51 protein-coding genes and 2 pseudogenes (2 of these 53 running past the window's edge) are annotated in these 56,346 nt (G+C 68.9%); 21 read left to right on the top strand and 32 right to left on the bottom strand.

Going from position 1 to position 56,346, the window contains the following annotated elements; genetic code table 11:
• The 11 genes from KXR53_RS03210 to KXR53_RS03160 all read right to left on the bottom strand — a co-directional run.
• A protein-coding gene (locus KXR53_RS03210; RefSeq protein WP_437373319.1) for a chloride channel protein crosses the window boundary here: on the bottom strand, positions 1–460 show its 5' end (the start). Its footprint begins 866 nt before the window's first position; the window shows 460 of its 1,326 coding nt (coding positions 1–460); the start codon lies at positions 458–460; its stop codon lies beyond the left edge, outside the window.
• 18 nt (positions 461–478) lie between these two features.
• Positions 479–859, bottom strand: a complete 381-nt coding sequence (locus tag KXR53_RS03205) for a HesB/IscA family protein (protein WP_437373317.1) — start codon at positions 857–859, stop codon at positions 479–481.
• 100 nt (positions 860–959) lie between these two features.
• Complete coding sequence (locus tag KXR53_RS03200; RefSeq protein ID WP_437373315.1) at positions 960–1,397, bottom strand: iron-sulfur cluster assembly protein; 438 nt, start codon at positions 1,395–1,397, stop codon at positions 960–962.
• Positions 1,394–1,846 (bottom strand): SufE family protein, encoded by a 453-nt coding sequence (locus tag KXR53_RS03195; RefSeq protein WP_437373313.1) that lies wholly within the window; start codon positions 1,844–1,846, stop codon positions 1,394–1,396. Before KXR53_RS03195 ends, KXR53_RS03200 begins: the two co-directional genes overlap by 4 nt.
• Before the next feature lie 2 nt (positions 1,847–1,848).
• Entirely contained in the window at positions 1,849–3,102 is a 1,254-nt protein-coding gene (locus KXR53_RS03190) for a SufS family cysteine desulfurase (protein WP_437373311.1), read from the bottom strand.
• 5 nt (positions 3,103–3,107) lie between these two features.
• Complete coding sequence (gene sufD / locus KXR53_RS03185; protein WP_437373309.1) at positions 3,108–4,439, bottom strand: Fe-S cluster assembly protein SufD; 1,332 nt, start codon at positions 4,437–4,439, stop codon at positions 3,108–3,110.
• A gap of 7 nt (positions 4,440–4,446) precedes the next feature.
• Positions 4,447–5,196: a Fe-S cluster assembly ATPase SufC gene (sufC, locus tag KXR53_RS03180; RefSeq protein WP_437373307.1), complete on the bottom strand. Its 750-nt coding sequence runs from the start codon at positions 5,194–5,196 to the stop codon at positions 4,447–4,449.
• A 103-nt stretch (positions 5,197–5,299) separates the two neighbouring features.
• Positions 5,300–6,754: a Fe-S cluster assembly protein SufB gene (gene sufB, locus KXR53_RS03175; protein ID WP_437373305.1), complete on the bottom strand. Its 1,455-nt coding sequence runs from the start codon at positions 6,752–6,754 to the stop codon at positions 5,300–5,302.
• Positions 6,755–6,999: 245 nt separating this feature from the next.
• A complete protein-coding gene (locus tag KXR53_RS03170) occupies positions 7,000–7,326 on the bottom strand; it encodes a ferredoxin family 2Fe-2S iron-sulfur cluster binding protein (RefSeq protein WP_437373464.1) in 327 nt (108 codons plus the stop codon).
• Positions 7,327–7,409: 83 nt separating this feature from the next.
• Positions 7,410–8,507, bottom strand: a complete 1,098-nt coding sequence (locus KXR53_RS03165; protein WP_437373303.1) for a cysteine desulfurase family protein — start codon at positions 8,505–8,507, stop codon at positions 7,410–7,412.
• A gap of 10 nt (positions 8,508–8,517) precedes the next feature.
• Positions 8,518–8,985, bottom strand: coding sequence for an Rrf2 family transcriptional regulator (locus tag KXR53_RS03160; RefSeq protein WP_437373301.1), 468 nt, complete (start codon positions 8,983–8,985; stop codon positions 8,518–8,520).
• A gap of 402 nt (positions 8,986–9,387) precedes the next feature.
• On the opposite strand from KXR53_RS03160, the gene KXR53_RS03155 reads away from it, so the two are divergent.
• From KXR53_RS03155 to ggt, 4 genes are all read left to right on the top strand, one after another.
• Positions 9,388–10,050, top strand: a complete 663-nt coding sequence (locus KXR53_RS03155; RefSeq protein ID WP_437373299.1) for an alpha/beta hydrolase — start codon at positions 9,388–9,390, stop codon at positions 10,048–10,050.
• Between the two features lie 34 nt (positions 10,051–10,084).
• On the top strand, positions 10,085–10,936 hold the full coding sequence (locus tag KXR53_RS03150; protein WP_437373297.1) for a class I SAM-dependent methyltransferase: 852 nt from the start codon (positions 10,085–10,087) through the stop codon (positions 10,934–10,936).
• A 99-nt stretch (positions 10,937–11,035) separates the two neighbouring features.
• Positions 11,036–12,280: a tyrosine--tRNA ligase gene (gene tyrS / locus KXR53_RS03145; RefSeq protein WP_437373295.1), complete on the top strand. Its 1,245-nt coding sequence runs from the start codon at positions 11,036–11,038 to the stop codon at positions 12,278–12,280.
• A gap of 119 nt (positions 12,281–12,399) precedes the next feature.
• Positions 12,400–14,169 (top strand): gamma-glutamyltransferase, encoded by a 1,770-nt coding sequence (gene ggt / locus KXR53_RS03140; protein WP_437373293.1) that lies wholly within the window; start codon positions 12,400–12,402, stop codon positions 14,167–14,169.
• On the opposite strand, the gene KXR53_RS03135 is transcribed toward ggt, so the two are convergent.
• Complete coding sequence (locus tag KXR53_RS03135; RefSeq protein ID WP_437373291.1) at positions 14,170–17,391, bottom strand: YhdP family protein; 3,222 nt, start codon at positions 17,389–17,391, stop codon at positions 14,170–14,172.
• Positions 17,392–17,471: 80 nt separating this feature from the next.
• Here KXR53_RS03135 and KXR53_RS03130 point away from each other — a divergent pair, with 80 nt between their 5' ends.
• Both KXR53_RS03130 and KXR53_RS03125 read left to right on the top strand, forming a co-directional pair.
• Positions 17,472–20,471, top strand: a complete 3,000-nt coding sequence (locus KXR53_RS03130) for a bifunctional [glutamine synthetase] adenylyltransferase/[glutamine synthetase]-adenylyl-L-tyrosine phosphorylase (RefSeq protein WP_437373289.1) — start codon at positions 17,472–17,474, stop codon at positions 20,469–20,471.
• Positions 20,472–20,506: 35 nt separating this feature from the next.
• Positions 20,507–20,977, top strand: a complete 471-nt coding sequence (locus tag KXR53_RS03125; protein WP_437373287.1) for a peroxiredoxin — start codon at positions 20,507–20,509, stop codon at positions 20,975–20,977.
• Here KXR53_RS03125 and KXR53_RS03120 read toward each other — a convergent pair.
• Positions 20,974–21,864, bottom strand: a complete 891-nt coding sequence (locus KXR53_RS03120) for a LysR family transcriptional regulator (protein WP_437373285.1) — start codon at positions 21,862–21,864, stop codon at positions 20,974–20,976. The genes KXR53_RS03125 and KXR53_RS03120 overlap by 4 nt on opposite strands.
• Before the next feature lie 99 nt (positions 21,865–21,963).
• Between KXR53_RS03120 and KXR53_RS03115 the strand changes: the two genes are divergently transcribed.
• Positions 21,964–22,668 (top strand): glutathione S-transferase family protein, encoded by a 705-nt coding sequence (locus KXR53_RS03115; protein ID WP_437373283.1) that lies wholly within the window; start codon positions 21,964–21,966, stop codon positions 22,666–22,668.
• Between the two features lie 9 nt (positions 22,669–22,677).
• Here KXR53_RS03115 and KXR53_RS03110 read toward each other — a convergent pair whose 3' ends face one another.
• Positions 22,678–23,454: a dioxygenase family protein gene (locus tag KXR53_RS03110; RefSeq protein ID WP_437373281.1), complete on the bottom strand. Its 777-nt coding sequence runs from the start codon at positions 23,452–23,454 to the stop codon at positions 22,678–22,680.
• A 113-nt stretch (positions 23,455–23,567) separates the two neighbouring features.
• On the opposite strand from KXR53_RS03110, the gene KXR53_RS03105 reads away from it, so the two are divergent.
• Together KXR53_RS03105 and KXR53_RS03100 are read left to right on the top strand one after the other, a co-directional pair.
• Positions 23,568–24,479 carry a LysR family transcriptional regulator gene (locus tag KXR53_RS03105; protein WP_437373279.1) on the top strand — a complete coding sequence of 304 codons (912 nt, stop codon included), beginning with the start codon at positions 23,568–23,570 and terminating at the stop codon, positions 24,477–24,479.
• A gap of 37 nt (positions 24,480–24,516) precedes the next feature.
• Positions 24,517–24,885 carry a cupin domain-containing protein gene (locus KXR53_RS03100; protein WP_437373277.1) on the top strand — a complete coding sequence of 123 codons (369 nt, stop codon included), beginning with the start codon at positions 24,517–24,519 and terminating at the stop codon, positions 24,883–24,885.
• A 16-nt stretch (positions 24,886–24,901) separates the two neighbouring features.
• Here KXR53_RS03100 and KXR53_RS03095 read toward each other — a convergent pair whose 3' ends face one another.
• Positions 24,902–25,693, bottom strand: a complete 792-nt coding sequence (locus tag KXR53_RS03095) for a ferritin-like domain-containing protein (RefSeq protein ID WP_437373275.1) — start codon at positions 25,691–25,693, stop codon at positions 24,902–24,904.
• A gap of 311 nt (positions 25,694–26,004) precedes the next feature.
• Between KXR53_RS03095 and KXR53_RS03090 the strand changes: the two genes are divergently transcribed.
• The 3 genes and pseudogenes from KXR53_RS03090 to KXR53_RS03080 form a co-directional block, all read left to right on the top strand.
• On the top strand, positions 26,005–26,574 hold the full coding sequence (locus KXR53_RS03090; RefSeq protein ID WP_437373273.1) for a YfiR family protein: 570 nt from the start codon (positions 26,005–26,007) through the stop codon (positions 26,572–26,574).
• Positions 26,571–27,860 (top strand): diguanylate cyclase domain-containing protein, encoded by a 1,290-nt coding sequence (locus tag KXR53_RS03085; RefSeq protein WP_437373271.1) that lies wholly within the window; start codon positions 26,571–26,573, stop codon positions 27,858–27,860. The genes KXR53_RS03090 and KXR53_RS03085 overlap by 4 nt, the downstream gene beginning before the upstream one ends.
• Positions 27,861–27,955: 95 nt before the next feature.
• Positions 27,956–28,108 (top strand): annotated as a pseudogene (locus KXR53_RS03080) (OmpA family protein); the annotation flags it as partial.
• A 26-nt stretch (positions 28,109–28,134) separates the two neighbouring features.
• On the opposite strand, the gene rocD reads toward KXR53_RS03080, so the two are convergent.
• Together rocD and rocF are read right to left on the bottom strand one after the other, a co-directional pair.
• Positions 28,135–29,349 (bottom strand): ornithine--oxo-acid transaminase, encoded by a 1,215-nt coding sequence (gene rocD, locus KXR53_RS03075; RefSeq protein WP_437373269.1) that lies wholly within the window; start codon positions 29,347–29,349, stop codon positions 28,135–28,137.
• A gap of 17 nt (positions 29,350–29,366) precedes the next feature.
• Positions 29,367–30,353, bottom strand: a complete 987-nt coding sequence (gene rocF / locus KXR53_RS03070; RefSeq protein ID WP_437373267.1) for an arginase — start codon at positions 30,351–30,353, stop codon at positions 29,367–29,369.
• Between the two features lie 124 nt (positions 30,354–30,477).
• Between rocF and KXR53_RS03065 the strand changes: the two genes are divergently transcribed.
• From KXR53_RS03065 to KXR53_RS03045, 5 genes are all read left to right on the top strand, one after another.
• Positions 30,478–30,915 (top strand): Lrp/AsnC family transcriptional regulator, encoded by a 438-nt coding sequence (locus KXR53_RS03065; protein ID WP_437373265.1) that lies wholly within the window; start codon positions 30,478–30,480, stop codon positions 30,913–30,915.
• A 120-nt stretch (positions 30,916–31,035) separates the two neighbouring features.
• The gene (locus tag KXR53_RS03060; RefSeq protein WP_437373263.1) at positions 31,036–31,968 is read left to right on the top strand and encodes a class I fructose-bisphosphate aldolase; all 933 of its coding nucleotides are present in this window, start codon (positions 31,036–31,038) and stop codon (positions 31,966–31,968) included.
• Between the two features lie 47 nt (positions 31,969–32,015).
• Entirely contained in the window at positions 32,016–32,477 is a 462-nt protein-coding gene (locus tag KXR53_RS03055) for a thiamine phosphate synthase (RefSeq protein WP_437373261.1), read from the top strand.
• Positions 32,478–32,550: 73 nt separating this feature from the next.
• Positions 32,551–32,853 (top strand): hypothetical protein, encoded by a 303-nt coding sequence (locus tag KXR53_RS03050; protein WP_437373259.1) that lies wholly within the window; start codon positions 32,551–32,553, stop codon positions 32,851–32,853.
• On the top strand, positions 32,850–33,134 hold the full coding sequence (locus KXR53_RS03045; protein WP_437373257.1) for a type II toxin-antitoxin system RelE/ParE family toxin: 285 nt from the start codon (positions 32,850–32,852) through the stop codon (positions 33,132–33,134). The genes KXR53_RS03050 and KXR53_RS03045 overlap by 4 nt, the downstream gene beginning before the upstream one ends.
• A gap of 305 nt (positions 33,135–33,439) precedes the next feature.
• Here KXR53_RS03045 and KXR53_RS03040 read toward each other — a convergent pair whose 3' ends face one another.
• From KXR53_RS03040 to KXR53_RS03020, 5 genes are all read right to left on the bottom strand, one after another.
• Complete coding sequence (locus KXR53_RS03040; protein WP_437373255.1) at positions 33,440–35,668, bottom strand: DUF3141 domain-containing protein; 2,229 nt, start codon at positions 35,666–35,668, stop codon at positions 33,440–33,442.
• A gap of 127 nt (positions 35,669–35,795) precedes the next feature.
• On the bottom strand, positions 35,796–37,562 hold the full coding sequence (argS, locus tag KXR53_RS03035; RefSeq protein ID WP_437373253.1) for an arginine--tRNA ligase: 1,767 nt from the start codon (positions 37,560–37,562) through the stop codon (positions 35,796–35,798).
• 33 nt (positions 37,563–37,595) lie between these two features.
• A complete protein-coding gene (locus KXR53_RS03030; protein ID WP_437373251.1) occupies positions 37,596–38,411 on the bottom strand; it encodes a mechanosensitive ion channel family protein in 816 nt (271 codons plus the stop codon).
• A gap of 174 nt (positions 38,412–38,585) precedes the next feature.
• A complete protein-coding gene (locus tag KXR53_RS03025) occupies positions 38,586–39,383 on the bottom strand; it encodes a hypothetical protein (protein WP_437373249.1) in 798 nt (265 codons plus the stop codon).
• A 95-nt stretch (positions 39,384–39,478) separates the two neighbouring features.
• On the bottom strand, positions 39,479–40,033 hold the full coding sequence (locus KXR53_RS03020; protein WP_437373247.1) for a YcxB family protein: 555 nt from the start codon (positions 40,031–40,033) through the stop codon (positions 39,479–39,481).
• A gap of 741 nt (positions 40,034–40,774) precedes the next feature.
• Here KXR53_RS03020 and KXR53_RS03015 point away from each other — a divergent pair.
• Positions 40,775–40,939 carry a hypothetical protein gene (locus tag KXR53_RS03015; protein ID WP_437373468.1) on the top strand — a complete coding sequence of 55 codons (165 nt, stop codon included), beginning with the start codon at positions 40,775–40,777 and terminating at the stop codon, positions 40,937–40,939.
• A gap of 19 nt (positions 40,940–40,958) precedes the next feature.
• On the opposite strand, the pseudogene KXR53_RS03010 reads toward KXR53_RS03015, so the two are convergent.
• From KXR53_RS03010 to KXR53_RS02985, 6 genes and pseudogenes are all read right to left on the bottom strand, one after another.
• Positions 40,959–41,390: pseudogene (locus KXR53_RS03010) on the bottom strand (GNAT family N-acetyltransferase); the annotation flags it as partial.
• A 42-nt stretch (positions 41,391–41,432) separates the two neighbouring features.
• Complete coding sequence (gene comJ, locus KXR53_RS03005; RefSeq protein ID WP_437373245.1) at positions 41,433–41,903, bottom strand: competence protein ComJ; 471 nt, start codon at positions 41,901–41,903, stop codon at positions 41,433–41,435.
• Between the two features lie 107 nt (positions 41,904–42,010).
• Positions 42,011–42,490: a competence protein ComJ gene (gene comJ, locus KXR53_RS03000; protein ID WP_437373243.1), complete on the bottom strand. Its 480-nt coding sequence runs from the start codon at positions 42,488–42,490 to the stop codon at positions 42,011–42,013.
• A 613-nt stretch (positions 42,491–43,103) separates the two neighbouring features.
• A complete protein-coding gene (locus tag KXR53_RS02995; protein ID WP_437373241.1) occupies positions 43,104–44,051 on the bottom strand; it encodes a DUF4123 domain-containing protein in 948 nt (315 codons plus the stop codon).
• Positions 44,052–44,055: 4 nt separating this feature from the next.
• A complete protein-coding gene (locus tag KXR53_RS02990) occupies positions 44,056–46,476 on the bottom strand; it encodes a type VI secretion system Vgr family protein (protein ID WP_437373239.1) in 2,421 nt (806 codons plus the stop codon).
• 185 nt (positions 46,477–46,661) lie between these two features.
• Positions 46,662–47,660, bottom strand: coding sequence for a zinc-dependent alcohol dehydrogenase family protein (locus KXR53_RS02985; protein ID WP_437373237.1), 999 nt, complete (start codon positions 47,658–47,660; stop codon positions 46,662–46,664).
• 129 nt (positions 47,661–47,789) lie between these two features.
• On the opposite strand from KXR53_RS02985, the gene KXR53_RS02980 reads away from it, so the two are divergent.
• Positions 47,790–48,698, top strand: a complete 909-nt coding sequence (locus KXR53_RS02980) for a LysR substrate-binding domain-containing protein (protein WP_437373235.1) — start codon at positions 47,790–47,792, stop codon at positions 48,696–48,698.
• Positions 48,699–48,702: 4 nt separating this feature from the next.
• Here the strand turns inward: KXR53_RS02980 and KXR53_RS02975 are convergent, their stop codons facing one another.
• From KXR53_RS02975 to KXR53_RS02960, 4 genes are all read right to left on the bottom strand, one after another.
• Complete coding sequence (locus KXR53_RS02975) at positions 48,703–51,780, bottom strand: efflux RND transporter permease subunit (RefSeq protein ID WP_437373234.1); 3,078 nt, start codon at positions 51,778–51,780, stop codon at positions 48,703–48,705.
• Between the two features lie 10 nt (positions 51,781–51,790).
• The gene (locus KXR53_RS02970; RefSeq protein ID WP_437373232.1) at positions 51,791–52,930 is read right to left on the bottom strand and encodes an efflux RND transporter periplasmic adaptor subunit; all 1,140 of its coding nucleotides are present in this window, start codon (positions 52,928–52,930) and stop codon (positions 51,791–51,793) included.
• Between the two features lie 11 nt (positions 52,931–52,941).
• Positions 52,942–54,465, bottom strand: coding sequence for an efflux transporter outer membrane subunit (locus KXR53_RS02965; RefSeq protein WP_437373230.1), 1,524 nt, complete (start codon positions 54,463–54,465; stop codon positions 52,942–52,944).
• Between the two features lie 86 nt (positions 54,466–54,551).
• On the bottom strand, positions 54,552–55,241 hold the full coding sequence (locus tag KXR53_RS02960; RefSeq protein WP_437373228.1) for a hypothetical protein: 690 nt from the start codon (positions 55,239–55,241) through the stop codon (positions 54,552–54,554).
• Between the two features lie 213 nt (positions 55,242–55,454).
• Between KXR53_RS02960 and KXR53_RS02955 the strand changes: the two genes are divergently transcribed.
• Together KXR53_RS02955 and KXR53_RS02950 are read left to right on the top strand one after the other, a co-directional pair.
• The gene (locus KXR53_RS02955) at positions 55,455–56,180 is read left to right on the top strand and encodes a response regulator (protein WP_437373226.1); all 726 of its coding nucleotides are present in this window, start codon (positions 55,455–55,457) and stop codon (positions 56,178–56,180) included.
• A protein-coding gene (locus tag KXR53_RS02950) for an ATP-binding protein (RefSeq protein ID WP_437373224.1) crosses the window boundary here: on the top strand, positions 56,177–56,346 show its 5' end (the start). Its footprint extends 1,099 nt past the window's final position; 170 of the gene's 1,269 nt are visible here — the first part of the coding sequence; its start codon is at positions 56,177–56,179; the stop codon falls past the right edge of the window. The genes KXR53_RS02955 and KXR53_RS02950 overlap by 4 nt, the downstream gene beginning before the upstream one ends.

Raw genomic sequence — 56,346 nt, 5'->3', positions numbered from 1 at the left:
GTGGCGTCAGGCGGGCTAGGATCACCGCGCCGACCTGCACGGTCGGCCCCTCGCGTCCGATCGAGGCGCCGCAGGCGAGGCCGACGAGGCAGAGCAGGACCTTGCCGACGCCGGTTCGGGCATTCAGCTGGGTCGGCACGAGCTCCAGCGGCCGGCGCATCGCCGCGATGCATTGCGGGATGCCGCTGCCCGGCGCCGCCGGGAACAGCCGCGACGCCGCGAAGGCGGAGAGGCCGAAGCCGAGGGCGCCGAGGATCGGGGCGAGCCAGAGCCGGCCGTCGGTGATCCAGAAGAAGAGCTGCTGCGCCTCGTCCGCGGCGCGGGCGAAGGCGACGGCCATGCAGCCGACCAGGATGCCGCCGGCGGCGAAACGGCCCATCCGCCGCAGGCGCGGCGGCGACAGCAGACGGCGGAGGGTTCGGAGGGTCAGGTCCGGCGCATCGCCGGCCGGATGCGCCACGGCGGCCGCCGGGCTAGGTCACGCCCCGGCCGGGGCGGGTTCCTTCCCCTCGGGCTGGGCCACCCGGAAGCTCTCGCCGCAGCCGCAGCGATCGACTTCGTTCGGGTTGTTGAATACGAAGCGGGCGCCGAATTCTTCCTGGACGTAGTCCATCTCGGTGCCGAGCAGGAACATGATCGCCGAGGGGTCGATCAGGACGGTCACGCCTTTGCTCTCGACCACGTCCTCGAACTTCTTCCGCTCCTCGGCATACTCCATGAAATAGCTGAGACCGGAGCAGCCGCGGGCCTTGACCCCGACGCGCAGGCCGAGAATCGGCTTGGGCGACTTCGCGATCAGCTCGCGCACGCGGTCGGCGGCGCGGTCGGTCAGCGTAATCGGCGGCGGTAGGGCGCGCATCCTGTTCACCTCTTGTCCTCGACCCACAAGATGGGCCGATCCGGAAAAGACTTCAACGGTCTGCGGCTGCGGGGCAGGCCTGTTCCCCTCCCCGCCTCACTCACATCCCCAGCGCCAGACGGGCATCCTCGCTGGCGCGCTCGATCGACCAGGGCGGGTCCCAGGTCAGGTTGACCTTGGCCTCGGTCACGCCCGGCACGGCCAGCACGCCCTTCTCCACGATCGCCGGCATCGAACCGGCCACCGGGCAGTTCGGCGCGGTCAGGGTCATGTCGATCTCGGCCCTGCCCTCCGGCGACACCTCGATCCGGTAGATCAGCCCTAGCTCGACGATGTTGACCGGCAGCTCCGGGTCGAAGACCAGGGTCAGGTTGTCGAGGATGGCCGCGCGCGTCGCCTCGCTGTCGAGCGGGTACTCGACCTTGGACAGCGGCGTGCGGACATGGATCCAGTCCGGCTCCGGCACGTCCAGCGTGCCGGCGCGCATGAAGTCGTTCAGGCCCAGGCCGTCTTCGGGGAAATAGGCGGGACGGGTCATGATGTCGCCTCCGGCGCGGCCATGTGGCGCCGCGCGATCTCTTTGATCCGTTCGACCATCGCGGCCAGGCCATTGCGGCGGCCGCTGGTCAGATGGGTGTCGAGGCCGAGCCGGTTGAACAGGCCGCGCAGATCCATCGCTGCCACCTCCTCCGGCCGGCGGCCGGAGAACACGCCGGTGACGATGGCGATCAGCCCCTTGACGATGCGGGCATCGCTGTCGCCCTGGAACATGATGCGGTCCGGCGCCTGGTCTTCCGGCCGGGCAATCAGCCAGACCTGACTCTGGCAGCCATCCACCTTGTTGGCCTCGATCCGCTCGGATTCCGGAAACGGCGGTAGGGCATCGCCCAGGCTGATGATGTAGGCGTAGCGCTCCTCCCAGTCGTCGAGGAGGGAGAAGTTCTCCTCCAGCTCTTCCGGGGACAGCCTTGTCTGGGAGGGGGACATCATCACTTCCCGAACAGCTTGACCACCTTGTCCAACGCCTCGGCCATCACATCGATCTCCGCCTTGGTGTTGTAAAGGGCGAAGGAGGCGCGCGCCGTCGCCGGCAGCCCCAGCCGCTCCATCAGCGGCTGGGCACAATGATGGCCGGCCCGCACCGCGACGCCCTGGCGGTCGATGATCGTGCCGATGTCGTGCGGATGGGCGCAGTCCATGGCGAAGGAGATGATCGAGGCGCGCTCCTGCGCCCGGCCGACGATGGTCAGGCCCGGCACGCGCGACAGCCGGTCGACGCCGTAATCCATCAGCTCGCGCTCATGCGCGGCGATGGTGTCGAGCCCGAGCGCGGTGACGTAGTCGATCGCCGCCTTCAGCGCGATCGCCTGGGCGATGGGCGGGGTGCCGGCCTCGAACTTCGCCGGCAGGTCGGCGAAGGTGGTGCCGGCGAAGCTGACCGTGCGGATCATTTCGCCGCCGCCCTGCCAGGGCGGCATCGCCTCCAGCAGCGCCTCACGGCCGTAGAGGATGCCGATGCCGGTCGGGCCGTACAGCTTGTGGCCGGAGAAGGCGAGGAAGTCGCAGCCCAGCGCCTGCACGTCGACCGGCATGTGGGTGACCGCCTGGGCCGCATCCAGCAGCACCTTGGCGCCGACCGCATGCGCCCGCTCGATCACCGCCTTGACCGGGACGATGGTGCCGAGCGCGTTCGACATATAGGTGACCGAGACCAGCCGGGTGCGCGGCGACAGCAGGCGCTCGAACTCCTCGAGCAGGAAGTTGCCGTCGTCGTCGATCGGGGCGACCTTGAGCACCAGCCCCTTCTCCTGCGCCAGCAGCTGCCAGGGCACGATGTTGGAATGGTGCTCCATCACCGAGACGATGATCTCGTCCCCTTCCTTCAGGAAGGCGCGGCCGTAGCTCTGGGCGACCAGGTTGATCGCCTCGGTAGTACCGCGGGTGTAGACAATCTCCTTGATTGAGGCGGCGTTGATGAAGCGCTTCACCGCCTCGCGCGTCGCCTCGAAGGCGTCGGTCGCGGCGCCGCTGAGATAATGCAGGCCGCGATGGACGTTGGCGTATTCTTCCTCATAGACGCGGCTCTCGGCCTCGATCACCGCGCGCGGCTTCTGGGCCGAGGCGGCGTTGTCGAGATAGACCAGCGGCTTGCCGTAGACGGTGCGGGACAGGATCGGGAAATCCGCCCGCACGGCATTCACGTCATAGGCGTTGATGCCACTCGAATGCAGCCGCGTGTCCATCGGCTCTAACCCTCCTGATGCCGTGTGGCGAGCCAGTGCTCGACCGCGGATCCGAATTCCTCACGGATCGCCTCGTCGGCGACCTCCTCCAGCGCCTCGCGCAGGAAGGCCTCGACCAGCATGGCGCGGGCCGCGCGCTCCTCGATGCCGCGGCTGCGCAGGTAGAACAGCGCCTCGGCGTCGATCTCGCCGACCGTGGCGCCGTGGCTGCACTTCACGTCGTCGGCATAGATCTCGAGCTCGGGCTTGCTGTCGATCTCCGCCGTCTTCGACAGCATCAGCGCCCGGTTCAGCTGGTAGCCGTCGGTGCGCTGGGCGTCACGGCGGACGATGATCTTGCCCTGGAACACGCCCCGGCCTTTGCCGTCCAGCACGCCCTTGAACACCTCGCGCGACCGGCAATCCGGCACCGCATGGTCGATCAGCGTGGTGGTATCGATGTGGCGGGTGCCGTCCGCCAGATAGGCGCCGGTGACATGGCCGTTGCCGCCGCGGCCGGTGAAGGTCGCGGTCACCTCGGTCCGCGCTAGGTCGGCGCCGAGGCTGAGCGTAAAGCTGTCATAAGTGGCGTCACGGCCGATCCGGGCGCTGCCGTTCAGCAGGTGCACCGCCCGCAGCCCCTCGCTCTGCCGCCGGTAGTGGCGCAGCCGGGCGGCATCGCCCACCTCGACCTCGACCACCGCATTGGTGAAGTAGCCGGTGCCGTCGGTGCCGTGATAGGCCTCGATCACCGTCGCCTGGCTGTCGGCGCCAGCCAGGATCAGGATGCGCGGGTGGCTGGCCACCGGCACCGCGCCGGGGGCGGCCAGGAAGACCAGGCGGATCGGCGCCTCGATCACCGCCCCGGGGGCGATGCGCAGCACCGCGCCATCCTCGACCAGCGCCGTGTTCAGCTCTACCAGCGGCGTCGCATCCACGGCCCCGGTGAAACGGGATTCCACCTCGGCATCGCCCGCTTCCAGTGCCGCGGCGTAGCCGTCGAGGCGCAGCCCCTTCGGCAGGCTGTCGAGGCGCGACAGCTCCGGCCGCAGCCGGCCGTTGACGAAGACCATGGCCGGGCCCTGCGCCGGCACGAAGCCGCGCAGCGCCTCGGGCAGCACGACATCGGCGGGCGCCGTGGCGCCGTTCAGACCCAGCTTCTCCAGCCGCCGCAGGTCGGTGTATTTCCAGGCCTCCAGCTTGCGCGTCGGCAGGCCCAGACTCTCGAACCGGGCCATGCCCGCCTCACGCCGGCGGGCGACAGCGCTGCGGCCGACGCCGGGCAGCGCCGCGCGGCTGGCGGCGAAACGGTCGCGCTGGGCGGCGACGACGGGCGAGATCGTGATAGCTTCACTCATCGCGGCCTCACGCGGCGGCCGGGACGATGCCGGCGTAGCCCTTCTCCTCCAGCTCCAGCGCCAGCTCCTTGCCGCCGGACCGGACGATCCGTCCGTCGGCCATGATGTGGACGTGGTCGGGGATGATGTGGCTGAGCAGCCGCTGGTAATGGGTGATCACCAGGAAGGCGCGGTCGGGCGAGCGCAGGCTGTTCACGCTCTGCGCCACCACCTTCAGCGCATCGATGTCGAGGCCGCTGTCGGTCTCGTCCATCACCGCCAGGCTGGGCTCGAGCAGCGCCATCTGCAGCGCCTCGTTGCGCTTCTTCTCGCCGCCGGAGAAGCCGACATTGACCGAGCGCTTCAGCATCTCGGCCTCGATGCCGAGGCCCTTGGCCTTCTCGCGCAGCAGCTTGGTGAACTGCATCGGGTCCAGCTCGGGCTCGCCGCGATGCTTGCGATGGGCGTTGTAGGCGGTGCGCAGGAAGGTGACAGTGCCGACGCCGGCGACCTCGAGCGGATACTGGAAGGCCAGGAACAGGCCGGCGCGCGACCGGTCCTCCGGCTCCAGCGCCAGCAGGTCCTCGCCGTTGAAGGTGATCGAGCCCTCGGTGATTTCGTATCCCTCGCGGCCCGCGATGACGTAGCTGAGCGTCGACTTGCCGGAGCCGTTCGGCCCCATGATGGCGTGAATCTCGCCCTTGTTCACCGTGAGCGAGAGCCCCTTGAGGATCTCCTTGCCGTCGACGGCGACGTGCAGGTCCTTGATCTCCAGCATTCCGCGTTCCCTCGCCGCTTCATCGCGGCCTGTCCTCGAAACCATGCGGCCGCGCGACGGCGGCAATCTTGTCACGATCTCGCCGCGCAAGCGCGGCGGGGTCTCAACCGACCGAGCCTTCCAGGCTGATCCCGACCAGCTTCTGCGCCTCGACCGCGAACTCCATCGGCAGCGCCTGCAGCACCTCGCGGCAGAAGCCGTTGACGATCAGGCCCAGCGCCTCTTCCTCGCCGATGCCGCGCTGACGGCAGTAGAACAGCACGTCCTCGCTGACCTTGCTGGTCGTCGCCTCGTGCTCCACCTGCGCCGTCGGGTTGCGGCTCTCGATGTACGGCACCGTGTGGGCGCCGCATTTGTCGCCGATCAAGAGGCTGTCGCACTGAGTGAAGTTGCGCGCGCCCTCGGCGCCCGGCAGGATCCGCACCAGGCCGCGATAGGTGTTGTCCGACCGGCCGGCCGAGATGCCCTTGGAGATGATCCGGGAGCTGGTGTTCTTCCCGATATGGATCATCTTGGTGCCGGTGTCGGCCTGCTGGCGGTTGTTGGTGATCGCCACCGAGTAGAACTCACCGACCGAGTTGTCGCCCTGCAGGATGCAGCTCGGGTACTTCCAGGTGATCGCCGAGCCGGTCTCGACCTGGGTCCAGCTGACCTTCGAGTTCCGGCCGCGGCAGGCGGCGCGCTTGGTGACGAAGTTGTAGATGCCGCCCTTGCCTTCCTCGTCGCCCGGATACCAGTTCTGGACGGTGGAATACTTGATCTCGGCGTCATCCAGCGCCACCAGCTCGACCACCGCAGCGTGCAGCTGGTTCTCGTCGCGCTGCGGCGCGGTGCAGCCCTCGAGATAGGAGACGTAGCTGCCCTCGTCGGCGATGATCAGGGTGCGCTCGAACTGGCCCGTATTCTCCGCATTGATGCGGAAATAGGTCGACAGCTCCATCGGGCAGCGCACGCCCTTGGGGATGTAGACGAACGACCCGTCGGTGAAGACGGCCGAGTTCAGCGTGGCGAAGAAGTTGTCGGAATAGGGCACCACCGAGCCGAGATACTGGCGCACCAGCTCGGGGTACTTCTGCACCGCCTCGGAGATGGAGCAGAAGATCACGCCCTCCTTCTCCAGCGCCTCCTTGAAGGTGGTGGCGACGGACACGCTGTCGAACACGGCGTCGACGGCGACGCCGGCCAGCTTCTCCTGCTCGCGCAGCGGGATGCCCAGCTTCTCGTAGACGGCCAGGATCTCGGGGTCGACCTCGTCCAGGCTGCCGAGCTTGGGCTTCTTCTTCGGCGCGGCGTAGTAATAGGCGTCCTGGTAGTCGATCGGCGGATGGCTGATCCGGGCCCAGTGCGGCTCCTCCATGGTCTGCCACAGCCGGAAAGCTTTCAGCCGCCATTCGAGCAGCCATTCGGGCTCGTTCTTCTTCGCGGAGATGAAGCGGATGGTGTCCTCGGTCAGCCCCTTGGGCGCGGTCTCCGTCTCGATGACCGAGAAGAAGCCGTGCTTGTAGCGGCTGTTCGTGATCTCTTCGACCTGCCGGACCGTCTCCTGGACCGCCGCCATGCCTCGCTCCTCAACCCCTGTGCCGAACCCGATTAACCAACTGGGCTAGTCGGGTACTCCGATGTGGAAGGCCCCAAGGAAGGTCCCTTGGGAGGCCTGTGTAGCCGCCCTTCTTTCGCCATAGATAGGCGTTTCGTCGGCGAATGCCAGCGAAAACCCGACTCAGAGAGTCGTTCTCAGCCGCGCTCCGCTGGACCCCGGCATGCGGACCGCTCATGGCGGTCCGAGCCGCGGCCATTCACCGTTCACATCATGTTGTTGGTGCCGGCGGGCAGCCGCACCGTCAACCCGTCGAGTTCGTCGCTCATGATGATCTGGCAGCCGAGGCGCGAGGTCTTGGTCAGGCCCCAGGCGAGGTCGAGCATGTCCTCCTCATCCTCGCGCGCCGGCAGGAGCTTTTCGTACCATTCCGGCTCGACGATCACATGGCAGGTCGAACAGGCCAGCGAGCCTTCGCAGGCGCCTTCCAGATCGACGTCGTATTTGTGCGCTATCTCCATGATCGACAGCCCTGCGGGGGCGTCGATCTCGCGCCGGTTCCCGTCCGGCTCGATGAAGATGATCCTGGGCATTCCGGACCCGTGCTCCTGCTCGAAACGAGGTGTTCTACGCAAGCCCGGAAAAAGGGGCAACCTGCGAACGCTCATGCCCGCTCTCAGGCGACCGCACGGCTGCGCCTCCGCCGGGCGAGGTCGGTCCAGGCGGCGACGCAGCGGTCGATCGCGGCGGCGTCGGTCGTCGGTCCCAGGCTGATCCGGATCGCGCTCTCGGCCAGGTCGGCCGGCAGCCCCATCGCCTCCAGCACATGGCTGCGACGGACCTTGCCCGAGCTGCAGGCCGAGCCGGCGCTGACCGCAACCCCGGCCAGGTCGAGCGCCGCGACCTGGGTCTCGGCGGCCACGCCGGGCATGGCGACGCAGCTCGTGTTCGCGACGCGCGGCGCACCGGCGCCGAGGACGACGGCTCCAGCGTCAACAAGCCGCGCCTCCAACTCGTCGCGCAGAGCCACGATCCGCGGCTGGTCGGCGCGGTCGGCCACGGCGGCCGCCACGGCGCCGAAGCCGGCAATGCCGGCGACATTCTCCGTCCCGGCGCGGCGCCTTCCCTCCTGCGCGCCGCCGCGCAGCAGCGGCGCCAGCGGCAGCCCGTCGCGCAGGACCAGAGCGCCGATGCCCTGCGGCCCGCCCAGCTTGTGGGCAGAGAGGCTGAGCGCATCGACCTCGGCCCCGACCGCAGGCAGCGCGATCCGCCCGGCGGCCTGGACCGCATCGCAATGCACCAGCGCGCCGTGGCGGCGGGCGACCGAAGCAGCCTCCGCCACCGGCTGGATCACGCCGGTCTCGTTGTTCACCGCCATGATCGAGACGACCGCAGGCTCAGGATCGGCCGCCAGCATCCGCTCGAGTTCATCGAGGTCGACCCGCCCGTCGCCGCCGACCGGGATGCGCTCCGTGGCCCAGGCCAGGGCGCTATCATGCTCGATGGCGGAGGTCAGGACGCGGCGTCGGCCGGGCCCGGTCAGCGCCAGGGCGTTGGCCTCGGTGGCACCGCCGGTGAAGACGATCTGGGCCGGCGCCACGCCGGCCAGGGCCGCGACCCGGGCACGGCTGGTCTCGACCAGGCGCCGGGCCTCGCGGCCGAAGCGGTGCACCGAGGACGGGTTGCCGACGATCTCCAGCGCCGCAAGCATGGCGTCGCGCGCCTCCGGCCGCAGCGGCGCGGTGGCGTTGTGGTCGAGATAGACGGGGGTCACGGCGCGCGCCTCATTCGGCGGCGACGGTCACGCCCTGCCCGGCGGGGAACAGATGGCTGGAGCCGAGGATCCGGCGATTGATCACGTCCTCGACCGTGACCGAGGACAGGTACAGATGGATTTGGTTGCCCAGCTCCTCCCACAGGTCGTGGGTCAGGCAGCGGCTCTTGTCGCTGTGGCAGCCGAGCGGGCTGTGCTTGTCGCAGCGGGTGGCCTGGATCGGCTCGTCCACCGCGAAGATGATGTCGGAGATCCGCACCATGCCGCAGGGCCGGGCCATGAGATAGCCGCCGCCGGGCCCGCGCACGCTGCGGACGAGGCCGCCGCGGCGCAGCTTGGCGAAGAGCTGCTCCAGATACGGCAAGGAGATTTCCTGGCGGAGGGCGATGTCGGCGAGCGCCACCGGGCCGTCGGCACCGTGCCGCGCCAGGTCGACCATCGCCATGACGGCGTAGCGTCCCTTGGTGCTCAAACGCATCTTCTGCGCCCCCAACGGCCCGGCCTGCCCGCCGGACCGGAATTGCAACTGCTGCCCGCACCGCGGACCGAATGCCGGACACCTCCGGCGGCCCAGCCTGCGGCGCCATCCGCGATCCTCATCCTTGCCCAACCGGCGTGCTTCGATCATCGCGAAGACGCTTGAACACGAAGCCCGTCCCGATGCTATACGAACATTTCGCGTGGATCGTGTGGACGGCGGTGGCCGGCACGGTCCGCGCCATGGCAGGGTGAGTGACCGCTCAAAGAGTGACCGCTTAGATATAGATATCCGAGTGTCATGGTCAAGAAAGCCGCCCCCACGCGCCGCCCGTCGGCATCGCCGGATGCGGTGCCGACGATCTGGTCCGCCCCGTCGCAACTTCGAGGAGCTTAACGGCCGATGCCGGATGTCATCTTCAACGGATCCGAGGGACGCCTCGAAGGCCGTTACACCCCGAGCAAGCGCACCAACGCGCCGATCGCGCTCCTCCTGCATCCGGACCCGCTGGGCGGCGGGACGATGTTCAACAAGGTGGTGCACACGCTGTACCAGGCGTTCAAGAAGCACGAATTCACCGTGCTGCGCTTCAACTTCCGCGGCGTCGGCCGCAGCCAGGGCGTGCATGATCGCGGCGAGGGCGAGCTGTCGGACGCCGCCTCGGCGCTGGACTGGCTGCAGGCGCTGAACCCGAACGCCGAGGCCTGCTGGGTCGGCGGCTTCTCCTTCGGCGCCTGGATCGGCATGCAGCTCCTGATGCGCCGGCCGGAGATCGACGGCTTCATCTCGGTGTCGCCGCCGGCGAACAAATACGATTTCACCTTCCTGGCGCCCTGCCCGTCCTCCGGCCTGATCATCCAGGGCGACAAGGACGACGTGGTGCCGCATGATGCGGTGCAGAAGCTGGTCAACAAGCTGTCGCAGCAGAAGGACATCAAGATCGACTACCGGGTGATCCCGGGGGCGAACCACTATTTCACGCTGCACAACGACCAGCTGCTGGCGCATATGGACGACTATCTGAGCAAGATGGTGAAGCTGGCGCCGCAGCAGCCTGCGGACTGAACCGCAGCCTCGCGGCCGGACAGGGGAGGACGCCGTGGCGACAACCGGGCCCGAGACGCCGAACGCCGACCAGATCGCCTATTGGAACGAGACCGTCGGGCCGACCTGGGTCGAGCTGCGCGAGCCGATCGACCGCCTGACCGCCCCGATCGGCCAGCGCGCGATCGAGGTGCTGGCACCGCAGGCGGGCGAGCGTCTGATCGATATCGGCTGCGGCTGCGGCGGCAGCACGCTGGAGCTGGCACGGCGCGTCGGCCCCGAGGGCGAGGTGCTCGGCGTCGACATCTCGGCCCCCATGCTCGAGGTCGCGCGGCAGCGTGCGGCCGAGGCCAGCGTGGTCAGTGCGCGCTTCCTGGAGGCTGACGCCCAGACCGCCGGGTTCGAGCCCAGCCACTTCGACGGGCTGTTCTCCCGCTTCGGCACGATGTTCTTCGCCGATCCGGTCGCCGCCTTCGCCAATCTGCACCGCGCGCTCAAGCCGGATGGCCGCCTCGCCTTCGTCTGCTGGCGGCCCTTGGCCGAGAACACCTGGGCGACCGTGCCGCTGACAGCGGCGCTGCGCCACCTGCCGCCACCCGAGCCGCCCGCCCCGGGCGCGCCGGGCCCGTTCTCGCTGGCCGATCCCGACCGGATCCGCGACATCCTGGGCCGCGCCGGCTTCACCCGGATCGACACCACACCCCTCGACACCAAGATCGGGGCCGGCGATCTCGACCAGATGCTGTTCCTGGCGCTGCGGATGGGCCCGCTGGGCGCCCTGCTGCGCGAGAATCCGGACAAGCGGGACGTCGTCGCCACGACCGTCCGCGAGGCGCTCGCGCCCTACGCAACGGCGGAGGGCGTGCGGCTCGACGCGGCGAACTGGATCGTCACTGCCAGGGCCTGACCCGCCGGCGAAACCGGGGAGCGTGGGAAGTTCGATTTGAGGCGGGGGCGGCCGGCGTGGTACAGCCCTGCTCCCGACCTTCCGATCGACAGTATCATCATGACCGGTTTCCGCTCCGACTTCCTGCGCACCCTCGAAGCGCGCGGCTTCATCCATCAGGTGACGGATGCCGAGGGCCTGGATGCCCTGGCGGCCAAGGGACCGGTCACGGCCTATATCGGCTACGACGCCACGGCGGACAGCCTGCATGTCGGGCATCTGGTCCAGATCATGATGCTGCGCTGGCTTCAGAAGACCGGCGGCCGGCCGATCGCGCTGATGGGCGGCGGCACCACCAAGATCGGCGACCCGTCCTTCCGCGACGACCAGCGGCCGCTGCTCGACGACGCCACGATCGCGGCCAATATCGCCTCGATCCGCCGGGCGTTCGCGCGCTTCCTCGATTTCGAGCACGGCGCGATCATGGCCAACAACGCCGACTGGCTGGACGGGCTGGCCTATATCCCGTTCCTGCGCGAGATCGGGCGGCACTTCACCATCAACCGCATGCTGACCTTCGATTCGGTGAAGCTGCGGCTGGACCGCGAGCAGCCGCTGACCTTCCTCGAATTCAACTACATGATCCTGCAGGGCTACGACTTCCTGGAGCTGTCGCGGCGCTACGACTGCGTGCTGCAGATGGGCGGGTCGGACCAGTGGGGCAACATCGTCAACGGCATCGACCTGGCGCGCCGCATCGCCGGGCGCGAGCTGTACGGCCTGACCTCGCCGCTGCTCACCACCGCCTCCGGCGCCAAGATGGGCAAGACCGCGGCCGGCGCCGTCTGGCTGAACGAGGACAGGTTGCCGGTCTACGATTACTGGCAGTACTGGCGGAACACCGAGGACGCCGATGTCGGCCGCTTCCTGAAGCTGTTCACCGAGCTGCCGCTGGACGAGATCGAGCGGCTGGCGGCGCTGGGCGGGGCCGAGATCAACGAGGCCAAGAAGATCCTGGCGACCGAGGCGACCGCGCTGCTGCACGGCCGCACCAAGGCGGAGGCGGCGGCCGAGACCGCCCGCCAAGCCTTCGAGCAGGGCGTGTCGGCCGAGGGCTTGCCCTCGATCGAGGTGCCGCGGACCGAGCTGGCGGCAGGCATCCAGGCCTTCCGGCTGTTCGCCCGGGCCGGCCTGGCGACCTCGAACGGCGAGGCGCGGCGGCTGATCCAGGGCGGCGGCGGCCGCGTCAACGACGTCGCCATCGCCGATCCGGAGCAGCCGATCGGCGATGGCGACATCGGCGCCGACGGCGTGATCAAGCTGTCCGCCGGCCGCAAGAAGCACGCGCTGGTGCGGCCGGCCTGAGGGCAGGTTCCGCAATGGGAGCAAAGCGCTGCCATTGCGGGGGATCACAGCTCCGGGCAGCATGACCTCCTCTCGCCCGCGCCGCGAAGACCGCGCGGCCAGTCAGACAGGAGGGCATGATGATCCGGCATGCATGGGCATGGTTGGCGGTGGCGGCCTGCGCGCTGGGCGCGGCCGCAGCACAGGCCGCGTCGCCGCCCGCGGTCGAGGCGCCCGACGGCATGGTGGTGTCGTCGCAGCACCTCGCCTCCGAGGCCGGGGCCGAGATCTTGCGGGCTGGCGGCAACGCCGTCGATGCCGCGGTCGCCGTCGGCTACGCCCAGGCGGTGACCAACCCCTGCTGCGCCAATATCGGCGGCGGCGGCTTCATGGTCATCCACCTGGCCAAGGACAGCCGCGACACCTTCCTGAACTTCCGCGAGACCGCGCCGGCGGCCGCGACCAAGACGATGTATCTCGACGCCCAGGGCAACCCGATCAAGGGCGCCAGCCTGTACGGCTATCTCGCGGTCGGCGTGCCCGGCAGCGTGCTGGGCCTCGACACCGCACTGCAGCGCTACGGCACCCTGCCGCGCGAGACCGTGATGGCGCCGGCCATCAAGCTGGCGCGCGAGGGCTTCGTCCTGACCCGCGGCGACACCGACATCCTCGACGCGGGCGCCGCCCTGCTGAAGAAGGACCCGGTGGCGGCGAACATCTTCTTCCGCCCCGACGGCTCGGCCCTGCAGCCCGGCGACCGGCTGGTGCAGACGGACCTGGCCAACACGCTGGAGGCGATCGCCAAGGGCGGGCCCGATGCCTTCTACAAGGGCGCCATCGCGCAGAAGGTCGCGGCGGCGATGCAGGCCAATGGCGGCATCATCACGGCGCAGGACTTCGCCAATTACACCGTGACCGAGACGGATCCCGTCACCTGCAGCTATCGCGGCTATGTCTTCGTCTCTGCGCCGCCGCCCTCCTCCGGCGGCACGACGATGTGCGAGATCCTGAACATCCTCGAGGGCTACGACCTGAAGGCGCTGGGCTGGCACTCCGCCGCCGGGGTTCATCTGATGGTCGAGGCGATGCGCCACGCCTATATGGACCGCAACACCTATCTCGGCGATCCCGCCTTCGTGAAGAACCCGCTCGACCGGCTGCTGAGCAAGGACTACGCGGCGCAGATCCGAGCCAAAATCCTGCCCGACAAGGCGACGCCGTCGAAGGAGGTGCAGCCCGGCATGCCGCCGCACGAGAAGCCGGAGACGACGCACTACTCGGTGGTCGACAAGGACGGCAACGCGGTCTCGGTCACCTACACCATCAACGGGCTGTTCGGCGCCGGGGTGATCGCGCCCGGCACCGGCTTCCTGCTGAACGACGAGATGGACGATTTCACCGTCAAGCCCGGCGTGCCGAACCTGTTCGGCCTGGTGCAGGGCGAAGCCAACGCGATTGCGCCCGGCAAGCGGCCCCTGTCCTCGATGGCGCCGACGCTGGTGACCAGGGACGGTCAGATCGTGTTGGTGCTGGGCAGCCCCGGCGGGGGGCGCATCATCACCATCACGCTGCAGGCGGCGCTCAATATGATCGATTTCGGCATGCAGCCGCAGGAGGCGGTGGACGCACCGCGCATCCACCACCAGTGGCTGCCGGACGAGATCTTCGCCGAGCCCTACGCCCTGTCGCCCGACACGGTGAAGCTCTTGGAGCAGATGGGCCACAAGGTGACGGTGCAGTCGCCCTGGGGCGCGGCCGAGCTGATCGCCCTGCAGCCCTCGGCCGCGACGGCGGGTGCCACCACCGCCTCCTCCGGCAACGACCGGGCCTTCGGCGGCAAGATGCGGCCCGGCTTCGTCTACGGCGCCAACGACAACCGCCGTCCGGCCGGGCTGGCGGTCGGGGAATAGCTATCGGCTACCGCGGTCGCCTGGCGGGCGCTGTGGCCGCGGCTGTGCCGGCGGCCGCGGTGCGGCGCCGTCCGCCGACGGCGTCTCCTCGAAGAATAGCCGGCGCAGGAAGCCGGGCGCCAGCACCGACAGCGGATTGACCGAGACCGAAGGATCGGCGAAGGAGCCGCGGATCGTGTAGGTGAAGGCGAACAGCCCGCCGCCCTCGCCGCCCGTGAGGATGTCGCCGATCAGCGGGATCGAGCTGATCACGCTGTTGATGTGATAGATCGGCACGATGGTGCCGGCGAGGTCGATGGTCTCCGCCCTGAGGTCGAGCACGCCGTCGAAGGCCATCCCCAGGTCGCCGCCCGCCCCCCGCCCCTGTTTCAGCGTGACCCGCCGCTGGGCCGCGGCGTAGGTGAAGTCGGCGTCGAGCCGGTTGAAGGTCAGCCCGCTGGTGCCGAACAGGTCCTGCAGGCCGGAGGGCGAGGTGGCGGCCAGGAGCCGCGCCATGCCCGGCGCGTCGTGCAGCACGAAACCACGGGCGTCGAGCCGGCCGTCGATTGCGCCGGTGACGCCGTTCCGCGTGCCGGTGGCCAGCAGGCTGCCGCCGGTGATGTTCTCGGCAATGTCGAGCACGCGCAGAGCCTCGCCCGCATCCTCGCTGCGCAGGGTCAGGATCTGCCGGTCCGGCTGGCCCTGCTGCGGCGTCAGCCGCAAGTCGATCGGCCGCCCGCCCGGCAGCTGCGCCGCCAGGGTCACGTCCTGCAGGTTGGTGGTGCGTCCGATCGCCCGCCCATGCACCGACCGCAGCGACCGGTTGTCCCCGAACGACAGCTCCCCGACGTCGAAGGTGGCGTCGATCCGCGGGCCGGGCGCCGGGTCGGCCGCGGATCCGGCGCTCGATCCGTCGGGCCGGCTGCCGCCCTGCCCCGCCGCGGCGCGCCGCTGCTCCAGGATGCCGGAGACGTCGAGATGCGCGCCGCTGAGCGCCAGGCGATAGCTGTCCGGCCCCAGCACCTCGATCTGCCCCTTGATGTCGTTCGGCCCCAGCCGGAACGAGGCGATGGAGAGCTGCGCCAGCGATCCGTCGCGGGTGAAATCGGCGCTGCCGGAGGCGGTGATGTCGCCACCCGAGACGTTGAACTGCGAGACCTTGGTGACGCGGTTGCCGGCGAGGGCTAGGCTGACCGTCGCATTCGCCCTGCCGCCCGTCGGCTTGACCCAGCCGATCGGGTCGATCGCGATCCGGGCGTCGGTGAGGTCGAGCTTGGCCTCGAGCGTCGCCGCCCCGCCGGAGCGCCTGGCGTAGTCGAGATCGGCGCCGACGGTGCCGCCGACCGGCTCGAATTCGGGCAGGCGCAGCGCCGCCCGCGCCTCCGCGTTCAAAGTCGCCTGGGCGGAGAGCCTGGTCTCGACCGCCGAATCGTCGAACGCCTCGCGCCAGGAGAAGGTGACCGGCACCGCGTTCACCTGCCCCTTGCCCTGCAGCGTCATACCGGATTTGTCGAGCGTCAGCCTGGCGTCGGTGCCGGTCAGGTCATAGCCCGGTTTGGCGGCGGCGATGCCGACATTGCTGAGCGTGCCCTCCACGGCCATGCGGACGGCCTCGAACGGCAGGTCGGCCAGCAGCGAGAAGCCGAAGCGCAACCGTGCCGACGCCCGGCCCGACATGCGGTCGGGCACGAGATCCATCTTCCGGGCATAGCCGAGCCGAGGTTCGTCGAGCACCGACATGATCGCCTTCACCGGCCCCTCGACCCGGGCGTCGATCTCGATCACCTGGTCGCGCAGGTCGAGGCCGGTGATGGTGATCTCGGAGGGCTGCACCTCGATGTCCCGCAGCCGCCCGCCGGCCGTGGCGATGCGCATGGTCGACTGGTTGAAGCTGGCCGCGGCGTTGAGGCCGGTGATCGGCGGCAGCCCGTCGAAATAGTGCACTGTCACATCGCGCGCCTGGATGGTGCCGTCGGCCGCCACCAGGGTCACCGCCTCAGGATCTGAGATGGGCGCCCGCGCATGCAGGCTGAACTCGGTGCGGTCGATCACGCCGTCGCGGAGATTGGTGGTGATCCAGGCGCGGGCGCCGCTGGGCAGGCCGGGGGGCCAGAGGCTGTCCAGCAGGTCGACCGGCACGCCGGCGACGGTCCCGGCCGTCACCAGCTCGATGGTGTCGCCGACCGCGTCGACCTGGGCGGACAGGGAGATCTTCGGCCCGCCGAAATCGATGCTGAAGTCGTCGAGCGTCAGCCGCCGCTTCGGCAGGTCGACGGTGCCCGATAGGCTGGTTCGGGCGGCGCTGAACGGTGCGGTCCACAGGGGCGGCAGCCGGAGCGTCGTGTTCATGCTGGTCAGCGAGAATCGCCCGGCCGTCGGCTGGAAGCGGGAGTCGAAATCGGCTTCGAGCCGGCCGGACACCGGGCTTTCGATCGCCTCCAGCGGCGCCAGAACCGGCGAAATCCGGGTCAGCGCCGCCGGAACCACATTGGCGAAGGTCACGGTCGCCCGGCCGCCGCGGCTGGCCCGCAGATAGTGGATCTCGGCGCCGAACTGCGCCGTGCCGCCACCGGAGACGACGGCGAGCGATGCCCGGCCGTCGACGCCGGTCGGGGTCCGGCGAAGGTCGGCCGAGGCCTTGGGCGCGAGCCAGCTTCGCCCCAGCAGGCGGTCGTCGATGCGGACGCTGCCGTCGACCAGGGTGAGGCGGGTGAGCGACGCGATCGGGCTGTCCTCGCTGCCGATCCGAGCGTCCAGCGCGGCCAGCAGGTCCTTGACCACGTCGCGGGTCGGCGCGCCCTCGGCCGGGGTCGAGGCCCCACCCTCCCCGCTCTCGCTCGCCTCCAGGCCGAAGCTGAACTCGCCCGCCTCGGTCCGCGTCACCCGCAGATGCGGCCGGATCAGGTCGATCCGTGACGGCGCCACCACCCCGCGCAGCAGCTTCGGCATGCTGACATTGGCCGAGCTCTCCGGGACGATCGCGATCAGCGCCCCATCCTTCTGCCGCACCCGCACGTTGCGCGCCGCCAGCACCACCGGCCGGTCGAACCCCTCCCAGCGCAGCGCGAGCGCGCCGATCTCGACCGAGGCTTCGTTGTCGGAGATCGCCTGCTCGACATAGGGGGTGAGGAAATCGATCTCCATCGGCCCCGAGGAGAGCCGCCAGGCCAGCACGACGGCGGCGAGGGCGACGCCGGCGACCGCCAGCCCGACGATCTCGGCCAGGATCTTCAGCGCCCTCATCCCGAACGTTTCACCCTTGCTTGACCCGTCCCCGCAGGACCCCGATGCTGCGCCCGCACCTTAGGCAGTTGGACAGCGCGATGCCACGTTCCCAAACCAATGGGGCCGAAACCGATTTGACCGATGCCATCTGGCCTCGCGCGGGCGATCCTGACCGTGCCCGGCGCGGAGTCGAACGGTGGCTTGAACGCGCGACCGAGGAATCCGATCCCGAGCTTCGCGATTTCATCACGGCGCTGCCCTTGGATCAGCAGGGGCGCGCTCTGCTGGAGGCCGTGTTCGGCGGCAGCCCCTATCTGACCGAGCTGGCGCTGCGGACCCCGGCGACCATCCGGCGCTTCCTCGCCGACGGCCCCGACGCCGCGGTCACGGCGGAGCTGGCGGCCCTGCGCGCCGACACCACCGCCGAGGCCGACACCACCCGTCTGATGCAGGGCTTCCGCCTGGCCAAGCGGCGCGTCGCCCTGCTGATCGCGCTGGCCGATATCGGCGGGCTGTGGCCGCTGGAGCGGGTGACCGGCGCCCTCTCCGACCTCGCCGAGACGACTCTCGACCTTGCCGTCGCCCATCTCTTGGCCCGCGCCGCAGCGCGCGGCCTCTTGCGCCCCGAGGCCGTGGCGGCACCGGACGCATCCGGGCTGATCGTGCTGGGCATGGGCAAGCTGGGCGCGCGCGAGCTGAACTACTCCAGCGACGTCGACCTGATCATCCTCTACGACGCCGACAAGGTGCCGACCGACCGGCCGGACGACCTGGGCCAGGCCTTCACCCGTATGGCCCGCGATCTGGTGCGGATCATGGAGGAGCGAACGGTCGATGGCTACGTCTTCCGCACCGATCTGCGGCTGCGGCCGGATCCTGGGGCGACGCCGCCCGCAGTGTCGCTGGCGGCGGCCGAGAGCTACTACACCAGCCTGGCGCAGAGCTGGGAGCGCGCGGCGATGATCAAGGCCCGGCCGGTGGCGGGCGACCGCGCCGCCGGCGAGGATTTCCTCGACTTCCTGACGCCCTTCGTCTGGCGCCGCAGCCTCGACTTCGCGGCGATCCAGGACATCCACGCGATCAAGCGGCAGATCCACCACCATCACGGCCACGGCGTCGTCGCCATCGAGGGCCACGACCTGAAGCTGGGCCGCGGCGGCATCCGCGAGATCGAGTTCTTCGTGCAGATGCAGCAGCTGATCTTCGGCGGCCGGGAGCCCCGGCTGCGCCTGCGCGGCACAGTGGCCGGGCTGGAAGCGCTGGCCGAGGCCGCGCGGGTCGACCGCGGCACCGCCGCCAGCCTGGCCGAATGCTACCGCTTCCTGCGCCGGGTCGAGCATCGCATCCAGATGCTGGAGGACCACCAGACCCACGCCCTGCCGGAGGATCCCCGCGAGGTCGACGCGCTGGGCCGGTTCCTCGGCTTCCCGGACCCGGCCGCCTTCCGCACCACGCTGACCGACACGCTGCGGCTGGTCGAGGGCCGCTATGCCGAGCTGTTTCAGGAGGAGCGGCCGCCGGCAGGCGCGGTCACCCTGGTCTTCGCCGGCGTCGACGACCATCCCGGCACGGTCGAGACGCTGCAGCGGCTGGGCTTCGCCCGCCCCTCGGAGGCGATCGGCGTGGTGCGCGGCTGGCTGCACGGCCGCTACCGCGCGCTGCGCAGCGAGCGGGCGCGCGGCCTGATCACCGGCTTGGTGCCGCGGCTGCTGGCGATCATCGGTGGCACCGCCGACCCCGATGCGACGCTGCAGCGGCTGGACGGATTCCTGGCCCGGCTGCCGGCCGGCGTGCAGCTCTTCTCCTTGTTTAACGTCAATCCGGATCTCCTTGATCTTCTTATCGATATACTCGGTTTCGGCGGCCGGATCGCGGATTATCTGACGGCCCATGCCGGCCAGCTGGAGGCGGTGCTGGCGCCGGGTTTCTTCAGAACCTTGCCGGGGCGGGAGCAGTTGGAGGAACGGCTGAGCGCGGAGCTGGCGACGGCGCGCGACTTCGAGGACACTCTCGACCTGCTTCGGCGCTGGACCAACGACCAGCGCTTCCGCGCCGCGGTGCATATCCTGCGCCGGCTGTCGGAGACGCCGTCCTGCGCCGCCTTCCTGTCCGACGTCACCGAGGTGGCGCTGCAGGCGCTGGTGCCGCGGGTGGAGGCGGAGTTCGCGCGGCGGCACGGCCGCTTCCCTGAGGGCGGGCTGGCCCTGCTCGCCCTCGGCAAGCTCGGCGGCCGCGAGATGACCATCCGCTCCGATCTCGACCTGATCATGATCCACGACGCCGGCGTCGAGCAGATGTCGGACGGCGACAAGCCGATCGGGCCGATGGTCTACTACACCCGGCTGATCCAGCGCCTGGTTTCGGCGATCACCGCGCCGACGGCACAGGGCGCGCTGTTCGAGGTCGACATGCGGCTCCGGCCCTCCGGCAATGCCGGGCCGCTGGCGACCAGCCTGGAGGCCTTCACCGCCTATCAGCGCAGCGACGCCTGGACCTGGGAGCACATGGCCCTGACCCGGGCCCGGGTGATCCACGCATCCGGGCCGCTGCGCGCGCGGATCGAGGCCGAGATCCGGGCCGTGCTGTGCCTTCCGCGCGATCCGGACAAGCTGCGGCGCGACATCGCCGAAATGCGCGGCCGGATGGCGCGCCAGCGCGACACCGCCGATATCTGGAACATCAAGCATTTTCGCGGCGGGCTGGTCGATATCGAGTTCATCGCCCAGTATCTGCAGCTGCGGCACGCCGCCGACCACCCGCAGATCCTGCATCAGGCCACGGCAGAGGTGCTGCGCCGCGCCGCCGCGGCCGGCCTGCTGCCCGCGGCGGAGGCGGAGGCGCTGCTGCGGGCGCTGGCGACCTGGCAGCGGGTGCAGGCCTTCCTGCGCTTCGCCGTCGAGGACAGGTTCGACCCGGCCGGGGCCTCCGACGCCATGATCCGCGGCCTGCTCCGTGCCGTCGGCGAGGATGCCGCAGCCCCGCCGGAAGACCTCGACGCAGCCGCGGCGGGGATGCGGCGGCAGGCGGCCGAGGTGATGGCAGTGTTCGACCGCCTGATCGGGGCGCCGCCCCTTGCCCCCGAGGCGGCGGCGTCTTAGGCAGAGCGCAGCGAACCGCGTCTGGAGAGACCAGAATGACCGTCGAGATCGGCAAGCCCGCCCCGGATTTCACCCTGCCCAAGGCGGGCGGCGGGACCGTCTCGCTGTCGGCTCTGCGGGGCCGGAAGGTGATCGTCTATTTCTATCCGAAGGCCGATACCTCCGGCTGCACCAAGGAGGCCTGCGGCTTCAACGACGCGCTGCCGGAATTCGAGCACGTCGACGCCACGGTGATCGGCATCTCCAAGGACCCGGTGCCGGCGCTGGAGCGTTTCGCCGCGAAATACGGCCTCACCTTCACCCTGGCCTCGGCCAAGGACGACGACACGGTCGAGCGCTACGGCGCCTGGGTCGAGAAGTCGATGTACGGCCGGAAATACATGGGCATCGATCGCTCGACCGTGCTGGTCGACGAACAGGGCATCGTCCGAGGCCTGTGGCGCGGCGTCCGGGTGCCCGGCCATGTCGAGGCGGTGCTGGCCGCGACCAAGGGTCAGCAGGACTAACCGGCCTCCCGCGCCAGGAAATCGATGACGGCGCGGACGGCCGGCAGTTGCCCGCGCCGGTGGGGCGTCAGAATCGTCGTCGAGACCGTGCCGGCCTCCCATTCCGGCAGCACCGGCACCAGCCTCCCCTCCGCCCGAGCCGCGGCGGTTATGGCTTCGGGCAGGCAGGCGATCCCCAGCCCAGCGGCGGCCGCCTTCAGCAGCACCACGGATTCGTCGGCCACGAAGCTCGGCACCGGCGCGACCTGCGCTTCGCGGCCGTCCCGATGGCGCAGCCGCCAGACCGTGGCCGTGGGCCCGGTCAGCAGACCGTCATGCTCCTTCAGATCCTCCGGCTCCTGCGGCGTGCCGCGGCGCGCCAGAGTGTCCGGCGCCGCCACCAGGGTGATCCGCTCGACCTTCATCCGCCGCTGCACCAGCTCCGAATCCGGCAGCGGGGTGAAATGGCTGCGCACCGCGATGTCGAAGCCCTCCTGCACCAGGTCGACGAAGCGGTCGGTGACGTGGAGCTGCAGCCGGATCTTCGGATAGGCCCGGGCGAGCTCTGGCAGACGCTCGGCGAGCTGGAACTGAGCTGTCGGCACCGAGGCGGTGATCCTGACGGTCCCGCTCGGCTCGGCCAGGCGGCGGCGGACGACGCCTTCGGCCGCCTCCGCCTCGATCATGGCGGCGCGGGCATGGTCGTAGAAGTCGCGTCCGAGCTCGGTCAGCACGAAGCTGCGCGACGTGCGGTGGATCAGCCGGGCGCCGAGCCCCGCCTCCAGCTCCGCGACGCGCTTGCTGATGGTCGATTTCGGCAGCCCCAGCCGCCGCCCCGCCGCGGCGAAGCCACCGCTGTCCACCGCCCGGACGAACAGCGTCAGGTCATTGAGATTGAGCACGACCATCGTCCATATCCGTGGACCTTGAGTTCACATCAGCACGGCTACAGCCCCGAAGTCCACATGAGCATCTTCCCGTCGTGACCAAAAGACGAGGGACCCCATATGGAACCGATCCTCTTCTACGGCGTGCCGTCGGGCTGCTCCTTCGGCTCGATCGTGGCGCTGGAATGGCTCGGCGAGCCGTACCGGCTATGCCGCATCGAGATGCCGGCGGTGGTGCAGGGCGAGGCTTACCGCCGCCTGAACCCGGTCGGCGAGACGCCGACGCTGATGACGGCGGACGACCGGCTGATCAGCGAGAGCATGGCGATCCTGAACCATCTCGGCGCGCGCGGGATCGATCAGCGCCTCGCCTTCCCTCAAAGCACGCACGGCTTCGACCGGCTGAACCAGATGCTGGCCTTCCTCAACACCAGCTTCTTCAACGCCTTCAGCCCGCTGTGGTACGCCCTGGAGCACGGCATCGAGGGCGCCGAACGCGAGGTGTTGCGGGCCTATGGCGCTGCGAAGGTGGCCAAGGCGCATGCCGATCTCGAGGCGATGCTCGGGGGCCGGGACTGGCTGCTGGGCGACCGGACCCTGGCCGACGCCTATTTCATCGGCATCGCCCGCTGGACCAAGTACCACGACGTCGTCGACCGGCGGGACTATCCCGGCCTGCAGCGCCTGTTCGAGCGGCTGGAGGCCGACCCGGCGGTGCGGTTCGCCCACGCGGTCGAGCGCGGCGAGCCCGCCCGCAGCACCGGGCGTTTCCTCGGTGAGATCGGCCTGGACGAGGCGCTGGGCCGGCTGAAGCTGGCGGCCTGACGGCCGTCCTCAGAACGCGTAGGCGTCCATCGCCAGCGCCCCCATGGTGACGCTGGCGTGCAGCCGGCGGCCGGGCAGGTCGCCGGCGCCGAGGGCGATGAAGAACGGCAGGAAGTGCTCGTCCGCCGGATGGTTCTTCACCGCCTCCGGCGCCAGGCGGCGGTAGTTCAGCAGGTCCTCGGTGCGGCCCTCGGCCACCGCCGCCGCCACCCAGTCGACGAACACCCGGGCCCAGTCCGAGACCGGCGCATCAGGGCCGCCGCGCCAGTCCAGCGCCCGCAGATTGTGGGTCAGCGACCCCGACGCCAGGATCATCACCCCCTCGTCGCGCAGGTCGCGCAGCGCCTGCCCCACCGTATAATGGTACGCCGGGTCGAGATGCGGCTGTACCGACAGGGTGGCGACCGGGATGTCGGCCGCCGGATACATCCGGCGCAGCGGCACCCAGGCGCCGTGGTCCAGGCCCCGCTTGTCGTCGATTGCGACCGGCAGGCCGGCCGCGGCGATCCGCTCCGCGGCCTGGCGCGCCAGGCCAGGCGCTCCGGAGGCCGGATAACGGATCCGGTACAGCGGCTCGGGGAAGCCGTAGAAGTCGTGGATCGTCTCCGGCTGCGGCACCGCGCCCAGCGTCGGCACCTCGGTCTCGAAATGGGCGGAGGCGAGCAGGATCGCATCCGGGCGCGGCAACGACGGTCCGAGGGTGTCGAAGAACCGGCCCGTCGGCTCGTCCGACAGCGCCAGCATCGGCGAGCCGTGGGAGACGAAGAGCGCGGGCATCGTGGTCATGGCGGATCTCCTGCGCGGCTGAGCTTGGTGCCGCACCAATGATAATGGTCCCGGGCATCGACTCTGATAATCCGGCGTGACATCACGAGATTGTCGCTCCACCTTTGACAATCATGGACCGCCTCACCACGCTGGACCTGTTCGTGCGGATCGTCGACTCCGGCAGCTTTGCGGCTGGGGCGGAGCAGCTCGGCCTCTCCCGCGCGCTGGCCAGCCGGGCGATCCTGGATCTCGAAGCCCGGCTCGGCACCCGCCTCCTGAACCGCACCACCCGCCGGCTGAGCCTGACCGAAGCCGGCGCCGCCTTCTATCGCCGGGCACAGCGCATCACCGCCGACGTGGCCGAGGCCGAGGAGGAGGCGGCGGCCCTGCACGCCCGACCGCGCGGCCTCTTGCGGGTCAATGCGCCGATGAGCTTCGGCGTGCTGCACGTCGCCCCGGCGCTCGCCGCCTATCTCGACCGCTATCCCGAGGTCTCGGTCGATCTGACCCTGAATGACCGGGTCGTCGATCTGCTGGAGGACGGCTATGACCTCGCCATCCGCATCGGCCGCCTGGCCGATTCTTCGCTGATCGCCCGCCGCCTGGCCCCCTGCCGCATCCTGCTCTGCGCCGCCCCGGCCTATCTCGCAACCCATGGCACCCCGACCCACCCCTCCGACCTCGCCCGGCACCGCTGCATCGGCTATGCCTACGGCGCCAATCGCGACGAATGGGTGTTCACGGGGCCGGAGGGCGAGGTGCGGGTCCGTGTCAGCGCCCGGCTGCAGATCAACAACGGCGACGCGATCCAGGCGGCGATCCGGGAGGGTTACGGCATCGCCCGGCAGCCGGATTTCATCGCCGCCCCAGAGCTCACCGCCGGCCGGCTGGTACAGGTCCTGCCCGAGTGGCGGCTGCCGGAGATCGGCATCCACGCCGTCTACCCGCCGGCCCGCACCCTGTCGGCCAAGGTCCGCAGCTTCGTCGACTTCCTGGCCGAACGCTTCGCCCAGCCGTCCTGGAGCCTCGACAACAGGAGCTGAAGCCGGCAGCCTGCCGCTTCCCGCAAGCGAGGATCACATGAGCAAGACCGCCGCCGACATCGTCGACTTCGCCACCGCCCGGTCGGAGGACATGACCTATCGGCCCGACCAGGCCAAGGTTCTGAGCGGCGATCCGCTGCAGACGGTGCGCAACTTCTACAGTGACCCGAGCGGCCAATTCTCGGCCGGGATCTGGGAAGGCGCCGTCGGGATCTGGCGCGTGTCTTACACGGAAGAGGAGTTCTGTCATCTCCTCTCCGGCACCGTGGAGCTGACCGACGCCGCCGGCGCCGCCCGCCGCTTCGAGGCCGAGGCCAGCTTCGTCGTGCCCGCCGGCTTCGAAGGCACTTGGCACAACCTGACGCCGGCGCGAAAGCTGTACGTGATCTACGAGCGCAAGGGCTGACCGGCCCTGCCCTGCCCTATTCAGCCAGCGGCTCGTAGAAGGCGGCGGCGAAGCCGGCGAGGTCGCGGGCGGGCACGTTGAAGGGCCGCTTCAGCTTGGCCCGGAAATAGCGCCGCACCAGCTCGTGATAGGTCGGGATTGGCGACCTGCCCTGGCGACCGCATTCCCATTCGAACCAGCGCCGGCCGGCGGCGACATGGCCGATCTCGTCGGTGTAGATCCGGTGCAGGATGCGGGCGCTGTCGGCGTCGCCGGCGCGCTCTAGCCGCTCCACCGTCTCCGGCGTCACGTCGAGGCCGCGCGCCTCCAGCACCAGCGGCACGACCGAGAGCCGGCCGAGCAGGTCCTCCGCCGTCTCTTCCGCCGCCTGCCACAGCCCGTCATGGGCCGGCAGGGCGCCGTAGGAGGAGCCGAGCTCACCCAGCCGCCGCGACAGCAGGCCGTGATGCGTCGCCTCCTCGTCCGCGACCTTGACCCAGTCGTCGAAGAACCCCTCCGGCGTTTCCGCCGTGGCGAAGCGGGCGATCAGGTCCCAGGTCAGATCGATCGCGTTTAGCTCGATATGCGCCAGCGCGTGCAGCAGCGCGATGCGTCCCGCCTCGCCACCCAGACGCCGCTTCGGCATGTCGCCCGGCCGCCGCAGCTCCGGCCGCGCCGGGCGGGCGGGCCGCAGCGGCGGCCGGCGGGTGCCCAGGGCCGGGATCGCGCGCTGCCGCCAGGCCGCGGCGGCCCGATGGGTCAGGTCGATCTTCCGCTGCGGCTCCGCCGCTTCCAGGACGTCGACCGCGAGATCGGTCAGGGCTTCCATGGGCCTTTCTTACACCAGGACCGCACCGCCCCGGAATGCCGGCCTGTCTGCCCTCGATCGTCTCAGGATTGGCACGGTCTCGGGATGCCCGCCCGGCTCAATGATGATATTCTTGAGAATATCTGCCGATTTTTCGCCGAATCGGCGGACAAAATGACCATTGCCGAAACACGAGATTGTTCCGAGATCCTGTTGTCCCGATGCCGCGCCGATTGCGCCCTCCCCGCCCGACCGCCCCAGATCGCCGGACACCTGCCATCCCCCGCCGGCGCCGAGCCGCCGCGCGGGCCTGACGGGGCGCCCTGATCACGATGTCCGGCCGCCTGATGTGGCTGTCGCCCCTGGGGCGCATTGCCTGCCGGGCCGCGCGGGCGGGTGCCATGCTGCTGGCCCTGGCCGGTCCGGGCTGGGCGCAGCCCCAGGACCCGCCGCGGGACAGTGCGGCGGCGGTGCGGCAGGTGGTGATGGGCATCATCAGCTACACCCGCTGGCCGGTCGAGCCGCCGCAGCTCCGCCTCTGCGTGATCGGGCCGGCCGACTATGCCGATAGCCTGCTGGCCGACGCCACCCAGCCCTCCGGCCGGCCAGTCAAGGCGACCCGCCTGGCCTCCGGCGGATCGCCCGGCGACGACTGCGACGTCGTCTATCTCGGCCGGATCGGCGATGTCGAGCGGCGGCAACTGTTCTCGCGCCTGGCCGGCCATTCGGTGCTCAGCATCAGCGAACAGGATGACAGCTGCACCGTCGGCAGCATGTTCTGTCTGCGGGTCCAGGGCACGCAGGTGTCGTTCCAGATCAATCTCGATTCCGTGGCGCGCAGCGGCGTGCGGGTGAGCCCGAAGGTGCTGCAGCTCGGCCGGCGCAAGGAGATGCCGCCGTGAGCCGGCGCGACAGGAGCCGCGAGCCGCGGCCGACGCTGCGCAGCGTGCTGCGGCGGGCGCATCTCGGCGTCGCCCTGCTGGCGGTGGCGCTGGCCGGGCTGACCCTCACCGTCGCCGGCTTCGCCGCCCTGCGCGCCTATGCCGGCAGCAACCTGCAGCTCATCGCCACCTCGATGAGCTACACGGTGGAAGCCGCGGTCGTGTTCAAGGACCGCGCCGCCGCCGAGGAGGCGCTGACCCTGATCGCGTCCGCCGAAGAGGATGTGGCCGAGGCCAAGGTCTACGATGCCGGCGGCGCGCTGTTCGCGCATTGGCGGCGCCCGGCCGGGCCGTCGCTGTTCGGGCTGGAGCGGCGCCTGGCCGACTTGGCCTTCGCCTCCCCCGTGCTGCAACCGATCGTCCACGACAATGTGGAGATCGGGCGGATCGAGCTGCACGGCAGCGCCGGCGGGCTGCTGCGATTCCTGGCGATCGGCGCGGCGGTGGTGCTGGTGTGCCTGGCCCTGAGCGCGCTCAGCGCGCTCCTACTGTCGCGCTATCTCGTGGCCGGCATCGTCGGGCCGCTGCAGACGCTGGCGACTGTGGCCCATCGGGTCCGCCGCGAACGGGCCTTCGACCAGCGGGTTCCCCCGGCGGCGATCTCCGAGTTGAACGAGCTGGCCGACGACTTCAACGCGCTGCTCGGCGAGCTCGAAGCCTGGCAGGCACGGCTGCAGCGCGAGAACGAGTCCCTGGCCCACCAGGCCAGCCACGACAGCCTGACCGGGCTGCCGAACCGCGCGAGCTTCGAGGCCCGTCTCGACGGCGCGCTGCAGGAGGCCCGCGCGGTCGGCGGCCGGGTCGCCGTGCTGTTCCTCGACAGCGACAACTTCAAGCAGACCAACGACGATCTCGGCCACGCCGCCGGCGATGCGGTGCTGGCCGCCGTCGCTGCCCGGGTGCGGGACCAGCTGCGCAAGACCGATCTGGTGGCGCGGCTGGGCGGCGACGAGTTCGCGGTCCTGCTGGCGCCGATCGCCGAGATCGCCGACGCGCTGCACATCGCGGACGACATCCTGGCCAGCCTGAAGCAGCCGATCCAGCTGCCGGCCGACGGCGCCGCCACCGCCTCGGTCAGCATCGGCATCGCCGTGTTCCCGGACCATGCCCGGGACGGGGCGACGCTGCTGCGCCGGGCCGACGCCGCCATGTATCTCGCCAAACGCCTGCGGCCGGGCGGCCGGGAACTTGCCGCCGGTCCGGCATCATCCGAGGAATGGGGAACCGATCTTGCATCCCGTCTCTAGACGCACCGCCATCGGGCTGGCCGTCGCCGGCCTCCTTGCCGCTTCCGTCGCCGGCTGCCAGTCCGGGCTGACGCCGGCGCAGATCCCGGGCCAAGGCCGTTGCCGACGCCCTGGTCGCGGCCGGCATGCCCGCCCGGGACCTGCAGGTGGTCGGGATGGGCAAGAGCGCACCGGTCGAGGACAACCGCTCGGCCGCCGGGCGGCGGGAGAACCGCCGCGTGGCGATCATCGTGTCGAACCAGCAGTAGCCGGCGATCCGCCCCGGGGCGGCGGCTCAGGCCGTCCCGGTCATCACCGCCGCGAACTGCTCCAGCGCCCAGTCGACCTGTTCCCGAGTGATCACCAGGGGCGGCGCGATGCGGATCGTATCGCCATGGGTGTCCTTGGCCAGCACGCCGAGCTTCTGCAGCGCCTCGCAGTAGCGGCGGGCGCCGCCGGCCTCGGGGTGCAGCTCGACCGCCAGCATCAGGCCGCGGCCCCTCACCTCGCGGATCAGGTTGCTGCGCAGCCCGGCGAGCTGGGCGTGGAAATAGGCGCCCTGGCGCTCCGCATTCTCGATCATGCCCTCCTCGACCAGCACCTTGAGCGCGGCGCGGGCGACGGCGCATGCCAGCGGGTTGCCGCCGAAGGTGCTGCCGTGCTGGCCGGGCTTGAGCACGCCGAGCACCTCGGAGTTCGAAAGCACGGCCGAAACCGGGTAGAAGCCGCCGGACAGCGCCTTGCCGACCAGGGTGACGTCGGCCTCGATGCCCTCATGCTCCTCGGCCAGCAGCCTGCCGGTACGGCCGAGCCCGGTCTGGATCTCGTCCAGGATCAGGGTGATGGTGTGCCGGGTGCACAGCTCGCGCACCGTCTTGAAGTAGCCGGCCGGCGGGATGACGACACCGGCCTCGCCCTGGATCGGCTCGACCAGGAAGGCGACGGTGTTCGGAGTGATCGCGGCCTCGAAGGCGGCGGCGTCGCCGAAAGGCACGATCTTGAAGCCGGGCGCGAAGGGGCCGAAATTGCCGCGCGCGTCCGGGTCGGTCGAGAAGCCGACGATGCCGAGGGTGCGGCCGTGGAAATTGTTCTCGCAGACGATGATCTCGGCCTGATCCGCCGGCACGCCCTTGACCTCGTAGCCCCATTTGCGGACCGCCTTGATCGCGGATTCCACCGCCTCGGCGCCGCTGTTCATCGGCAGCACCTTGTGCGAGCCGGTGAGCGCCGCGATCTCGTCGTAGAACAGGGCCAGCTGATCGTTGCGGAAGGCGCGCGAGGTCAGGGTCAGCTTCTGCGCCTGCTCCACCATCGCCGCCAGGATCTTCGGATGGCAATGGCCCTGGTTCACTGCCGAATAGGCCGACAGGCAGTCGAGATAGCGGTTGCCGTCGACATCCCAGACCCAGACGCCCTCGCCGCGCGACAGCACGACGTCGAGCGGCTTGTAATTGTGGGCGCCGAGGCGGGTTTCGGTCTCGATGAGGCGGAACGCCTTCGTGGTGGCCATGATCCTGCTCCTGTCCCTCACTGCGCGCCCGAGGCCGCGCGCTCGAGCGCCCCGGCCCGCTCGATGATCTGCCGACCGAACAGGCTGGAGACCAGGTCGACCAGCAGCAGCGCGCTCTTGCCGCGCTCGTCGAGGAACGGGTTCAGCTCGACCACGTCGAGCGACCCGACCAGGCCGCTGTCGTACAGCATCTCCATGATCAGATGCGCCTCGCGGTAGGTGGCGCCGCCCGGCACGGTGGTGCCGACGCCCGGCGCGATCGACGGGTCGAGGAAGTCGACGTCGAGGCTGACATGCAGCACGCCGTTGCGGGCCGCGACCTTGTCGATGATCCGGCGCATCAGCACCGAGACGCCGTATTCGTCGATCAGGCGCATGTCGAACACCTCGACCCCGCGGCGGCGCAGCAGCGCCCTTTCCTCGCGGTCGATCGAGCGGGCGCCGAAGATGCAGAGATTCTGCGGGTCGAGGCGCTCGCGCGGCCCGCTGCCGAAGACGTCGTCCAGCCCCGGCTCGCCGCACAGCAGGGCCGCCGACATGCCGTGCATGTTGCCCGACGGCGTGGTCGCCGGCGTGTTGAAATCGGTATGGGCGTCGAGCCAGAGCACGAACAGCTCGCGCCCGGCCTCGCGGCAATGGCGCAGCACGCCGTTGACGGTGCCCATCGACAGGCTGTGATCGCCGCCGAGGAAGATCGGCAGCACGCCCTGCCGCATCAGCGCGCAGGCCTTGTCGCTCAGGACCCGGGCCCAGCCCGCGATCTCCGGCAGGTGGCGCATCTGCGGCGTCTCGGCGACAGCGGGCAGCGGCCGCGCCGGCGCCAGGTCGCCCAGATCCTCGACCTCGAAGCCGAGGCCCTGCAGGCTGGGCAGCAGGCCCGCGGTGCGCAGCCCCGCCGGGCCCATCACGGCGCCGCGATGCCCGGCCCCGACCTCGACCGGTGCGCCCACCAGGGCGATGCGCGAGGGTCGTTGCTGCCTGCGATCGGTCTGCGTTCCGTCCATATCCTGCCATCCCTGTCGGCGAGGTCCGAGACCGATTATCCGCCCGCCGGGGGGTGACATAAAGATGGCATCATGGCTATTTTGGTCATCGGATTGAGCAATCTGGAAAGGCATCCTGATCAGAATGGACGATCTCGACCACAGGCTGCTGTCGCTGCTGCGCGCCGATGCCCGGACTCCGATCGCGACTCTCGCGGCGACGCTCGGCGTTTCCCGCGCCACGGTGCGGGCCCGGATCGACCGGCTGGTCGACACCGGCGTGATCCAGGGCTTCACCATCGTGGTCAAGGCCGGCAGCCAGCCCCTCCCGATCCGCGCCATCACCATGATCGAGGTCGAGGGCCAGGCGGCCGACCGGGTGATGCAGCGGCTGCGCGGCTTCCCGGAGGTGCGGGCGCTGCATTCCACCAACGGCCGCTGGGACATCGTGGCCGAGATCGAGACGGCGACGCTGGAGGCCTTCGACCAGACGCTGCGCCGGATCCGGCAGATCCAGGGCATCTCCCTGACCGAGACCAGCCTGATGCTGTCCTCGATCCGGACGCGGACCGAAGCGGCTTAGAGCCGCCGAATTCGTCGTACATTTATCACGAAACATTTGTGCGCCGGCGGCGTTGAACAAGCCGACCCACTCGGCTAGGGATTGCAGCCGACCGATCCACCGCTTCGAGGAAGACGGACGATGAGAATCAGCCCGCGCGTGCAGAAAATCCTGTCGAACTACGACAGCGAAAACCCGGCCGTGAAGGCCAAGCTCGCGCAGCTCCTGATGAACGGCCGTCTCGGCGGCACCGGCAAGATGATCATCCTGCCGGTCGACCAGGGGATCGAGCACGGTCCGGCCCGCAGCTTCGCCGTCAATCCCGGCGGCTACGACCCGCTCTACCACCACCAGCTGGCGATCGACGCCGGGCTGAACGCCTATGCCGCGCCGCTCGGCCAGCTCGAGGTCTCGAGCGGCAAGCTGTACGGCCAGATTCCGACCATCCTGAAGCTGAACCACGCCAACAGCCTGTCCCGCGCCAAGGAGGATGCCGACCAGGCGATCTACGCCTCGGTCGATGACGCGCTGCGGCTGGGCTGCACGGCGATCGGCTTCACCATCTATCCGGGCTCGGACCGCGGACTGGACCAGATGGAGGAGATCGGCGAACTGATCCGCGAGGCCAAGTCGGTCGGCCTGCCGACCGTGCTGTGGTCCTATCCGCGCGGCGGCGCCATCACCAAGGAAGGCGAGACCGCGATCGATGTAGTGGCCTATGCCGCGCATCTGGCCAGCCAGCTCGGCGCCCATGTCATCAAGGTGAAGCTGCCGACCGAATTCATCGAGCAGAAGGAGGCGAAGAAGGAGTTCGACGGCGCCAGGATCGCGATCGGCACCCAGGCCGAGCGCGTCGCCGAGGTCATGCGCTCCTGCTTCAACGGCCGCCGCATCGTCGTGTTCTCCGGCGGCGCCGCCAAGGACACCGCTTCGGTGCTGGACGACGCCCGCGCCATCCGCGACGGCGGCGGCAACGGCTCGATCATCGGCCGCAATTGCTTCCGCCGGCCGCGGGAAGAGGCGCTCGAGCTGCTCGATACCCTGGTCCGCATCTTCCAGGGCAAGGAACCCTGAGCGACCCCCGCATCTATCTCGCGATCCCGCCGGAGCTCGATCCGGCGGTGTTCGCGGCCGCGCTCGGCGCCGGTGACGTCGCCTGCGTCGAGATGGCTGTGCCGGCCGATCCGGCCGCGGCAAGGGCCGCGGTCGAACGGTTGCGCGACATCGCGCAGGAGTGCGGCGTCGCCTTCCTGCTGCGCGACGATGCGGCCCTCGCCGCCCGGACGGGCTGCGACGGCGTGGTGGTCGGCCCCGGCGGCTACGCCGCGGCGCGCAAGGCCGTCGGCGCCCAGGCGATCGTCGGCGTCGCCGTCGGCACCAGCCGGCACGAGGCGATGGAAGCCGGCGAGGCCGGCGCCGATTTCATCGGCTTCGACGCCGATGCCGAGATCGTGTCCTGGTGGACCGAGCTGATGGAAGTGCCCTGCGTCGCCGCCGTCCCGGACGCCGATTTCCGGCGGGTGGCGGCCGAAGACTGGACCGACCCGCAGGCGGCGATTGCGGCGATCCGCGGCCTGGGCTGAGCTGCCGGCGGATGCCCGTTTTGCGCCTGGTAATGAGGTCGTATATACTTCCTCAGTATCCGTCGGATGCGGAATGACGAGCATGCCGAAAGAAGCCGTTTTCACGATGAAGCTCGAAGCAGAGCTCCGCGACGCCTTCATGGCCGAAGCCGAGGCGGCCCATCGGCCCGCCTCGCAGGTGATGCGGGAGCTGATGCGCGAATTCGTCCAGCGCCGTCGCGAGGAGCGTGAGTACGACGAGTTCCTCCGCCGCAAGGTCGAGATCGCGCGTGCGTCGATGCGGGCCGGCCGCGGTCGGTCGAATGAAGAGGTCGAAGCCGAGTTCGCGGCCCGGCGTGCGGAACTGTTGCGGGAGGCCGACGAGACCGGTTCGTGAAGGTCATCTGGACGCCGGAAGCCGAGCAGGATCGTACCGATATTCGGGATCATATAGCCGCCGACAGCCGGTCGGCGGCGAGCCGGATGGATCGGCGTTTCGGCGATGCAGCGGCAAAGCTGGCCGATTTCCCGATGCTTGGCCGCGCCGGAAAGATCCCCGGCACACGCGAGCTGATCCCGCACGAAAACTACTGCCTCGTCTACGAAATCCAGGGCGACACGGTGTGGGTCCTGGCACTGGTCCACGCCGCCCGCCGATGGCCACCGACGACGGACTGATCCGACGGGTCTTTGAGATCGACTCTCCGACCCCCATCATCGTCATCGCGCCTTCTGGCGGCAAGCGTCACATCGTAATTAGAACAAAACAGGAACAATCAAGTCAAGGGGAATCACTGGGTCGGGGCGACATGAGCGGGTGAAAAGGACACTCACCCAGACCGCTGACGCCCCAAGCAAGGCCTCGGAATGCCGTCATTGCGAGCGCAGCGAAACAATCCATGGCGCAGCTCGAACGGAGGCATGGATTGCTTCGTCGGCTTCGCCCCCTCGCAATGACGGTGAGAGGGGGTTTCTATGCTCCTCTACTTCACCACCTTCAGCGTCCGTCCGGTGCGGCCACGGCGCGTCGTGGCGGCGGGCTTGGCTGGCGCGGTCCCGATGAAGGCTTCGCGCATCCGCTCGAGCCGCAGCTTGACCTCGCCCGCGACCGGGCCGGCGGCGGAGACCACGGCCTCGATCACCGCGAAGGCGCGGGAGCGGGTCTCGGCATCCGCCGGCAGCAGGCCCGGCAGCGTCTTCATCGCCTCCTCCGGCAGCCAGCGCAGGATCAGGTACTGCCCGCGCATCGCCGCCTTGAACTCGGCCAGCGAGCCCCAGTGGCCCGGCAGTTGGTCGGCAGTGAGCTGGCGCAGCGTGGCGAAGCCGCGCTCGTCCACCGCCCGCATCGGCCAGATGACGTAGAGGATGGCGCGCAGCACGGCGGCGCGGATGTCGCCCTCGGCGACCTTGCCGCGCAGCGCCTCCCGCTCCTCCTCCGGCTCGCCCCGGCGCGGCGGGCGGCGCTCGGCCAGGGTGCCGTCGCCGATGCCGAGCATCGCCTGCAGCACCGGGTTGCCGTAGAGCGCGTAGAAGCTGCTCTCGATCCAGCGGTCGCGCAGGTCGCGCCAGCCGTCCAGCGCGGTCACGATCTGGCTCGACACTAGGTCCTGGAAGGCCAGGAACGGGTTGTCCGGCGCCGCCGGGCGGCGGTTCTCGCGCACCTGCTCGGCCGCGAGCGCCACCGGCAGCATCGCCGGGTTGCGGTTCGAGAACAGCGAGTACTGCAGCCGCGCCGGGCTCAGCCGCCGCCCCAGCTCCGCCGCCGGCTCGCTGGCCAGCGCCTGAACCATCGGCCGGGCCGTCGAGGTGTAAAGCGCGCGGTTGATCTCCGACACCCGCGCTGCGGTGGCGAAGGCCTTGTCCTCCTCGGCATTGTTGATGCCGAGCGCGCGCAGGTCGTTGATGCTGCGCGCCTCGAACCGCACCACATGGTCGCCGCGGATCAGCCCGGCATTCGGGTCGTCCGCCTGCTTCTCGACGATCACCGCCTCGTACAGGCCGGGCGCCAGCGTGTCGATCAGATCGATGTTCTGGATGAACTCGTTGTGCTCCTTCGCCGCGACTCGGCCGGAGACGAAGATGCCGAGATGGCCGATGTCGTCGTGGATGGCGTAGATGATGGTCTGGCCGTTGGCGACGATGTCGTCGGTCGAGTCGTACAGGTCGAGGATCCAGCCCAGCGCCTGCTGCGGCGGGGTGATGTTGTCGCCCTGCGAGCAGAACACGACGATCGGCGAGGTGATGTTGCGCAGGTCGATCTTGCGGCCGCCGGAGATCTCGACCTGCCCCGCCGTCAGCTTGTCGCCGACGAACAGGTCCTCGGTGATGGTCTCGATCTCGTTGGCGTTGAGCTGGACATAGCCGCCCCACCACTTCTCGAAACTGAGATAGCGCGGCGCCTCGGTGTCGACCTTGCGGTACAGGTTGTACTGCTTCGACCACAGCGTGTTGGCCGGGTTCAGGCTCTCGAAGTTCTGCACCAGATGGGCGCCGTCGTAGCGGCCGTTGCCGAGGTCGCTGGCCAGCGCCGCCGGCCAGCCGCCGCCGGCGAGGCCGCCGAGATAGCGCATCGGGTTCTTGCCGCGCGGCCCGTCCCAGTAGGACAGCGGCGCGCCGGCCAGGATCATCGGCCCGACGATGTCGGGCTTGACCGCGGCCAGCATCGCCAGCGCCCAGCCGGCCTGGCAGTTGCCCATGACACAGGGCTTGCCCTCGGCCTTCGGATGGCGCTCGGCGACGATGCGCAGGAACTCGGCCTGGGCGCGGCCGATATCCTCCAGCGTCTGGCCGGCCACCGGCACCGGCAGGAAGCCGATGAAATAGCAGGGGTGGCCGGCGCGCAGGGCGCGGCCGATCTGGCTTTCCGGCTTCATGCCGCCGATTCCCGGCCCGTGGCCGGCGCGCGGGTCGATGATGACGAAGGGCCGCTTGTTCGGGTCGACCGTCACGCCTTCGGGCGGCACGATTCGCACCAGCATGTAGTTGCAGGGCCGCTCCAGCGTGCGGCCGTCGAGGATCAGCTCGAACTCGTAGGACAGAACATGCGGCGTCGGATCGGCCGCATGCGCCAGATACTGGTTGCCGCGCTGGCGCATCACGTCCCAGAACAGCACGCTGCGCTGCGCCGCATCGACCCAGTATTCGACGGCAGATGCCCAGGGCTCGGCCCAGGCGGCACTGAGCGCCGCGCTTCGGTCGGCAGTACCCGTCATGATCACCCGTCCTCTTCCTTCGACCGCGGACGACGGTCCGCGGCAGGGGCTTTCTGCCCCAATGCTAAACCACGGGGCTTACCCCGTCGTTCCGCCTTTGGTCGGACGATACACCAGATTTGTTCGTTTACATACGCTCCGGAATTTCGATTCCGAGCAGGCCGAGCACCCGTTCGAGCTGGCGCAGGGTCAGCGCCGCCAGGCCGAGCCAGGAGGCGCGGCGCGCCGCGTCCGGCTCGCTCAGCACATGGCAGGCGTCGTAGAAGCGGCTGAACTCCCGCGCCAGGGCATAGGCGAAGTCGCACAGCTCGTTCGGCGCCCGCTTGTCATAGGCGCTACGGACGGCGTCGGGCAGCTGCGCCAGCTGCAGCATCAGCGCCCGGTCGGCCTCGTTCACCGCCGGCAGAATGCTGCCCGGCGCGATGCCCTCGGCCTCGGCCCGGCGCAGCATCGACTTGATGCGCACCGCGGCGTATTGCAGATACGGCCCGGTCTTGCCCTCGAAGCGCAGCATGCGGTCGAGGTCGAAGACGTAGTTCGAGACCCGGTGATTCGACAGGTCGGCGAACTTCACCGCGGCGATGCCGACCCGGCGGGCGATCTCGCGCCGCTCCTCCTCCGGATAGCCTTCGGCGAGCTTCGCCTCCTCCAGCCGCTTCAGCGCCATCTCGGTGGCGGTGTCGAGCAGGTCGTACAGCTTCATCACCCCGCCGGCGCGGGTCTTGAACGGCTTGCCGTCCGGCCCGTTCATGGTACCGAAGCCGAGATGCTCCATCCCCGCCTTGCCGTTCAGCCCGGCCTTGCGGGCGGCGCGGAACACCTGCTCGAAATGCAGCGCCTGGCGCTGGTCGACGATGTAGAGCATCAGGTCGGGGTCGAGCGTCCGCACCCGGTCGACGATGGTGGCGAGGTCAGTGGTGCCGTACATCACCGCGCCGTCCGACTTGACCAGGATCAGGGGCGGCATCTCGGTCTTGTCGTCCGGCTCGGCGACCCGGACGATGACGGCGCCCTCGTCGATCTCGGCCAGGCCCTTGGCCTTCAGCGCCTCGACCATCGGCTCGATCAGGTCGTGGACGGCGGCCTCGCCCTTCCACAGGTCAAACTGCACGCCGAGCGCGTCGAATTCGCGCTTCATGCCGGCGACCGAGACGTCGAAGAAATGCTGCCACAGCGCCCGGTAGCCGGGGCGGCCGGCCTGCAGCTCCGCGGTCGCCCGGCGGCTCTCCTCCATCCGCGCCGGATCGGCCTTTGACGCCTGGGCCGCGGCCGGGTACAGGACCTCGAGGTCCTCCATCGTCACCGGGCTCTCCTCAGGATAGGGGCCGGTGTAGTCCGGGTCGAAATAGGGCTGCTGCGGATCCCGGCGGGCGATCTCGCTGATCACCATGCCCATCGGCGTGCCCCAGTCGCCCATATGCACGTCGCCGATCGCCTCGTCGCCGGCGAACAGGAACAGGCGGCGCAGGCTGTCGCCAATGATCGAGGCGCGGAGATGGCCGACATGCATCGGCTTGGCGACGTTCGGCCCGCCATAATCCAGCACCACCCGGCGCGGCGGATCGGCCAGCGGCACGCCGAGCCGCTCGTCGCGCGCCTGGGTATCGGCGTGCGCGGCGATGGCGATGTCGGTCAACGACAGGTTGATGAAGCCAGGGCCCGCCAGCGAGACGTTGTCGAAATCCGGATTCGCCGCCAGCCGGTCGGCGACACGCTGCGCGATCTCGCGCGGATTGGCGCGCGCCTGCTTCGCCGCGGCGAGCGCGCCGTTGCACTGGAACTGACCGAGATCCGGCCGGTTCGAGACGGTGACGAGGCCGAATTCCGGCGGCAGCCCCTCCGCGGCGAAGGCGGCGGCGACGGTTTCGGTCAGCTTCGAGGCGAGCGAGGACATGCGGGCGGGTTCTTCCGGTTTGCCCCGCGGGTTTTAGGGGGCGCTGCCGCCCGAGGCAAGGCCGCTCGGGATCAGGCGTCCCATGCTCGTATTGATCCGTTCCATCAGCGCCGATTTGACCGCGCCGACATCGGCCGTGGCCACGGGGGCGCTGACCGTCAGCTCCACCACCCCGGCGCCCGGTTTCGACAGGTCGACCAGCTTCGACACGACGACGCTCGGCTCCGCCCCCGGCACCAGGCGCGGATCGGCCTTGAGCGCGGCGACGATCTCGCGCGCCAATTCCTCGCCCGCCGGGCCGGCCGGCGCCAGGAAGGCCAGATCCATCTTCGCCGGCCCGGGATAGGTCGAGGTGTTAACGATGGCGGCCCCCCAGACCGAGCCGTTCGGCAGCAGGATCTGGACGTTGGCCGGCGTCACCAGCTCGGTCATGAACAGCGACAGCGACCGCACCGTGCCGACCTTGCCCGCGACCTCGACCGCGTCGCCGATCTTGAACGGCCGGAAGATCAACAGCATGACGCCGGCCGCGAGATTCGACAGCGTGCCCTGCAGCGCCAGGCCGATGGCCAGGGAGGCGGCGCCCAGCACCGCCACCAGGCTGGTGGTCTGGATACCGAAGATCTGCAGCACCGCGATGACGACGACCGCGAGCACCAGGTAGCGCGCCAGCGACGCCAGAAAGTCGGCGATCGTCGGGTCGACATGCCGGGTGCGGGCGGCGAGGCGCAGCAGCCATCGCTCGACGGACCGCGCCAGCCACCAGCCGAGGCCGAGCAGCACGACCGCGTAGAGCACGTTCAGGCCGTAAAAGACGAACAGCGCCCACAGGCTGTCGAAATTGATCATCGGCGGTCCGGGTGTCCTGCGGTGTCGGGCGGAGCCGCCCGCGAAGGGCGGGCGTCATTTTCGCTAACACATCGCGGCGGGGATCGATCCCCGCTGGAGCCCTCCTTCACCCTCCCGTCGCCTGCGGCGCCGAGCCCCTCCCCTTCCTTTTTGAGGCCGGGGAAAGGCCGGCCGTCACCCGGTATCGGGCGGCTTCGGGTCGTCGCCGAAGGGGTCGGGGTCGATGGCGAGGGAGCGGCGGAGGCGTTCGGCGGCCCGGGCCGGAGGTTCGGCGAGGATGAGGTCCTCGATGTCGGGCTCCGTGAGCCGGGCCGCGATCCCGGCCTTGAGGGCGGGGACCTTGTTGCGATCGGCGATGACGTCGAGCGTCCGCTGCATCAACTCGTGCAGCCGGGCCCGGCGCCGCTGCCGGATCTCGGCCGGGGTGCCGGTCGGCGGCGGCGGGTAGGGCGGGTCCGACCAGTCGGCGGCCCGGCGGCGCCATTCGTCGGACAGGCCGAGGCCGCAGGCCAGGCCGGTGATGACCGAGCCGACCGGCCGGTCCTCGATCCGATCCTCCTCATCCTGATAGAGCGCGTCGAGCCGCTCGTGGAGAATGCCGGTGCGATGGTCGGCGTCGTCGAGCTCCTCGGTCGGCTGGCGGGGATCCCAGATCAGGGCGTAGAGGGCCTCGGTGACATGGTTGCGCTGGCGGGCGCGGCGAGCCTTGCGGTCGGCGCGATCGAGGGCGCAGAGCCGGTCGGCGGCGCGGGCGCGCAGCGCCAGGGCGTGCTGCACCGTGCGAGCATAGCGGGTGAAGGCCAGCCCGGCCTCCTGCGCCTCGGCCCTGGCCTGGGCGGCGATGGCGCGGGCGCCCTCGGCCTCGACCATCCGCATGCCGAGCTCCGCGATCCGCGTGAGCATCTCGACCTGCTGCAGCGCGAGGCCGCGGCAATAGGCCGGGATGTCGAGATCGGGAGAGGCAGCGTTCATGGAACATATCATGAACGAGGTTCGCGGGTTAACGCAAGACGACACTGCGCCCACCCATCCGAAACGGACCTGCAGCCTGGATCAGGCGCGTCAGCCTACCGCCCCTGCCTCGGCGTGGGCCGAGTGACCTTTGCAGGCGCGCTCAACACGGCAGCACATCGGCGCAGATCAACCACCTGGTCGGCCGTCAGCCAGCGCTTCGGCACGAACTGAAAGAGGTTGGGCCCGACATAGAGCAGCAACATGTGCGCGTTCTCGGCCCATTTGTAGTAATCGCTCCACGGGAGCAGCCATTCGCCGGTTTCGTTCTTCGTTTCGAGGCCGGCCTCGGACCATATGAGCGTCGTCGGGCGATGGAGCGTCTTCTGCCGCCGAAAATTCCTGCGGCTGATGAAGGGCGAAATGAAAAAGTAGTTCACGACAGGAGACGCCAGCAACGCGGTAAAGAGGACGTGAACATATGGCGCGGCGTCATACGACCTTCGCGGCCCAGCCAGGATCACAAGTAGAAACAGGATGTACATAATTGAAAACATCGCGATAGCAGCAAGGACAGCGGGTTTCCTGTACTGCTTCATCAGGTGCAGCCTCTGCGCCTTGATATAGTCGTCGACCGTCGCTGAGATCGTCACAGAGCGGCTGACGGACAATTCTGCGATCCTTGGCGCGGATGACGGACAGGGCATCTAATGCGTGAAGCTATAGCAACTCCGGATCACGCAATCCAGAGCACGCCGGCTATGACCAGACCTGACATGGTAGAGCGTGATGCAGCCCTGCCGAGTCGGTCTGTGACCCTGATTTCGAAGCTAGCCCTGGTGCCATACTTTTGCCCGTGAAATTATCCTGTCCCATCTCCCTGGAGCGTATAGCGTTATCGCCTGATCCTCCTCGGCTCTATCGTGGAACCTGTCAGCGTCACCCCGATCTCATCGAAGATTAAAAAAAACCAAGCATCTCATATACCACGCTGACGCGCTTTTCAGCTCATTGACCGTTCTATCGACATCAGCGAATACATATACATCATATATAGAAATAAATTTATTTCCTCGCGCGACCCCTATTTCATAAAGAGATTCATCCCCAAACTTAAATCTTATATTATTATATATATTGTCGCCAAAACTGATACTTTCTTTGCTTCCACTTTTTGCTCTTCCTGATGATACCCCATTATCCCCAGAACATCGTCTGGTGACATACCGAATGTGATATTTCCAACTCCTGCAAGCGGTTTCAGGATCCAATCCATCAGCCCCCTAGAATTCGATGTTCAATCTAGAATCCGGTTTCGATACCGAATGTTGCCAGGACGATTCTTAAGCAAGGCTTGGTACTGATGGCGTGCCCCCATTCACTCATGCAGGACGAAGAGGTCGGCCTGTACGATGAGCGGGATCTCGAAGGCGCTCGCCACATGGAACACCTCAATCATGACCGGCCTGTCGATCTTCAATCCTACGCGGGCTGCTGGCGAAGCAGAACGCAATCCCGTTTCTCAAGGGAAATCTGAGGGTGAACTCGATATCGGGGCAGCATTCTCTCCAGTCTGATATTCACCTTTCCAAGGGTGTGTATAAGGGCCTTGTGTTCCGCATCGATAATGGTCCAGGCCTTCCGGAGCCCCAACGTCTCGACAACCACCCGCAGAGCTTCGGAAGCAAGACCCTGACCGCTTTCCTTGGGCGACAGCAGACCACCCAGTTCCTCATCTGGGCCTACTTGAAGAAAACCGATAGGGCTGCGCGGATCGTACCGATTTGCGATTACATAGGTGCGGAGGCCCTTCGGGCGGCTCTCGCGCCATTCGACGATCGCGAAATGAGTATCACTGATTGTGAAGGGTAGATATGGGCTATAATGACATACTACAGGATCTGACAGAAGAGCATGCAGTCCCGGGCCATCGGAATACACTGGTGGACGCAGAATAAGACGCGGGGTTTCGATGCGATCTGCACCGATCTGGCCTGGCGGTGGTACGGTTTGAGTCTCGCGAGTCATTTTGTCACCGACGAGCATGTCGAAGCGTTTCCCTCAAACGGGCTAGAGACCTCTCCGCAAAACCTTATCCGTCGTAAGCTCGGTGCCTTGCTTAAGAATTTTGAAATCGGGACTTAAATTTTTGAAGAATTTGAGTCGAAAGACAAAAGCATAATCGCGCCCTTCTCCAAAATTTCCTGGCAACGCTTCAAAAAATAAACTGTATCTACCTTCTGGTATTTTGACATCTTTGCCATCGAGAATGGAGCCAATTGTGAGCGGCACAGAGGGAACATCGAACGGTACGCGGATCGCCCAAAGAGTGTCCGGATCGATTTGAATTCGCGGAACAGTCTCGACTTGGATAAGGCATTTGCCATCATGATCGGGAACGCCAAAGCTCACGATAGTCGGCATCCATGCGAAACCTTGAGCCAAATGCTCGTCAGTCCAGTCAAACTCAGGCGGCGTTATGCCGGAAACAGAGACGACAATCTGCGTATAGGAGACAGTCAACTCGAACTCAGCAATCATCTCAAGGCACCGTCATGATTGTAATCCTGCAGCCATTCAAGGCGCTGGTAGTCCCCGCTAAGATCTACGGCCAGCATTTCGATTGTCGCTCTAGTGGAGTGTCCCGTTCACGCGTGCTGGGCGTCCCTTCGCAGCACTTTGTCCGTCGTAAGATTGCCGCCCTTCTTGAGGATCTCGAAATCCGGGTGTGGATCGGCGCAGAATTTGAGCTTGAGCACGAAACCGTACTCGTTCTCCTTAATTATGCTGCCGGGAAGAGCTTCAAACACCAGGCTATAACTGCCCTGCGGAACGTGGACATCCTCCATGGCTCCGACGGTACCGATCTGAAGGGGAAGTGTCGGGACATTGAAAGGGACCCGGATGGCCCATAGTGCTTCCGGCTCGATGGAGATGTCAGGCGCGACGTCTACCTGTATGAGAGACTCGCCATCGTGATCAGGGATGCCGAAACTCACGATGCCCGGCGCCCATGCGAAACCCTGAGCCCCGTGATCTGGAGTCCATATCAGCCCTGGCCTGGGCAAGCCCTGAACAAAGACGAGTATCTGTCCGTAGTCGACCATCACTGCGAATTCAGAGAGCATCTTCAGGGTCCTGTTCTGATAGTGACGATGCAACCTGGGGTAGCCCCTGCGAGTCCGGCACTGATCAACCCACCGGCGGTCTGATTGTCCAATGACGGCACGTAGCGGACATCCGCAACGCCACCGTTTTCTGCAAACGCCGCCGGCGGATATTCGTCACGGTCATAACCTGGCCGGGTCGGAATTCCTCTCAACGAGGCAGCGCGCCGGGCATTCTTCCCGGCCGGATCATAGGTCAATACGCTGGGGAAGCCCATCGCCTGCGCATCGTCGATGTGCCTGGCGGATTCCGGCGCCGCCGCCCGCGATATGATGACCGTCCGTCGACAGCAATTCTGACACGTCGTTGCCTGCGCGGCCGGCAGGGCTGCTGCGATCTCTCGTGCTCGACGTAGCCGTTCCGCCTGCTGTTCCGGCGTGAGGGCTGCGACCGCCTCGGCCGGCCGGGGGGCATCTCCCCCCAAGAGGGCGCCCAGCCCTACGACGGCGGCTATGCCCGCCAGGGTGCTTCCCGATACGGCGACGCCGCCCGTTGCGGCAGCACCTCCTCCTACGACGGCTGTACCGCCCCCTGCTCCAGCTAATAGCGGGGCGCCAAGGCCAAGAAAAGGCATCAGCGCACCTCCCCAATGGTGCTGGAGAGACGTGTCATCTGGTGAAGGAGCGTTTCTACATTCTCGTCCGGGGTGCCTGGCCCCGATCTCAGGAATTCTCGAACCTCCGGCAGGAGCTCGAAGCGGTCCCCGCTGGCGATCATCAGAAAGCCCCAGATGCTCAAGGCCCGCTCATGCGTCAGGCCCAGTTTCCGCCCCGAAGCCTCGTATCGCAGAACCCGGTCATGGACCTCGTCATCGCTCATGCCCGAGGTTTCCTCAGGGGCCATGTCCCTGAGATGCGCAGACATGCGGCGGTAGTAGGCGGCGCGCCGGCGGGAATCGAGAGCTTCGATCTGGTCCGCGCGGATCGTCAGCATGCCACGCGGGGCTGGTGGCAGATCGGGTTCGTGAATGACCCGCTTGAGGCCGCCGTAGTCGTCCGCGACATAGGCGATTTCCTCGGCCGGGCCGAGCACCCGTGCGACTTGTTCGGGATCGAGCACAGGCATGATGTCGCCGAGGACGCGCGGGTCCCAATGACGGAACATCACGGAATCGTGGACGGTCGGCTTGTCCGGATCGGGCGAGTGCGCCATGCCGAGCGCTGCCCAATCGGGGATCCGAACCATATTGAGGGTGCGGAGGTGGCGATGCAGCACCGCCTCCCCCTCATCGCACGACCAGAACACGGCTGCAGGCTTGTTGCCCACCAAAGCCAAAACCTTGGCGACCGCCTTCGGCTCCTGATCAAGCGCGACCAGCCAGGGGCCCGCCTTCTCGGCTTCCTCGTCGGCATGGTCGAGGAAGAGAGAGCGCACAAAGAGTCCCTCATGCCTGCATTGGCCTGGCAGATCTTCGAATTGGCCGCCATCCAGCACCGCGAACCTTCTGCCGGAAAAGGCCGCGATCGTCGCCTTGAGCCGCGAGGCGGTATCTGCTGCGGCTCTGTCGAGAGATTCGGTCATCCGCTTAACTCTTCACGAAGGGCGAAGCGCTGTCCGACATCCGCCGTAAGCACTGGGCCGGCGGCGACGGCGTCTTGCCCGGCACCATCGCCGGAACATAGAGAATCGGCCCCGGCCCGACAGTGATCTGCGCAGCGCCGCCCTTGACGATGGTGGTCTGCGGCGCCTCGATGGTGACGATGCCGGACTTGTCCATCTGGAAGCGCGTCTGGCCGACCGTGATCACGAACTTCTCGCCGGCGGTGATCTCGAAGGTCTCGCCGACATCGACGATGTTGGTCTTGCCGACCCGCGTCTCCGCGCTCTCGCCGACCGAGAGCTGGTAAGCCTTGCCGACCGAGGTCAGGAAGGTCGCCCCGACATTCGTGACCTTGCTGGTCCCGACCTGCTCCACCCGGGCAACGCCGACCGTGTCGGATTTGAAGCTGCCGACGACGGTGTTCATGATCCCGGGCAGCGGGAACAGCGAGCCGGCGTCTGTGCCGACGCCGGCGCCGGAGGCGGCGAGGTTCGCGCCCTGGTCGGCGCGCGGGTTGGGGCCGGCGACCACGCCCTCGCGCGACAGCAGCCCGCCCGCGCCGAGGAAGCCCAGAGCCGAGGAGGCGAGCGTCGTGGCGAAGCTGGCCAGCCCCGTGCCGCTCACCCCCGCAATCTGCCCGGCCTGCTGCAAGAGGCCCGCGGTCTGGCTGGCCAGACCGGCCACCGGCCCCAGCAGGCCGAGCGCCCCGGCGCCGGTGCCGCCGACCGTCAGGTTCATCGAGCCGCCGATCTCGTGCTTCTGGTTGCCGCCCACCTCCACCGCCCGGTGGGCGCCGATCGACGCCACCTCGTTCGCGTCGATCCGCTTGGTGCGGTTGTTCAGCACCCGCTCGGTCCGGTCGCGCTGCGCGTGCAGGAACAGATTCTCCCGCCCTGCATCGTCCTCGAAGGAGATCTCGTTGAAGCCGGTGCCCTTGTGCGTGTTCGAGCGCAGCACGGTCTTGGTCTTGTTGTCCGGCAGCGCGTAGGGGACATAGGTGTCCGGGTTCGGCACCACCCCGACCACCATCGGCTTGTCGGGGTCGCCCTCGTAATAGGCGACCAGCACCTCCATGCCGATGCGCGGGATGGTCTGGGCGCCCCAGCTGCGCCCGCCCCAGGGTTGGCTGACCCGCAGCCAGCAGCTGTCGCCGTCGCGGCCCTTGGCCCGCCGGTCCCAGGGGAAGCGCACCTGGATGCGGCCGTACTGGTCCGTGTAGATCTCCTCCCCCGGCGGCCCCACCACGACCGCCGACTGCACCCCGTCGATCCGCGGGTGCGGCGTCTTCTGCTGCGGCACCCAGCGCGTCTTCGCCGGCACCACGGTGAAGCCGTTCTCATAGGTGGGCGGCCCCTGATTGCCGCCGCCCTGGACGTAGGTCGTGTCCTCCGCCCGGTGCCGCACCGACACCACCGCGACATCCGCGTTCTCCGCCTTCAGCGGATGGCCGAACAGGCGGAAGCGCTGGCCCGGATGGATCCGGCGGTTGCCGCTTTCGGCCTCGATCGTCTCGAACCCGGCCTCATGCGTCTCGATCCGCCGCCGCGTCACGTGGTCGGCCCGATCGCGCTCCAGGAATCGGCCGCCCCAGCGGTAGATCTCGAACGGCTCGTTGCTCTTGATCGGCGCCGTCGAGGGCTGGTCCCGGCTCACCGGCGCGCCCGGTGTCTCGAAGTTCCACTCGGCCTCGGCCACCCGCCCCGGCTTGAAGGCGTAGCGCCGGGTCCAGGTCTTGATGTCGTTGAGGTCGGTGCCGGTCGAGGTGTAGCGGATCTCCGGCTCCTCTCCCGGCGTCCAGGCATGGGCGCCGTCGGACACCACCAGCACCTGCCGGGACGCGGCCCCGTCCTTGCCCGGCTCGTGCCGGAACCACCAGGCCCAGCCTTCCTCCTCCAGCAGCCGGAAGATGAAATCGAGGTCGGTCTCGTTGTACTGCACGCAGTAGCCGCGCACCGCCTTCGGCCCGGTGACCGGGGCGAAGTCCCAGTCGCGGATGCCGGCCTCGGTGAAGATCGTCTCCAGGATCTGCAGCGTGGTCTGGTTCTGGAAAATCCGGCAGTCGGCGGTGTGGCCGAACAGCCAGAGCCAGGGATGCGTGGTCAGGGTGTAGCTGCGCATCCCGTCGCCGAGGGCGTGCCCGACCTCCAGCCCGCCCACCACGCCGGACCAGCTGCGCCGCGCGCCGCCCGGCAGCTCGAGGGTCCAGGAGATCTGCCGTCCGACCAGCTCGTCCGGCTTGACGTCCTGCCGTTTCGAGCGGACCCGCAATCGGAAGGTGAAGAGCGAGCAGACCGCCTCCTCCCCCTCCATCGCCTCGAGCAGGAACACGTCCTCGCCGAGGGAGGTCCGGATCGCCAGGAGGCGCCCGGACTGGGTGAGAGAACCGACATAGTCGTATGGCGACATCGGCCAGATCTTCCCAAAACCTATCCCAGGCTGGGACGGCCCACTCAATTTGGAGCAAATTCCCAGCAACCGCATCATACCGAAGCGGCGCGGGATGACTATCGCGTTTCAATGAAAATGAAGGAGCGATCCGGCCCGCGCGGCGGCAGGCCGGATCGCCCCTGTGTGGCGGGTTGCGGGGCCGGTCACCCGATCCGCAGCACGATCTTGCCGAACGGTCCGCGGTCCAGGTGGTCGAGCGCGGCCGGCAGCTCGGCGAAGCCGTATTCGGCGCCGATCGCGGGCGCGAGGCCGGTGCGGTCCACGGCGCGCACCAGCTCCTCCAGCCCGCGGCGATGGCCGACCGAGATGCCCTGGATCACCGCCTGCTTCATCATCACCGGGACGGTCGGGGCGGAGAAGACGAAGCCTTCGAGCAGCCCGATCAGGGCGACGCGCCCGCCCTGGGCCACGGCTTCCGCCGTCTGCGCCATGTCGCCGCCGGCGATCTCCAGGACATGGTCGGCGCCGCGGCCGCCGGTCAGGTCGCGCACCACCCTCCCCCATTCCGGCGTCGCACGGCGGTCGATGCCGTGGGCCGCGCTCAGCGCCCTGGCCCGGTCCAGCTTGGCGGCATCGCCGGAGATCACGATCGCCTCGGCACCGTGGGCTCTCGCGAGCTGAAGCCCGAACATCGCCACGCCGCCGGTGCCCTGTACCACCACCGTCTCGCCGGCGCGCAGGCGGCCGGTCTCGACCAGGGCGAACCAGGCGGTCAGCCCGGCGCAAGGCAGCGTGCTGGCGGCCGGGTCGTCCAATGTCCGCGGCGCGGCCACCGCCCACGCCTCCGGCAGCACCAAATATTCCGAGAGCACGCCGGGCAGCGGCCCGCCCAGCGCCGCCCGCGGCCCGGTGGCGAGCCCGTCGATCCAGCCCGGCCAGAAGGTGCCGAGCACCCGGTCACCGGCCGCGAAGCGGGTGACGCCGGCCCCGGCCTCGACCACCGTCCCGGCCATGTCGGAGCCCGGCGTGAACGGGAAGTCCAGCGCCATCCCCATGCCGTCCTCGACGACCAGCCTGTCCCGATAGTTCAGCGACACCGCCCCGACCCTGACCAGGATCTCGCCCGGACCCGGCCGCGGTACCGCCACCTCGACCAGGCTCAGGCCGTCGCGCCCCAGCCGGGACATCTGCCACCGCTTCATGCTGTCGCTCGTCATTGCTGCAATCCCTTGCTCGCCTCGCGGGCAGGGGCGACGATAATCGGGACGACTGATCCCTGGTGGCGACGAGTTTTCCCGTTACTGTAGAACCATGAGAACCAATCGGGCGCCATGATCGACCGGCTCGACGGCATCGGCCTCTTCGTCCAGGTCGCGGAGGCCGGCAGCTTCGCTCTGGCCGGCGACCGCATCGGCCTGTCCCGCTCCGCCGTCGGCAAGGGCATCGCCCGGCTGGAGGCCCGGCTGGGCGCGCGGCTGTTCCACCGCACCACCCGCAGCCAGAGCCTGACCGAGGCGGGCCAGGCCTTCTACGAGCGCTGCCGCCGGATTCTGGGTGAGCTGGAAGCGGCGGAGGCCGATCTCGACGGCGGCCGCTCGGCCCCGTCCGGACGGCTGAAGGTGACGGCGCCGGTGCTGGTCGGCCGCCGCTGCGTCGCGCCGGTGCTGCTCGACCTCGTCCGCCGGCACCCGGCGCTGCGGCTGGAGATGTCGTTCACCGACCGGCCGGCGGACCTGGTGGAGGACGGCTTCGACCTCGCGGTCCGCGTCGGTCCGCTGCCGGATGTCGCCGGGCTGGCGGCGCGGCCGGTCGGGCGCATCACCGCGGCCGTCTGCGCGGCGCCTGCCTATCTGGAACGGCACGGCACGCCGCGCACCCTGGAGGATCTGCCCGGCCACGCGCTTCTGGTCTACGGCCGGGCCGGCCGGCTGACACCCTGGCGCTTCCCGGAGCCGGACGGCCGGCTGCGCGACCTGGCCGTGGACGGCCCGGTCCGTTTCGACGACCTGGAGGCGATCGCCGATGCGGCGGAGGCCGGCGCCGGCGTCACCTGGCTGCCCTGCTGGCTGATCGCCGACCGGCTGCGCGACGGCCGGCTGATCCGGCTGTTCCCGGACCGGCCGGGCTTCACCTTCGACGTCCACGCGCTGTGGCCGCAGGGCCGCTACCTGCCGTCGAAGACCCGCGCCGCCATCGACGCGCTGGCGGCGCGGCTGCCGGCGATGCTGGAGGGCGGATGATCGGTCACGCCTCGGTCGGCTTCGGCGCCGCATCGGCCGCGCCCTCGGCGTGGTGGTCGGCGGCGAGGACCATGTAGACCGCCGGCACCACGAAAAGGGTGAACAGCGTGCCGATGGTCAGGCCGCTGGCGATGACGAGCCCCATGTTGAAGCGCGACACCGCGCCGGCGCCCGTCGCCAGGATCAGCGGCACCACGCCCAGAACCATCGCGCCGGTGGTCATCAGGATCGGCCGCAGGCGGATCGAGGCGGCGCCTTCGATCGCCTCGCGCTTGCTGCGGCCCGCCTTCTGCAGGCTGTTGGCGACCTCGACGATCAGGATGCCGTGCTTGCTGATCAGCCCCATGAGCGTGACGAGGCCGACCTGGGTGTAGATGTTCATGGTGGCGCCGCCGACGCCGACGCTGATGAAGGCCAGCGCGCCGGCGATCGACATCGGCACCGAGACCAGGATGATCAGCGGGTCGCGGAAGCTGTTGAACTGGGCCGACAGCGCCAGGAAGATGATGACCAGCGCCAGCGCGAACATCTGCACCAGGCCGCTCGATTCCTGCACCGCCTGGCGCGACTGGCCACCATAGTCGACGGTGTAGCCGGGCGGCAGCGTCTTCGCCGCCAGCTCGTTCAGCGCCTGCAGCGCCTGGCCGGTCGAGACGCCCGGCGCCGGGACGCCGGAAATGGTGGCCGAGTTGAGCTGCTGGAAGTGGGAGATCGCCCGCGGCGCGGCCTCCCGCTCGATCGTGGCGATGGACGAGAGCGGGATCTGCGTGCCGTCCACCGCCGTGACCGGGTAGTCCAGGACCTGGTCGGTGGTCAGGCGCGAGCGCTGCTGCACCTGCGGGATCACCTGATAGGACCGGCCGTCGATGCTGAAGTAGTTGACGTAGCCGCCGCCGAGGATGGCGGCCAGCGCGTTGCCGACATCGCTCATGGTCAGGCCCAGCTGGGCCGCCTTGTCGCGGTCGATCTTGATCTCGGCCTGCGGCTTGTCGATCTGCAGGTCGCGGGTCAGGAACACGAACAGGCCGGTCTTCTGCGCCGCCTGCTGGAAGGCGTTGGCGACGTCGTTCAGCTCCCGGAAGCCGCCGGTGGTGCCGATCGCGAATTGGATCGGCAGGCCATTGCTGCCCGGCAGCGGCGCCGGCTGGAAGGCCACGCTCTGGGCCGCGGCGATCTTATTCAGATCCTGCTGCAGCAGGGCCTGCAGCGTGTCGGCCGTGCGCTCGCGCTGCTCCCAGGGTTTCAGCACCTGGACCGCGATCGAGGTGGCGGCGCTGTCGATGCCGAGGGTGTGGTCGGTCTCCGGATAGGCCCGCATCGCCTTCGCCACCTGGTCGGAGCTGGAGGCCTTCTGCGCCAGCGTGGCCTGCGGCGGATTGGTGGTGGAGACCAGCACCGCGCCCTGGTCCTCGTTCGGCGCCAGCTCGGACTGGGCTTCGGCATAGAGAAAATAGATGCTGCCCAGCACGATGGCGGCGAAGACCAGCGTCACCGGCACGGTGTTCAGGCTGCCGTGCAGCAGGCGCTGATAGGGCCGCCTTATGCCCTCGAAGCAGCGGTCGATGAAGTCCGACAGCCGCTCCTCCCAGCCGCTGCGGTCGGCGAGATGGGCCTTGAGGATGCGCGAGCACATCATCGGCGTCAGCGTCAGCGCCACGATCATCGAGACGGTGACGGCGCCGACCAGGGTGAAGGCGAACTCCGTGAACAGCGCGCCGGTCAGCCCGCCCTGGAAGCCGATCGGGACATAGACAGCGACCAGCACCACGGTCATGGCGATGATCGGCCCGACCAGCTCGCGCGCCGCGTCGATCGCCGCCTGCAGCGGCGTCGCCCCCTCCTCGATGTGGCGGTTGACGTTCTCGACCACGATGATGGCGTCGTCCACCACCAGGCCGATCGCCAGCACCAGGGCCAGCAGGGTGAGGAGATTGATGGAGAAGCCGAAGGCCAGCATCATCGCGAAGGTGCCGACCAGCGACAGCGGGATCGCCACCACCGGGATGAAGACCGAGCGCGGCGAGCCGAGGAAGGCGAAGACCACCAGCACCACGATCGCCAGCGCCTCGACCAGGCTGGCCACGACCTCCTCGATCGAGCTGGTGACGAAGGCGCTGGAATCGTAGATCACCGTGGCGTGCAGCCCGTTCGGCAGCTGCGCCTCGATCCCCGGCAGGGCCGCCTTCACGCCGGCGACGACGTCGAGCAGGTTGGCCGTGGGCGCCACCTGGATGCCGATGAAGACGCCGGTGTTGCCGTCGACCGTGGACCGGCTCTCGTAATCCTGGGCGCCGAGCACGACATCGCCGACATCCTTCAGCCGGATCACCGCGCCGTTGCTCTGCTTCACCACCAGGTTCTTGAACTGCTCGACATCGTGCAGGTCGGTCGAGGCGGTGAGCGTGACCTGGGTCATCGTGCCCTTGGTGGTGCCGATGCCGGAGATGTAGTTGTTGTTGCTGAGCGCGGTGTAGACGTCGGTGGCCGTGAGGCCGTAGCCGGCCAGCTTGTCGGGGTCGAGCCAGACCCGGAGCGCGAACACCTTCGGGCCCAGCAGCTCCGCCGTCTGTACCCCTTGCACCGCCTGCAGCTTGGGCTGGACCACGCGGGTCAGGTAGTCGGTGATCTGGTTCGCCGCCAGCACATCGCTGTAGAAGCCGATGTACATGGCGTCGATGGTCTGGCCGACCGAGAGCGTGATGGTCGGCTGCTGCGCGCCCGAGGGCAGCTGGTTCAGGACCGAGTTGACCTTGGTGTTGATCTCGGTGACCGCGGCGTCGGAATTGTAGTTCAGCCGCAGGTTGACGGTGATGGTCGAGGTGCCGCTGGTCGAGGTCGAGGTCATGTAGTCGATGCCGTTCGCCTGGGCGATGGCGTTCTCCAGCGGCGTGGTGATGAAGCCGGCGACCACGTCCGGATCGGCGCCGTAATAGGTCGTGGTCACGGTCACGACCGCGTTCTCGGTCTTCGGATACTGCCGCACCGTCAGCGAGCGGTAGGACTGATAGCCGATGACCACGATCAGGGCGCTGACCACCAGCGCCAGCACCGGGCGGCGGATGAAGATGTCGGTGAAATTCATGGCGCCGCCCTCAGCTCGGGTCCGCGACGGACGGGTTCGGGTCGCTCGGCGGGGTCACCGCGTTGTTGATCGTGACCGGCGAGCCGTTCTGCAGCTTGAGCTGGCCGGAAGTGACGACGGTGGCGCCCTCCTCCACCCCCTTGGCCACCGCGACCTGGTCGCCGCGGCTGCCGGCGGTGGTGACGAAGATCTGCTGCACGGTCAGGTCCGGCGCGGTGCCGGAGACGACATAGGCGATGTCGCCATAGGGGTTCGAGACGATCGCCGTCGCCGGCAAGGTGACGTAGCGCTGCGGTTGCCCGACCGTGACCGCGGCCTTGGCGAACATGCCGGGCGCCAGCAGGCGGTCCGGGTTGGCGAAGCTGGCCCGGACCGTCAGGCTGCGGGTGGAGCTGTCGACCAGCGGGCTGATCGCGGTGATCTTCCCGTCGAAGCCGCGGTTGGGATAAGCGTCGACCGTCGCCGTCACCGCCTGCCCGACCTTGAGCCTGGCCAGGGCCTGCTGCGGCAGGGTGAAGTCGAACAGGATCGGGTCCAGCGACTGCAGGGTGACGATCTCCGTCCCCGCGCTGAGATACTGGCCGAGATCCACCTGGCGCACGCCGAGCCGGCCGGCGAAGGGCGCCCTGACCGTCTTCTTGTCGATCAGCGCCTGCTGCGCCGCGACCTGGGCCTGGGCCTGCTTCAGGGTGGCGAGGTCGCTGTCGACCGTGGCCTGGCTGACGCCCTGGGCCTTGAGCTGGCGCAGGTCGCGGTCATAGGTGACCTGCGCATTCTCCGCCGCCGCCTGGTACTGCCGCAGCGTCGCCAGATCCTCCTCGGCGCGCAGCTGCAGCAGCGGGGTGCCGGCCGCGACCTCCTGGCCGTCGGTGAAGCTGATCGCCTCGACGATGCCCGAGACCTCGGCGGACAGCGACGCGCCGTTCACCGCCCGGAAGCTGCCCACCGCCTCCAGCCGCTCCTGCCACTCGGATGCCGTCGCCGTGGTGGTGGAGACGGTCTGGGGCGGGTTGCTGCGGGCGGCGATCGCCTGCGCGATCATCTTGCTCTTGAAGGCCTGGAACCCGAAGATCCCGCCCAGGATCACGCCGATCGCGATCAGCATGATCACCATGCGGGTGATCAGCGAAGCCGTTCTGCTCTTGGCCATGAAGTCGTCCGTCAGTTGGGCAGGCTGGGGGTCGGCTGGAACTTCGCCGCGACCACGTCGGTGCGGTTCCACCAGCCGCCGCCGAGCGCCTGGTACAGTGCCGCGGTGTCGCTCATTCGCGCCGCCTGCGCCTGGATGCGGCTGAGCCGGGCGTTCAGCAGGTTGGTCTGGGCGGTCAGGACGGTGGTGTAGGTGGTGGCGCCGGCCTGGTACTGGCTGCGCGCGATGTCGAGGCTGCGCTGGGCCGCCCGCTCCGCCGCCAGCTGCGCCTTCAGCGTGTCGGCGTCGTACTGGATCGCGTGCAGCGCATCGGCCACGTCCTGGAAGGCCGACAGCACGGTGCTGCGGTACTGCGCCGCCGCCTGGTCGAAGCCGGCCTCGGCGGCGCGCTTGTCGTGCAGCAGCGTGCCGCCGTCGAAGATCGTCTGGACGATGCTGCCGGCCAGGTTCCAGGCCACCGTGCCGGGCGAGAACAGGTCGCCGAAGCTGTTGGCGCCGCTGCCGTAGCTGGCGCTGAGCGTGATCTGCGGCAGCATGTTGGCCACGGCGACGCCGATCTTGGCGCTGGCCGCGTGCAGCTGCGCCTCGGAGGAGCGGATGTCCGGCCGCTGCTCCACCAGCCTGGCCGGCAGGCTGAGCGGCAGGTCGGCCGGCAGGGTCAGCGAGGACAGCTCGAAATCATCGCCGGAGATCTCGCTGGGGAAGCGGCCGAGATAGACGGCCAGCTGGTTGCGCTGCTGCGCCAGCTGCTTCTGCAGCGGCGGCAGCAGCGCCTCGTCCTGCGCCACCGTGGCCTGCTGCGCCGCCACATCGGCCTGCGAGATGCCGCCAAGCGTGAATTGCTGCTGCAGGATCGCGAGATAGGCGCGCTCGGTCCTGATGATCTCCTCGGTCGCCGCGATCTGGGCCCGGAGCGAGGCCTCCTGGATCGCCGCGGTCACCACGTTGCTGCTGATGGTCAGATAGCTGGCCTCGAGCTGGAAGCGCTGGTAGTCGGCCGTGGCCTGTAGCGATTCGATGTTGCGCCGGGTGCCGCCGAACACGTCGAGGTCGTAGGAGACGTCGACCGACGCGTTGTAGAGGTTGTAGACCGACGTCACGGTCCGCGACCCGGTCCCGGTCGAGACGGTGGTGTTGCTCTGCGCCCTCTCCCCGCTGCCGCTGGCGCTGATCGTCGGGAGTAGGAAGCCCTGCTCAGCTGCGACATTCTCCTGCGCCTGGCGCAGCGCGGCCTGGGCCGACTGGATGTCGGGATTGGCCTTCAGCGCCTCGGCCACCAGCCGGTTCAGCGTGTCGGAGCGGAACACCCGCCACCAGTCGCCCGGGATGTCGCGGCCGTTGCGGATGGTCTGCGCCACCCCGCCCGAGACGTCGGCCGAGGCGGTCTGTGCCAGCGGTGTCCCGGGCGTGTACTGGCCGACGCCCGGCGCGTCCGGACGCTTGAAATCGGGGCCGACCGCGCAGCCCGCCAGGATCAGGGCAGCCGCAGTCATGACGGGCAGCGGCGCGACGCCCCGCAGGAGTTGGTTCTTCACGATGACCGGCAGTGTTGGGAAATGAGCAGAGAAACCATCGGGCCGGCCCGGACGTGGGGGAGAACCGGGCCGGCCCGACCGGTCCGTCAGCCGGCGTCGGGCGCCGGGCGCTCGGCCTCAGGGGCGGAGCGCTGGTCCTGCGGACCGGGACCAGGGGGGTGGTGACGCGGCGGCATCAGGCGCCGCACGGCATCCTGCAGCAGGGTCGTCTGCTCCGGCGTCAGCTTCTGGCGCAGAGTCTCGATCGCCGCCTTCAGCCGCTGCGCCGTCTCGGCCTTGGCGATGGCGGCGTCGGCCAGACGCTCGGGCAGGGCGAAGGCATCCGGGGCGTCGTCGGCGCCGGCGGCCGGCGGCATCGGCGGCCCGATCAGGGCCAGGAGGGTGCTGGTGAAGTCCCGCCAGGCGTCGAGCTGGTCGCTGCGGATGCCGATCATGGTCTCGATCCCGGCCAGGTCGCGCGCCAGCTTCAGCTTGAAGTCCGGCCGATGGTGCCGGCCGGGGCCCATGCCACGCTCCATCATGGGGCCCATGCCGTGCCGCATTCCCGGCATGCCGCGCTCCATCCCGGGCATGCCCTGCCGCATCCCGGGTTTCATCGGGCCGGGACCGCCAGGACCGCCGGGCCCCGTCGGCGTCGCACCCGGCGCCTGGGCGTAGACCGTATCGGCATTGCCGGGATCTGCCAGGGCCGTGCCGCCCGGGCTCATGACCGTGCCGACGGTCAGGCCGATCACGCCGGCCGCCGCAACGCTGATGATGGCGACTGTGGATCTCATCTGCAGCCTCGCTGTTGCTGTGGCTGCGGCGAAACTAGGCGCGGCGTGTTTCCACCTTTCGTCGACCTGTTGCCGAATGTGGACCGGCGGAGGAAATTGGTTTCTCAACATTGCCGGCCGACGGCCGGCAACATTCCGTTGCAGAAAGCCCGTCGCGCCCCTTCGTCCGCGCCGTAAAGATCGCAATCACATCTTCGACCTCCGCCGCCCTTGATGCAAACATCCCCTCATATCCTTGTCGTCGACGACGATCCCGAGATCCGGCGTCTGCTCGGCCGCTATCTCGACGGCCAGAACTTCCGGGTCAGCCTGGCCGCCGACCGTCGCGAATGCGAGGAGCGGCTGGCCGGCGGCCGGATCGACCTGCTGGTGCTCGACGTCATGCTGCCCGACGGCTCGGGCCTCGAGATCTGCCGCGAGCTGAGCCGGCGCCGGCCGCATCTGCCGGTGATCCTGCTGACCGCGCTGAAGGAGGATGTCGACCGCATCATCGGGCTGGAGATCGGCGCCGACGACTATCTCGGCAAGCCGTTCAACCCGCGCGAGCTGGTGGCGCGGATCCGCGCCGTGCTGCGCCGGACCGCGGTGGTGCCGGATGAGGCGCCGCCCACCGGCCGCTACCGCTTCGCCGGCTTCGTCGCCGACCCCGCCACCCGGCGCGTCCATGACGAGGCCGGGGAGGAGGTGATCCTGACCGGCGCCGAGTTCGAGCTGCTGCTGGCCTTCCTGGACCGGCCGGGCCGGGTGCTGTCACGCGACCAGCTGCTGGACCTGACCCAGGGCCGCGAAGCGGAGCCGCTGGACCGGTCGATCGACGTGCTGGTCAGCCGGCTGCGCCGTAAACTGGGCGACGGCGGCCGGTTCCAGATCTTCAAGACGGTGCGCAACGGCGGCTATCAGCTCGCCGCCGCGGTCGAGCAGGTGAGGGATCCGGCGTGACCACGCTGCGCGCCCGCATCATCCTGCTGCTGGTGATCGCGATCATCACCGTGGTCGGCATCGCCAGCTTCGTTGCCCTGCTGCTGCTGCGCGAGCCGTCGCCGGCCCGCACCGTCGATCCCTTCGCCCGCCAGATCCGCCTGATCGCCGACCTGGTCGAGAACGG

The sequence above is a fragment of the Inquilinus limosus genome (genome assembly GCF_051487185.1).
Classification (GTDB): domain Bacteria; phylum Pseudomonadota; class Alphaproteobacteria; order DSM-16000; family Inquilinaceae; genus Inquilinus; species Inquilinus limosus_F.
This window is presented reverse-complemented; position numbering and strand designations above follow the sequence as displayed.

Excerpts from the sequence above, each read along its gene's own strand:
- KXR53_RS03200 (WP_437373315.1), bottom strand. The coding sequence starts at position 1,397 with ATGACCCGTCCCGCCTATTTCCCCGAAGACGGCCTGGGCCTGAACGAC.
- KXR53_RS02995 (WP_437373241.1), bottom strand. The coding sequence starts at position 44,051 with ATGACCGAATCTCTCGACAGAGCCGCAGCAGATACCGCCTCGCGGCTC.
- KXR53_RS03015 (WP_437373468.1), top strand. The coding sequence starts at position 40,775 with ATGAGCGGGATCTCGAAGGCGCTCGCCACATGGAACACCTCAATCATG.
- KXR53_RS03065 (WP_437373265.1), top strand. The coding sequence starts at position 30,478 with ATGGACGATCTCGACCACAGGCTGCTGTCGCTGCTGCGCGCCGATGCC.
- tyrS (WP_437373295.1), top strand. The coding sequence starts at position 11,036 with ATGACCGGTTTCCGCTCCGACTTCCTGCGCACCCTCGAAGCGCGCGGC.
- argS (WP_437373253.1), bottom strand. The coding sequence starts at position 37,562 with ATGTCCTCGCTCGCCTCGAAGCTGACCGAAACCGTCGCCGCCGCCTTC.
- KXR53_RS02970 (WP_437373232.1), bottom strand. The coding sequence starts at position 52,930 with ATGGCCAAGAGCAGAACGGCTTCGCTGATCACCCGCATGGTGATCATG.
- KXR53_RS03195 (WP_437373313.1), bottom strand. The coding sequence starts at position 1,846 with ATGTCCCCCTCCCAGACAAGGCTGTCCCCGGAAGAGCTGGAGGAGAAC.
- KXR53_RS03050 (WP_437373259.1), top strand. The coding sequence starts at position 32,551 with ATGACGAGCATGCCGAAAGAAGCCGTTTTCACGATGAAGCTCGAAGCA.
- ggt (WP_437373293.1), top strand. The coding sequence starts at position 12,400 with ATGATCCGGCATGCATGGGCATGGTTGGCGGTGGCGGCCTGCGCGCTG.
- KXR53_RS03155 (WP_437373299.1), top strand. The coding sequence starts at position 9,388 with ATGCCGGATGTCATCTTCAACGGATCCGAGGGACGCCTCGAAGGCCGT.
- KXR53_RS03130 (WP_437373289.1), top strand. The coding sequence starts at position 17,472 with ATGCCACGTTCCCAAACCAATGGGGCCGAAACCGATTTGACCGATGCC.
- KXR53_RS03105 (WP_437373279.1), top strand. The coding sequence starts at position 23,568 with ATGGACCGCCTCACCACGCTGGACCTGTTCGTGCGGATCGTCGACTCC.
- KXR53_RS03120 (WP_437373285.1), bottom strand. The coding sequence starts at position 21,864 with ATGGTCGTGCTCAATCTCAATGACCTGACGCTGTTCGTCCGGGCGGTG.
- KXR53_RS02960 (WP_437373228.1), bottom strand. The coding sequence starts at position 55,241 with ATGAGATCCACAGTCGCCATCATCAGCGTTGCGGCGGCCGGCGTGATC.
- KXR53_RS03030 (WP_437373251.1), bottom strand. The coding sequence starts at position 38,411 with ATGATCAATTTCGACAGCCTGTGGGCGCTGTTCGTCTTTTACGGCCTG.
- KXR53_RS03100 (WP_437373277.1), top strand. The coding sequence starts at position 24,517 with ATGAGCAAGACCGCCGCCGACATCGTCGACTTCGCCACCGCCCGGTCG.
- KXR53_RS03025 (WP_437373249.1), bottom strand. The coding sequence starts at position 39,383 with ATGAACGCTGCCTCTCCCGATCTCGACATCCCGGCCTATTGCCGCGGC.
- KXR53_RS03125 (WP_437373287.1), top strand. The coding sequence starts at position 20,507 with ATGACCGTCGAGATCGGCAAGCCCGCCCCGGATTTCACCCTGCCCAAG.
- sufD (WP_437373309.1), bottom strand. The coding sequence starts at position 4,439 with ATGAGTGAAGCTATCACGATCTCGCCCGTCGTCGCCGCCCAGCGCGAC.
- KXR53_RS02975 (WP_437373234.1), bottom strand. The coding sequence starts at position 51,780 with ATGAATTTCACCGACATCTTCATCCGCCGCCCGGTGCTGGCGCTGGTG.
- KXR53_RS03110 (WP_437373281.1), bottom strand. The coding sequence starts at position 23,454 with ATGACCACGATGCCCGCGCTCTTCGTCTCCCACGGCTCGCCGATGCTG.
- sufB (WP_437373305.1), bottom strand. The coding sequence starts at position 6,754 with ATGGCGGCGGTCCAGGAGACGGTCCGGCAGGTCGAAGAGATCACGAAC.
- comJ (WP_437373243.1), bottom strand. The coding sequence starts at position 42,490 with ATGCTCTCTGAATTCGCAGTGATGGTCGACTACGGACAGATACTCGTC.
- KXR53_RS02980 (WP_437373235.1), top strand. The coding sequence starts at position 47,790 with ATGATCGACCGGCTCGACGGCATCGGCCTCTTCGTCCAGGTCGCGGAG.
- rocF (WP_437373267.1), bottom strand. The coding sequence starts at position 30,353 with ATGGACGGAACGCAGACCGATCGCAGGCAGCAACGACCCTCGCGCATC.
- KXR53_RS02985 (WP_437373237.1), bottom strand. The coding sequence starts at position 47,660 with ATGAAGCGGTGGCAGATGTCCCGGCTGGGGCGCGACGGCCTGAGCCTG.
- KXR53_RS03190 (WP_437373311.1), bottom strand. The coding sequence starts at position 3,102 with ATGGACACGCGGCTGCATTCGAGTGGCATCAACGCCTATGACGTGAAT.
- rocD (WP_437373269.1), bottom strand. The coding sequence starts at position 29,349 with ATGGCCACCACGAAGGCGTTCCGCCTCATCGAGACCGAAACCCGCCTC.
- KXR53_RS03135 (WP_437373291.1), bottom strand. The coding sequence starts at position 17,391 with ATGAGGGCGCTGAAGATCCTGGCCGAGATCGTCGGGCTGGCGGTCGCC.
- KXR53_RS03170 (WP_437373464.1), bottom strand. The coding sequence starts at position 7,326 with ATGCCCAGGATCATCTTCATCGAGCCGGACGGGAACCGGCGCGAGATC.
- KXR53_RS03040 (WP_437373255.1), bottom strand. The coding sequence starts at position 35,668 with ATGACGGGTACTGCCGACCGAAGCGCGGCGCTCAGTGCCGCCTGGGCC.
- KXR53_RS03205 (WP_437373317.1), bottom strand. The coding sequence starts at position 859 with ATGCGCGCCCTACCGCCGCCGATTACGCTGACCGACCGCGCCGCCGAC.
- comJ (WP_437373245.1), bottom strand. The coding sequence starts at position 41,903 with ATGATTGCTGAGTTCGAGTTGACTGTCTCCTATACGCAGATTGTCGTC.
- KXR53_RS03095 (WP_437373275.1), bottom strand. The coding sequence starts at position 25,693 with ATGGAAGCCCTGACCGATCTCGCGGTCGACGTCCTGGAAGCGGCGGAG.
- KXR53_RS03090 (WP_437373273.1), top strand. The coding sequence starts at position 26,005 with ATGTCCGGCCGCCTGATGTGGCTGTCGCCCCTGGGGCGCATTGCCTGC.
- KXR53_RS03160 (WP_437373301.1), bottom strand. The coding sequence starts at position 8,985 with ATGCGTTTGAGCACCAAGGGACGCTACGCCGTCATGGCGATGGTCGAC.
- sufC (WP_437373307.1), bottom strand. The coding sequence starts at position 5,196 with ATGCTGGAGATCAAGGACCTGCACGTCGCCGTCGACGGCAAGGAGATC.
- KXR53_RS03115 (WP_437373283.1), top strand. The coding sequence starts at position 21,964 with ATGGAACCGATCCTCTTCTACGGCGTGCCGTCGGGCTGCTCCTTCGGC.
- KXR53_RS03060 (WP_437373263.1), top strand. The coding sequence starts at position 31,036 with ATGAGAATCAGCCCGCGCGTGCAGAAAATCCTGTCGAACTACGACAGC.
- KXR53_RS02990 (WP_437373239.1), bottom strand. The coding sequence starts at position 46,476 with ATGTCGCCATACGACTATGTCGGTTCTCTCACCCAGTCCGGGCGCCTC.
- KXR53_RS02955 (WP_437373226.1), top strand. The coding sequence starts at position 55,455 with ATGCAAACATCCCCTCATATCCTTGTCGTCGACGACGATCCCGAGATC.